At 54.8% G+C, this 57671-nt stretch carries 55 protein-coding genes (2 of these 55 cut by a window edge); 19 read left to right on the top strand and 36 right to left on the bottom strand.

Features of this window, described 5'->3' with window-relative positions:
• From lpdA to AB9F29_RS13375, 5 genes are all read right to left on the bottom strand, one after another.
• Positions 1 to 1038 carry the 5' portion of a dihydrolipoyl dehydrogenase gene (gene lpdA / locus AB9F29_RS13355; RefSeq protein ID WP_335584221.1) on the bottom strand. The gene continues 354 nt to the left of window position 1, outside the view, so 1038 of the gene's 1392 nt are visible here — the first part of the coding sequence; it begins with the start codon at positions 1036 to 1038; its stop codon lies off the left edge, out of view.
• A 119-nt stretch (positions 1039 to 1157) separates the two neighbouring features.
• Entirely contained in the window at positions 1158 to 1730 is a 573-nt protein-coding gene (locus tag AB9F29_RS13360; RefSeq protein ID WP_369756032.1) for a DUF924 family protein, read from the bottom strand.
• A 77-nt stretch (positions 1731 to 1807) separates the two neighbouring features.
• Positions 1808 to 3079: an MFS transporter gene (locus tag AB9F29_RS13365; protein WP_039002097.1), complete on the bottom strand. Its 1272-nt coding sequence runs from the start codon at positions 3077 to 3079 to the stop codon at positions 1808 to 1810.
• 122 nt (positions 3080 to 3201) lie between these two features.
• Positions 3202 to 4248, bottom strand: a complete 1047-nt coding sequence (gene queA, locus AB9F29_RS13370) for a tRNA preQ1(34) S-adenosylmethionine ribosyltransferase-isomerase QueA (protein ID WP_369756033.1) — start codon at positions 4246 to 4248, stop codon at positions 3202 to 3204.
• A gap of 73 nt (positions 4249 to 4321) precedes the next feature.
• The gene (locus AB9F29_RS13375; protein ID WP_369756034.1) at positions 4322 to 7537 is read right to left on the bottom strand and encodes a hypothetical protein; all 3216 of its coding nucleotides are present in this window, start codon (positions 7535 to 7537) and stop codon (positions 4322 to 4324) included.
• A gap of 179 nt (positions 7538 to 7716) precedes the next feature.
• Here AB9F29_RS13375 and AB9F29_RS13380 point away from each other — a divergent pair, with 179 nt between their 5' ends.
• The 4 genes from AB9F29_RS13380 (at position 7717) to AB9F29_RS13395 (ending at position 11015) form a co-directional block, all read left to right on the top strand.
• A complete protein-coding gene (locus AB9F29_RS13380; RefSeq protein WP_369756035.1) occupies positions 7717 to 8205 on the top strand; it encodes a peroxiredoxin in 489 nt (162 codons plus the stop codon).
• Entirely contained in the window at positions 8202 to 9020 is an 819-nt protein-coding gene (locus tag AB9F29_RS13385; protein WP_369756036.1) for a ferritin-like domain-containing protein, read from the top strand. Before AB9F29_RS13380 ends, AB9F29_RS13385 begins: the two co-directional genes overlap by 4 nt.
• Positions 9021 to 9193: 173 nt before the next feature.
• Positions 9194 to 10513, top strand: a complete 1320-nt coding sequence (locus AB9F29_RS13390) for a DUF5930 domain-containing protein (protein ID WP_369756037.1) — start codon at positions 9194 to 9196, stop codon at positions 10511 to 10513.
• Positions 10503 to 11015, top strand: a complete 513-nt coding sequence (locus AB9F29_RS13395) for a polymer-forming cytoskeletal protein (protein WP_039002093.1) — start codon at positions 10503 to 10505, stop codon at positions 11013 to 11015. Before AB9F29_RS13390 ends, AB9F29_RS13395 begins: the two co-directional genes overlap by 11 nt.
• Positions 11016 to 11085: 70 nt before the next feature.
• On the opposite strand, the gene prfB is transcribed toward AB9F29_RS13395, so the two are convergent.
• Together prfB and AB9F29_RS13405 are read right to left on the bottom strand one after the other, a co-directional pair.
• On the bottom strand, positions 11086 to 12210 hold the full coding sequence (gene prfB / locus AB9F29_RS13400) for a peptide chain release factor 2 (RefSeq protein ID WP_369756038.1): 1125 nt from the start codon (positions 12208 to 12210) through the stop codon (positions 11086 to 11088).
• 94 nt (positions 12211 to 12304) lie between these two features.
• A complete protein-coding gene (locus tag AB9F29_RS13405; protein ID WP_369756039.1) occupies positions 12305 to 14854 on the bottom strand; it encodes a penicillin-binding protein 1A in 2550 nt (849 codons plus the stop codon).
• 140 nt (positions 14855 to 14994) lie between these two features.
• On the opposite strand from AB9F29_RS13405, the gene AB9F29_RS13410 reads away from it, so the two are divergent.
• On the top strand, positions 14995 to 15597 hold the full coding sequence (locus AB9F29_RS13410) for a class I SAM-dependent methyltransferase (RefSeq protein ID WP_335584228.1): 603 nt from the start codon (positions 14995 to 14997) through the stop codon (positions 15595 to 15597).
• 2 nt (positions 15598 to 15599) lie between these two features.
• Here AB9F29_RS13410 and AB9F29_RS13415 read toward each other — a convergent pair whose 3' ends face one another.
• Both AB9F29_RS13415 and AB9F29_RS13420 read right to left on the bottom strand, forming a co-directional pair.
• Positions 15600 to 16814, bottom strand: a complete 1215-nt coding sequence (locus AB9F29_RS13415) for an N-acetylmuramoyl-L-alanine amidase (protein ID WP_369756040.1) — start codon at positions 16812 to 16814, stop codon at positions 15600 to 15602.
• Positions 16811 to 17962, bottom strand: coding sequence for a pyridoxal phosphate-dependent aminotransferase (locus tag AB9F29_RS13420; protein WP_369756106.1), 1152 nt, complete (start codon positions 17960 to 17962; stop codon positions 16811 to 16813). The genes AB9F29_RS13415 and AB9F29_RS13420 overlap by 4 nt, the downstream gene beginning before the upstream one ends.
• Positions 17963 to 18017: 55 nt before the next feature.
• On the opposite strand from AB9F29_RS13420, the gene AB9F29_RS13425 reads away from it, so the two are divergent.
• Positions 18018 to 19376 carry a M48 family metalloprotease gene (locus AB9F29_RS13425; protein WP_369756041.1) on the top strand — a complete coding sequence of 453 codons (1359 nt, stop codon included), beginning with the start codon at positions 18018 to 18020 and terminating at the stop codon, positions 19374 to 19376.
• Here AB9F29_RS13425 and ispG read toward each other — a convergent pair.
• The 3 genes from ispG to hemA all read right to left on the bottom strand — a co-directional run bounded on the left by ispG (position 19373) and on the right by hemA (position 23171).
• Complete coding sequence (ispG, locus tag AB9F29_RS13430; RefSeq protein WP_335584232.1) at positions 19373 to 20503, bottom strand: flavodoxin-dependent (E)-4-hydroxy-3-methylbut-2-enyl-diphosphate synthase; 1131 nt, start codon at positions 20501 to 20503, stop codon at positions 19373 to 19375. The genes AB9F29_RS13425 and ispG overlap by 4 nt on opposite strands.
• 127 nt (positions 20504 to 20630) lie before the next feature.
• A complete protein-coding gene (locus AB9F29_RS13435; protein WP_369756042.1) occupies positions 20631 to 21812 on the bottom strand; it encodes a helix-turn-helix domain-containing protein in 1182 nt (393 codons plus the stop codon).
• Positions 21813 to 21947: 135 nt separating this feature from the next.
• Positions 21948 to 23171, bottom strand: a complete 1224-nt coding sequence (gene hemA / locus AB9F29_RS13440) for a 5-aminolevulinate synthase (RefSeq protein WP_369756043.1) — start codon at positions 23169 to 23171, stop codon at positions 21948 to 21950.
• Positions 23172 to 23450: 279 nt separating this feature from the next.
• Between hemA and AB9F29_RS13445 the strand changes: the two genes are divergently transcribed.
• The 5 genes from AB9F29_RS13445 (at position 23451) to eno (ending at position 28672) form a co-directional block, all read left to right on the top strand.
• A complete protein-coding gene (locus AB9F29_RS13445; RefSeq protein WP_369756044.1) occupies positions 23451 to 24833 on the top strand; it encodes a M20/M25/M40 family metallo-hydrolase in 1383 nt (460 codons plus the stop codon).
• Between the two features lie 187 nt (positions 24834 to 25020).
• Positions 25021 to 26268 (top strand): cation:proton antiporter, encoded by a 1248-nt coding sequence (locus AB9F29_RS13450; RefSeq protein ID WP_369756045.1) that lies wholly within the window; start codon positions 25021 to 25023, stop codon positions 26266 to 26268.
• Positions 26268 to 26804: a DUF1697 domain-containing protein gene (locus AB9F29_RS13455; RefSeq protein ID WP_369756046.1), complete on the top strand. Its 537-nt coding sequence runs from the start codon at positions 26268 to 26270 to the stop codon at positions 26802 to 26804. The genes AB9F29_RS13450 and AB9F29_RS13455 overlap by 1 nt, the downstream gene beginning before the upstream one ends.
• 65 nt (positions 26805 to 26869) lie before the next feature.
• On the top strand, positions 26870 to 27283 hold the full coding sequence (locus AB9F29_RS13460; RefSeq protein WP_039002082.1) for a Fur family transcriptional regulator: 414 nt from the start codon (positions 26870 to 26872) through the stop codon (positions 27281 to 27283).
• 114 nt (positions 27284 to 27397) lie between these two features.
• A complete protein-coding gene (gene eno, locus AB9F29_RS13465; RefSeq protein WP_369756047.1) occupies positions 27398 to 28672 on the top strand; it encodes a phosphopyruvate hydratase in 1275 nt (424 codons plus the stop codon).
• 61 nt (positions 28673 to 28733) lie between these two features.
• Here the strand turns inward: eno and AB9F29_RS13470 are convergent, their stop codons facing one another.
• A complete protein-coding gene (locus AB9F29_RS13470; RefSeq protein WP_335584238.1) occupies positions 28734 to 29546 on the bottom strand; it encodes an ion transporter in 813 nt (270 codons plus the stop codon).
• A 217-nt stretch (positions 29547 to 29763) separates the two neighbouring features.
• On the opposite strand from AB9F29_RS13470, the gene AB9F29_RS13475 reads away from it, so the two are divergent.
• Positions 29764 to 30189, top strand: coding sequence for a cupin domain-containing protein (locus AB9F29_RS13475; protein ID WP_369756048.1), 426 nt, complete (start codon positions 29764 to 29766; stop codon positions 30187 to 30189).
• Between the two features lie 59 nt (positions 30190 to 30248).
• Here the strand turns inward: AB9F29_RS13475 and AB9F29_RS13480 are convergent, their stop codons facing one another.
• Positions 30249 to 31367: an anhydro-N-acetylmuramic acid kinase gene (locus tag AB9F29_RS13480; RefSeq protein WP_369756049.1), complete on the bottom strand. Its 1119-nt coding sequence runs from the start codon at positions 31365 to 31367 to the stop codon at positions 30249 to 30251.
• A 68-nt stretch (positions 31368 to 31435) separates the two neighbouring features.
• On the opposite strand from AB9F29_RS13480, the gene tyrS reads away from it, so the two are divergent.
• Positions 31436 to 32689 (top strand): tyrosine--tRNA ligase, encoded by a 1254-nt coding sequence (gene tyrS, locus AB9F29_RS13485; RefSeq protein WP_369756050.1) that lies wholly within the window; start codon positions 31436 to 31438, stop codon positions 32687 to 32689.
• Positions 32690 to 32731: 42 nt separating this feature from the next.
• Here tyrS and AB9F29_RS13490 read toward each other — a convergent pair whose 3' ends face one another.
• The 3 genes from AB9F29_RS13490 to AB9F29_RS13500 all read right to left on the bottom strand — a co-directional run bounded on the left by AB9F29_RS13490 (position 32732) and on the right by AB9F29_RS13500 (position 34943).
• Positions 32732 to 33703: a DUF3179 domain-containing protein gene (locus AB9F29_RS13490; RefSeq protein WP_369756051.1), complete on the bottom strand. Its 972-nt coding sequence runs from the start codon at positions 33701 to 33703 to the stop codon at positions 32732 to 32734.
• Between the two features lie 126 nt (positions 33704 to 33829).
• On the bottom strand, positions 33830 to 34444 hold the full coding sequence (locus AB9F29_RS13495; protein ID WP_369756052.1) for a peptidylprolyl isomerase: 615 nt from the start codon (positions 34442 to 34444) through the stop codon (positions 33830 to 33832).
• Positions 34437 to 34943 carry a peptidylprolyl isomerase gene (locus AB9F29_RS13500; protein WP_039002075.1) on the bottom strand — a complete coding sequence of 169 codons (507 nt, stop codon included), beginning with the start codon at positions 34941 to 34943 and terminating at the stop codon, positions 34437 to 34439. Before AB9F29_RS13500 ends, AB9F29_RS13495 begins: the two co-directional genes overlap by 8 nt.
• A 131-nt stretch (positions 34944 to 35074) precedes the next feature.
• Between AB9F29_RS13500 and pgk the strand changes: the two genes are divergently transcribed.
• From pgk to AB9F29_RS13530, 6 genes are all read left to right on the top strand, one after another.
• On the top strand, positions 35075 to 36253 hold the full coding sequence (gene pgk, locus AB9F29_RS13505; RefSeq protein WP_369756053.1) for a phosphoglycerate kinase: 1179 nt from the start codon (positions 35075 to 35077) through the stop codon (positions 36251 to 36253).
• A gap of 207 nt (positions 36254 to 36460) precedes the next feature.
• Complete coding sequence (locus AB9F29_RS13510) at positions 36461 to 37390, top strand: class I fructose-bisphosphate aldolase (protein WP_369756054.1); 930 nt, start codon at positions 36461 to 36463, stop codon at positions 37388 to 37390.
• A gap of 180 nt (positions 37391 to 37570) precedes the next feature.
• Positions 37571 to 37873: a septum formation initiator family protein gene (locus AB9F29_RS13515; RefSeq protein ID WP_335584245.1), complete on the top strand. Its 303-nt coding sequence runs from the start codon at positions 37571 to 37573 to the stop codon at positions 37871 to 37873.
• Positions 37874 to 38012: 139 nt separating this feature from the next.
• Positions 38013 to 39002 carry a pyruvate dehydrogenase (acetyl-transferring) E1 component subunit alpha gene (gene pdhA / locus AB9F29_RS13520; protein ID WP_369756055.1) on the top strand — a complete coding sequence of 330 codons (990 nt, stop codon included), beginning with the start codon at positions 38013 to 38015 and terminating at the stop codon, positions 39000 to 39002.
• 22 nt (positions 39003 to 39024) lie between these two features.
• Positions 39025 to 40407 carry a pyruvate dehydrogenase complex E1 component subunit beta gene (locus AB9F29_RS13525; RefSeq protein WP_369756056.1) on the top strand — a complete coding sequence of 461 codons (1383 nt, stop codon included), beginning with the start codon at positions 39025 to 39027 and terminating at the stop codon, positions 40405 to 40407.
• 11 nt (positions 40408 to 40418) lie between these two features.
• Complete coding sequence (locus tag AB9F29_RS13530; protein ID WP_369756057.1) at positions 40419 to 41705, top strand: pyruvate dehydrogenase complex dihydrolipoamide acetyltransferase; 1287 nt, start codon at positions 40419 to 40421, stop codon at positions 41703 to 41705.
• A gap of 76 nt (positions 41706 to 41781) precedes the next feature.
• On the opposite strand, the gene cysE is transcribed toward AB9F29_RS13530, so the two are convergent.
• The 19 genes from cysE to AB9F29_RS13625 all read right to left on the bottom strand — a co-directional run.
• Positions 41782 to 42585 carry a serine O-acetyltransferase gene (gene cysE, locus AB9F29_RS13535; RefSeq protein WP_039002068.1) on the bottom strand — a complete coding sequence of 268 codons (804 nt, stop codon included), beginning with the start codon at positions 42583 to 42585 and terminating at the stop codon, positions 41782 to 41784.
• Positions 42586 to 42980: 395 nt separating this feature from the next.
• Positions 42981 to 43691: a DUF2793 domain-containing protein gene (locus AB9F29_RS13540; protein WP_335584249.1), complete on the bottom strand. Its 711-nt coding sequence runs from the start codon at positions 43689 to 43691 to the stop codon at positions 42981 to 42983.
• Positions 43684 to 47604 carry a glycoside hydrolase/phage tail family protein gene (locus AB9F29_RS13545; protein WP_369756058.1) on the bottom strand — a complete coding sequence of 1307 codons (3921 nt, stop codon included), beginning with the start codon at positions 47602 to 47604 and terminating at the stop codon, positions 43684 to 43686. Before AB9F29_RS13545 ends, AB9F29_RS13540 begins: the two co-directional genes overlap by 8 nt.
• On the bottom strand, positions 47604 to 48044 hold the full coding sequence (locus AB9F29_RS13550) for an NlpC/P60 family protein (RefSeq protein ID WP_335584251.1): 441 nt from the start codon (positions 48042 to 48044) through the stop codon (positions 47604 to 47606). Before AB9F29_RS13550 ends, AB9F29_RS13545 begins: the two co-directional genes overlap by 1 nt.
• Positions 48044 to 48955 (bottom strand): DUF2163 domain-containing protein, encoded by a 912-nt coding sequence (locus tag AB9F29_RS13555; RefSeq protein ID WP_369756059.1) that lies wholly within the window; start codon positions 48953 to 48955, stop codon positions 48044 to 48046. Before AB9F29_RS13555 ends, AB9F29_RS13550 begins: the two co-directional genes overlap by 1 nt.
• A complete protein-coding gene (locus AB9F29_RS13560) occupies positions 48955 to 49587 on the bottom strand; it encodes a DUF2460 domain-containing protein (RefSeq protein ID WP_335584253.1) in 633 nt (210 codons plus the stop codon). The genes AB9F29_RS13555 and AB9F29_RS13560 overlap by 1 nt, the downstream gene beginning before the upstream one ends.
• Before the next feature lie 12 nt (positions 49588 to 49599).
• Positions 49600 to 50262 (bottom strand): phage tail tape measure protein, encoded by a 663-nt coding sequence (locus AB9F29_RS13565; RefSeq protein ID WP_369756107.1) that lies wholly within the window; start codon positions 50260 to 50262, stop codon positions 49600 to 49602.
• 21 nt (positions 50263 to 50283) lie between these two features.
• A complete protein-coding gene (locus tag AB9F29_RS13570) occupies positions 50284 to 50466 on the bottom strand; it encodes a rcc01693 family protein (protein ID WP_369756060.1) in 183 nt (60 codons plus the stop codon).
• 23 nt (positions 50467 to 50489) lie between these two features.
• Positions 50490 to 50825: a gene transfer agent family protein gene (locus AB9F29_RS13575; protein ID WP_335584255.1), complete on the bottom strand. Its 336-nt coding sequence runs from the start codon at positions 50823 to 50825 to the stop codon at positions 50490 to 50492.
• Positions 50825 to 51238: a phage major tail protein, TP901-1 family gene (locus tag AB9F29_RS13580; protein WP_335584256.1), complete on the bottom strand. Its 414-nt coding sequence runs from the start codon at positions 51236 to 51238 to the stop codon at positions 50825 to 50827. Before AB9F29_RS13580 ends, AB9F29_RS13575 begins: the two co-directional genes overlap by 1 nt.
• A 26-nt stretch (positions 51239 to 51264) precedes the next feature.
• Positions 51265 to 51672 (bottom strand): DUF3168 domain-containing protein, encoded by a 408-nt coding sequence (locus tag AB9F29_RS13585; RefSeq protein ID WP_369756061.1) that lies wholly within the window; start codon positions 51670 to 51672, stop codon positions 51265 to 51267.
• The gene (locus tag AB9F29_RS13590; protein WP_369756062.1) at positions 51669 to 52007 is read right to left on the bottom strand and encodes a phage head closure protein; all 339 of its coding nucleotides are present in this window, start codon (positions 52005 to 52007) and stop codon (positions 51669 to 51671) included. Before AB9F29_RS13590 ends, AB9F29_RS13585 begins: the two co-directional genes overlap by 4 nt.
• Positions 52004 to 52603: a head-tail connector protein gene (locus AB9F29_RS13595; protein WP_369756063.1), complete on the bottom strand. Its 600-nt coding sequence runs from the start codon at positions 52601 to 52603 to the stop codon at positions 52004 to 52006. The genes AB9F29_RS13590 and AB9F29_RS13595 overlap by 4 nt, the downstream gene beginning before the upstream one ends.
• Positions 52604 to 52792: 189 nt before the next feature.
• Positions 52793 to 53995, bottom strand: coding sequence for a phage major capsid protein (locus AB9F29_RS13600; RefSeq protein WP_369756064.1), 1203 nt, complete (start codon positions 53993 to 53995; stop codon positions 52793 to 52795).
• Between the two features lie 34 nt (positions 53996 to 54029).
• Positions 54030 to 54599: an HK97 family phage prohead protease gene (locus tag AB9F29_RS13605; protein ID WP_369756065.1), complete on the bottom strand. Its 570-nt coding sequence runs from the start codon at positions 54597 to 54599 to the stop codon at positions 54030 to 54032.
• A 10-nt stretch (positions 54600 to 54609) separates the two neighbouring features.
• Positions 54610 to 54858, bottom strand: a complete 249-nt coding sequence (locus AB9F29_RS13610; protein WP_335584262.1) for a hypothetical protein — start codon at positions 54856 to 54858, stop codon at positions 54610 to 54612.
• Positions 54855 to 56039, bottom strand: coding sequence for a phage portal protein (locus AB9F29_RS13615; protein WP_369756066.1), 1185 nt, complete (start codon positions 56037 to 56039; stop codon positions 54855 to 54857). The genes AB9F29_RS13610 and AB9F29_RS13615 overlap by 4 nt, the downstream gene beginning before the upstream one ends.
• A gap of 155 nt (positions 56040 to 56194) precedes the next feature.
• On the bottom strand, positions 56195 to 57571 hold the full coding sequence (locus AB9F29_RS13620; protein ID WP_369756067.1) for a DNA-packaging protein: 1377 nt from the start codon (positions 57569 to 57571) through the stop codon (positions 56195 to 56197).
• On the bottom strand, positions 57474 to 57671 hold the 3' portion of the coding sequence (locus AB9F29_RS13625) for a hypothetical protein (RefSeq protein ID WP_369756068.1). The gene runs 144 nt beyond the window's last position; only the last 198 of its 342 coding nucleotides appear in the window; its start codon lies off the right edge, out of view; it ends in the stop codon at positions 57474 to 57476. Before AB9F29_RS13625 ends, AB9F29_RS13620 begins: the two co-directional genes overlap by 98 nt.

Genomic DNA, 57671 nt, shown 5'->3' on the forward strand with positions numbered 1-57671 from the left:
GCCCGCGATGCTCTCGGGTTTGATCGAATGCACTTTTTTGCCCGCGATCAATTCGGCAACCATAACGCCTTCGTGGCTCGCTTTATGCGCCAACCAAGGGGCGCCTGCGACATCGCCAATCGCGAACACGCCCTCGACGCCGGTACGGCAATATTCGTCGGTCACGATGTGGGTGCGATCAACTTTGATGCCCGCGTCTTCAAGGCCAAGGTTTTCAACATTGCCAACAATACCAACCGCAGAAATCACCGTATCAAACGTGTGCTTCTCGATCTTGCCACCCACTTCAATATGGGCGGTCACGGTGCCTTTTCCGCGATCAAGTTTTTTGACCATGGCTTTTTCCATGATGTTCATGCCCTGCTTTACGAATTGCTTTTTCGCAAAGGCCGAGATGTCTTTATCTTCAACGGGCAACACGCGATCCATCACTTCGACAACCGTAGTTTCCGCGCCCAACGTGTTGTAAAAGCTTGCAAACTCAATGCCGATCGCACCCGACCCAATGACCAAAAGCTTCTTGGGCATCCGCACCGGATCAAGGGCATGGCGGTAGGTCCAAACCAGATCGCCGTCGGCCTCTAAGCCTGGCAATTCACGCGCCCGCGCGCCTGTCGCAATGATAATATTTTTGGCGACCAATTCTTCGTTGCCCGCTTCGGTTTTCACGATGACTTTACCTTTGGAGAGCGTCGCTTCGCCCATCACAACGGTAATTTTGTTCTTTTTCATCAAGCCTTTAACGCCAGCAGCCATCTGGCCCGCCACGCCACGCGAGCGTTTAACGATTGCCTTAAGATCAAAGCCGATTTTCTCGGCGGACAGGCCATATTCCTTGGCCCGTTCCATTTGGTGGAAAATCTCGCTTGAGCGCAGCAAAGCTTTTGTCGGGATACAGCCCCAGTTCAGGCAAATCCCACCGAGATTTTCACGTTCAACAAGTCCCACATTGAGGCCAAGTTGCGCGGCACGGATTGCGGCGACATACCCACCCGGACCAGAGCCAATAACAACGATATCAAAAGACTTAGAAGACATGTGGGGTCACTCCGTTTTAAAATGTAGTTCAACGCTAAACTATTTTCCAAAACACATCAATACTCCCAACTCCGCGCCGTACAAACGCAGAGGGTTAACTGTATCAAAGCCCCGTCAAATCAAGCGCTTACCGCTTCCACAGCCGAGGAATAACCACCCTGCTCAAGGAAGATTGCTTCCTGTTTGAATTCTGGACGGTCCAACGCGAGGTTGCGGAATGGGAATCGGCCGAAGCGACGAATGACTTCACGATGTGCTTTTGCATGCAACAATTGTGTGCCACCCGTTTCGGGCATCCGTTCCGCCATCAACCGCACACAGCGGTCTTGATCAGTCAGGCATTCCGAATGCATCAGGGGCATATACATAAACTGGCGCGCGGGTTCGTTAATTTTCAAATCCCACTTGCGGTCAATCGCACGTTTTGCTGCTGCATGCGCGTACCGATCCGAGGCAAAAGCCTTTGCCGTTCCGCGAAACATATTGCGCGAAAACTGATCGGTTAGAATGACATAAGCCAAGGTGCCCGTCGGATAGGTAAGCCAAAGCCCAAGTCCGCCGTTCATCGCAGACTCCCAAGCTTCAAGGGCGAAATCACGAATGCTCACATCCAACTCATCGCCACCCGCATACCAGCCCTCTGGGCCAACGTCGTCAAGCCAAAAGGCCAGTACTTCTTCAGAGCTCAGCATGGTAAAACCTCCATTGCTTTGAACCAGTCCCCCGAGCCCCAAGCGTTGCAAACCTGTCTACATTACGCAAGCCAAAACTACGATACTGAGCGTTCAGCCTCTTCTTCTTCGCGCAATGCTGTCTCAATGAACACTTCTTGGGCTAATTCCACCGCAACGGGGCTTGCTGAGTAGAAAACCGGCGTGTAGTGGCCCGTGCCCTCCAAATGGGAACTCGGACGGCGCGTCATCCGCCAAGCTGCATATGCAGAAAGGCCTAACATCAGGACTGCGAGATAGGCAAAATACCCCGACGGGCCAATCGCCCCCATGATCCAACCCACGATAAGCGGACCAGAAATGGCCCCCACTCCGTTGACAAAAAGCAGCCCGCCAGAGGCAGCGGCCATGTCTTCGTGCTCCAAAAAGTCGTTGGTATAAGCGATCAGCAGCGCATAAAGCGGATTTGAAGTTCCCCCGATCAAAGCGCCCGCGATGGTCAATAGAACGAAGTTATCGCCGGAGAAATATCCGCAAACCGCCGCAGTTCCGCCCATAAAGGCAACGATCAAAATGAGTCGCCGACGATCCATTTTGTCGGAAACCCACCCAATGGGGTACTGCAAAACCAACGCCCCCACATAGACCGAAGCGACGAAAAACGAGATCTCTTTAATACTTAGACCGGCCTGAAAGCCCCAAACCGCTGACATCCCGAATTGTGCCGCAAAGACGCCGCCCAACAAAAACATGCCAACACAGCCAAGGGGGGAAATATTCCACAGAGCTAATAGGGACAAGGGCTTGGTTCGCTCAAAAGCTGGGGTTGGGCTAATTGACAAAAGGATGGGCGCAAACGAGATCGAAACAAGCACCGATGGGATCACAAAAAGGATGTACCCTGAAGGCTCCCCAAACGCGAGCAAGCCCTGCGCGGCGACAATCCCGAACATTTGCACCATCATATAAAGGCTCAACGCCTTGCCGCGATTTTCATTGCTGGCAGAATTATTGAGCCAGCTTTCCGCCGTCACATACACCCCCGAGAAACAGAAACCGATGACCACACGTCCGATGGTCCATGCCGCAGGATGTGGCACCGTTGGATACAGGATCAAAACCGCGGAAATAAACGAGCCCAAGGCCGCAAAAACCCGTACATGCCCAACCCGACGGATCATCCAAGGTGCCATTCTTGACCCGCCCAAGAACCCGAGGAAATAAGCAGACATGATAATCGACATCGAGAAGGTCGAGAAATTTTCCATCCCGCCACGCACGCCCAAAAGGGTGCCTTGAAGACCGTTGCCGACCATCAACAACATCATCCCCAAAAGCAGCGCCCAGCTACTACCCAAGACTTGAAACATGCGTTTCTCCTGTTCTAATCTCGGCTACATATATGTGCAGCCAATGAAGTTAGTGCGACAAAAACGACATTAGAGTGTCTAGAATGGCCGAACTATGAAGCATCCGTCTTCGTTGAGAAACGTCAGCGCCACAAGAGCGAACTGTCACCATAGGAGAAAAAGCGATACCCCTCGGCGATTGCATGCTCATAGATATCACGAATGGCTTCGGGGGTTAAAAACGCTGACACCAACATCATCAAAGTCGATTTCGGCAGGTGGAAATTCGTCATCAACCCATCCGCCACACGAAACTTGAATCCGGGCGTGATGAATATATCGGTCGGCCCCACCCAAGGCGCAAGTTCGCCCGCGCGTGCCGCGGTTTCGATCAATCGCAATGCCGTGGTGCCTACGGGAATAACCCGATGCCCCGCCGCCTTGGTGGCCGCAATTTCCGCCACCGCTTGCACTGTCACTTCGCCCCATTCCGCGTGCATTTTATGATCGGAAATATCGTCAACTTTCACGGGTAAAAACGTGCCTGCGCCAACGTGCAACGTCACATAGGTTACATCCACACCCTTTTTCGCCAGCGCCTCCAGCATCTCTGTCGTTAAATGCAGCGACGCAGTCGGCGCGGCAACAGCCCCCTTATGACGGGCAAAAACCGTTTGATAATCCACGTGATCCTGCGCATCGGCGGGGCGTTTCGCGGCAATATAGGGCGGCAAAGGCATCGCGCCAGCGGCCTCTAACGCCTCATCAAACGCGCTTCCTTCAAGGTTAAACGCCAAAATCGCCGCGCCATCTTCCTTGGCAATCAGGCGTGCCGAAAGTCCGTCCGTGAACACAACGGTCTCGTCTTCTTTGATCTTTCTCAACGGCTTAACCAGTGCCAACCAATTGCCATCACCGCGTGGTGCAAGCAGGGTCACGTCGATTTTTGCCTGCGTCAGCCCCTCGACCCCATCGCGCGCGCGCGTGCCAAACAAGCGTGCAGGAATTACCTTGGTATCATTCAAAACCAGACGGTCCCCTGCGCGAAATTGATCGAGCAAATCCGCGACATGCAAATCAGTAATACCCGTCCCTTGCGCCACCAAAAGGCGTGCAGCCTCGCGCGGCACCGCAGGGCGCACCGCAATGCGATCTTCGGGAAGGTCAAAATCAAAATCAGACAGTTTCATCACGATCCCCAGCTTTGGAATTGCGCGGTTTACTACCTTGATATCGGATTGCCCAGCAAAATCACGCGCCGACCTACTCAGCCTCAGGTGGCGGTCCGTTGAAAATATCGCGAAACATCCCCGGCGTCAGGATAGAGAACGGATTTACGCTGATTTTGGGCGCGGTTGCCGTCCCCGTCATTGCGAAATTGAAGCCAAAGAGCCCCTCGCCTTTTTGAGTGAAAATAGACCCAATCCCATTGAGCACATAGAGAGGACTTAACACGCCCTTCATGGCAATGCGTTGAGAGCCGAATTCATACGCCCCCGACAAAGAAATGCCCATTGAGGCGCCAACCGCGCTGCTTTTCATAAGGGTAAGCCGTTCTGGTGTCAGGACAAATTCCGCGACAACCTCATTGAACAGCAGTCCGGAGTCCTCCAACTGGTCCAGCAACCCAACAACACTGATCGCCCCAAGCAGCGACGCCATCCCCGGTGCATTCCGGATGCGCAAATCATTCGCAACAAGGCGGCCCGAATAATGCCCCGCAGGCCCGCGCGGAGCCAAAACCAAATCCATCGCCCCCGAATGCCCATTTTTATAAAGGCCCGCCGCGCGCAATACCGCCCCCGCATCCGAGGAGCGCATCCGAATGGCCGTTCCGCTTCCAGACGGTGCAAGCGTCCCCGAAACCGCCGCCTGACCATTCACCAAACCCGTGTATTTCCCCGTGATTCCCGATCCGGTCGAAAAATCGCCCTTAAAATCGGTCAACGAAAGGGTGTTCGACAAAACCAGACGATCAAGTCGCAGCGTCAACGGCGTCGCCGCCCCACCACTCCCGCCGCCACTTCCCGAGGGAAGCTTGAAGCTACGTAGATCAACGGTCCCGTTTACAACGCTAATTTCGGGCTTTCGCCCAGCCCCGCGCCCAACAACGTTAACTCCGACATCCAACCCTTTTCCAAGGCGCACCTTATCAAACCGCGCGCTTTTCAACCCGCCATTCGGCGACATTTCGATCTTGCCCCTCGCCGTCAGGCCACTGGCCGTAAGCTCAAGGGACTCAACCTGTGCGGGGCTGCCCAGCACGCCAGAAACCGCAAGTGTCCCCGTTGAATTCTTGGGATTACTCCAGCCAATTTCGGGCAAACTGATCCCCAAGCGATTTAAATCAGAGGTCATAGAAAAGCGCGGCGGCGTGTCTTTTTGCATGTCGATTTCAATCTGCGCAATCCCCGCCCCCGAGAGCATGTTCCTCGGCAAGCCAAGGCCAAACGCGCGCACAAATTCCTGCGAAATTTCGATGTCTCCGGTAACCTTGGAGTTCCCTTTATGCTCAGGGCCAAAAAGCTGCTCCCACACCACATTAAAGGCAACTTTGTCGGTTTCCGTCCCAATCCGTCCCGGCCCCGAAATGCGAAGCGACTCTGGCGTCACGTGCAAATCCAACTGCTCTGACGTCAATATTTTCGACGGTACAATACGGGTCGACGTCACATCAAGCAGCTTGCCCGTCACATCATAAGTCACGTCTTTGAGCTGCACTTTCTTGACGATATCAAAGCTGAACTTCGCCAAGATATCCGCCGTTCCTTGCGCGATTTCAACGTTCTGGCCGGATTTACTCACAAAGCGAAACGGCTCCAGATCCAACAGCGACAGCGCCGTCGAAATCTCTCCGCGGGCCAGCATTTCAATTTCCATCGGCGCGGGGCGCAGGGTCACGTCAGGCATCGAAATGACCGTGCCCGCCACATCAAGACTTCCCGCATTGGGCACCAAAACATGCCCCTCGTTGACGGCAATCGTCATCGTCTTGCCGGTCAGTGAGACATAACCATTCCCGCCTTTTACGGGCGGAAAGGTTTTCAAATAACGCACAGTGGCGTCGGAAAACTCATAGCCAAGCGATGCGCGAAGCTGCTCTCCCGGCGTTTTACGAATGGCCGCGACCACGTTGTAAATCAGTCCCCCCGTGACGTTTTCCATGAGCCATTTCCGCGTGCGCGGCGCGACCTTAACGGGCCAAAGCGCCAATAGGCTGTCGTGATCGATCGTATTCAGACGCGTGTTTACCCGCACGTCCCAGTCGCCTTCGGGAGCTGAAATCTCGCCATCAAACAGGAATTTCCGCGCGTCTGTGGTCAGGGAAAGCTGTCCAATGGTTGCGACAAACGGATCAAGTTTTAGGCGGAAATCAAGCGCGCCACCGTCAAAAACCGCAGGTTCCGGCATCAGATTTCCCGGATTGGCGACCACTTTTGAAAACTGCAATTGCGTAACCATCGCGCCTGGTCGCGCGCCGTCCCAATCCTGCAAATAGGAAAACCCCTCGGCCAAAACTTCCCCCGCATCACTCTTCGCTTGCAAGAGATCAAAACTGATTTTGGCCCGCTTTGGGTCATAGGAGAAGTATGCTTTTGCCTCGCTAAAGGGGATGGGATGCGCGGTCGGAGTTGGCTGTAATGCGCCCGCGCCAATTTCCAAAGTGCCGTTCAAATCACCAAGCGAACCATCATCCAAAAGTTCCGTCCGCAACGCTCCAGAAATCGGCGCTTCCAAAACGCCAAGCCACGACAGCGCAGGCGATTGCAACGCCACATCGCGCGCCCGCACGTTTTGAACATTGATCATCGCTTGGGCAGCCAAACCAGATTTGGGCGCAGAAAGCGAGAATGCCATCGTTGCAGGCGCGCTATTTTCGCGCGCAATCGCTAGGCTGGAAATGATGTCAATTTGCCCGCCTGCAAGGTTCATAACCAGCGCGGCTTCGCTCACATTCCACGTTCTACCGCTAAAATCATCCACCAATTCAAAGTCGAAATCCTTGACCGAAACATCTTCCACTTCTGACAAAAATGGAAATTCAAACAAAGACTTAAGCTCGCGAATGACGTCCTTAAAATCGCCCGATGCGGCAAAGGCATTCTCGCCCCCAAACTGAAGGTTGAACGCGCCATTGCGGTCCCGTCGCAAAACAACCTTCGCCCCAGAAAGCGCGACGCGGCGCGGGAGCAACTCGGGCGAAAACATCGGCGACTCGGCAAAAACCGCGTGCACGCGATCAACTTGCGCCATCGGACGGCCGTCCTCTGTGAGGTAGACCACATCGGTAAAAACAATATCGGGCGCCAACCCGTCCAGCAGTTCCACACGGACGCCGCCCACCGCCACAACCCCTTGAATAACATTCGCATTCAGACGGGTTTCAAGCTGTTCGATCATCCAAACGGGGGCGTTTATCCCGCGCTTCAACGCCCAAAATGTCAGCCCAAACGTCATAGCGACGGCAGCAAAGATCATCAGGAGCGTGGCCAACCCGATTTTGTGATGCTTTTTAAGGGGACGTCGTTGTTTCGTTTCTTTGATCGCACTACCCTCATGTGGCGGCAATTAACCAAGGTTAACGCCCGCTCGTTTCACGAATTTTACCTTGCCGCAAAACAGGTTACAACAGGGACGATTCCCTTTGGAGACAAGAAATGCAAAATAGCCCCCTCGCAATGACCAACGCCCCTGACTTCACGAAACCCTTCGTTTCCGCAACCCAGCAAGGCGAAGTCACCCTATCAGAACTGCGCCCAAGCCCTGTTGTTCTATTCTTCTATCCCCGCGATAGTACCGCAGGATGCACCATAGAAGCCATTGATTTCACGTCGCTTCTCCCTCAATTTGAGGCCGCGGGTGTACAGGTATTCGGCGTTTCCGCAGACAGCCTAAAAAAGCATGAAAACTTTATCTCCAAACAATCGCTCTCTGTTCCTTTGATCTGTGATGAAGACACGCAGATGTGCCAAGATTATGGCGTTTGGCGCGAAAAATCCATGTATGGTAAGGTGTTCTGGGGCATTGAGCGCAGCACCTTCTTAATTTCAGGTACTGGAAAAATTCTACGCGAATGGCGCAAAGTTAAGGTGCCGGACCACGCGCAAGAGGTTTTGGACGCCGTGTTAACCGAGGTTAACGGATGAGCAAAACTCTCGCTGAAATGGCCACCGACGTTCTAAGCACCGCCGATGGGCGCGCAAAAACCGCGCTGTCCCGCCGCTATGCTGCCGAATGGGCTGCGGCGCGCCTTGCGGGAAATGCGCCTGAAACCGGCACCGCAAATCCCCCCATGCACCCTGCGCGCCCGAGCGAACCTGCGCTTCTTAATCCCCGCGATGTGCCACGGCGCAAGCCCGGAACCCCCGAGGGGCGGATCGCGATTCTACATGCGGTTGCCCATATCGAACTCAACGCCGTCGATCTTCATTGGGACCTGCTGGCCCGCTTTGGCCACGTTGAAATGCCCGATGGATACTACGATGATTGGGTCAAGGCCGCAGACGAAGAATCTAAACATTTCAACCTGATGGCCGACTGTCTTGAAGCGCACGGAAGCCACTATGGCGCCCTGCCTGCCCACGCTGGCATGTGGCAAGCCGCCGAGGATACCGCGGAGGATTTGATGGGCCGTCTGGCCGTTGTGCCCATGGTGTTGGAGGCCCGTGGCCTTGATGTCACGCCCGGCATGATCAAAATATTCAAACAGGCCAAAGACACGCAAACCATTGAGGCGCTAGAAGTTATCTATGGCGAAGAAGTTGGCCATGTGGCCTACGGCAGCAAATGGTTTCACTTCCTCTGCGGGCGCCACAACCTCGACCCGAAACCAGTCTTCCATACCCTCGTGCGCAAATACTTCCATTCGACCCTACGTCCCCCATTTAACGAAGAAAAACGGGCCGAAGCGGGTATTCCACCGGATTTCTATTGGCCGTTAACAGAGATTAACGACGCTTAAATCTAGGCATTGGCGCCCACAAAATAGGCGAAATTTCGCCGTTTTTTCAGTCTTCTAAACCAGATATAGCAAAAAATCTTGATCCAGAGGGTACGAACAGTTAACCCACTCAGGTGACGCCGATTTGGGGAAAATGACACGTCACACTTATGGGGCAGTTACAGGATTTCGTTTTGCGAGCACGTCTATCATCCAAGATTAATTCAGCATTTGAAAAAAGGCTTCCCGAACGGCGGCTTTTCCTAAAATCTGACACTGAAACACGGTTTGTCCGGCTCTCGCCAACGACCCAAGCTGTGGCCCTTCTTGGGTCGGCGAGTGTGATCGCCTGGACGATCATCGCGTCCTCAGTTCTCTTTATGAATAGTATCGGCTCTGGGTCGGTTCGCGACCAAGCTGATCGTGAACAGTACCTCTATGAGGCCCGCCTCAATGCCCTTTCCCAAGAACGCGACAGCCGCACCCAAGACGCCCTTGATGCGCAAAACCGTTTTAGCGCGGCGCTCGATCAGATCTCCACAATGCAGTCGGAACTCCTCGCTCTTGAGGACCGCCGTCTTGAGCTTGAAACCGGTGTTGATGTCATTCAAACGACCCTGCGCACCGCGATCCATGAACGCGATAACGCGCGTCGTGAGACCGAAGACTTAAACCTTAAGTTGGCCGAAGGCGAGGCGTTTACCCCCTCCGAAGGCGCGCTTGAAGACATCACAGGCACCGTCGATTTCTTAACCGCCGCCCTTGATGATGCCGCAGATGAGCGCGACGAGATCGTGGTGTCCGCATCCACGGCGCAGGCAACCATCGAGGATTTGGAATTCGAAGCCCTCCTGACCCAACAGCGTAATGACAAAATTTTCAGCCAGCTTGAAGATGCCGTTTCTGTGTCGCTTGCGCCAATGGACAAAATGTTTCGCGACGCGGGCCTGTCTCCTGATCGCATGATTGATCAAATTCGCTCCGGCTATACTGGGCAAGGCGGGCCACTAACGCCCCTCACTTTCTCGACCAAAGGCGAACGTCCCGACGCGGACAGCCTGCGCGCCAATACGATTTTGCGCTCCATGGACGACATCAATATCTACCGGATCGCCGCCACAAAAGCCCCCTTCGCCCTGCCCCTCAAATCGGCGTTCCGGTTTACCTCCGGTTTTGGCCCACGTTGGGGTCGCATGCATAACGGCACCGATTTCGCCGCTTCCTATGGCACACCGATCTATACCACCGGCGATGGTGTGGTGATTTCCGCAGGCTGGCTCTCGGGCTTTGGCAAATTGGTCAAGGTCCAACACGAGTTTGGCATCGTCACCTACTACGCCCATATGTCCAAAATCAACGTTTCTAAGGGCCAAAGGGTCTCGCGCGGCGACCAATTAGGTGCTATGGGGAGTACAGGACGGTCGACCGGAACGCATCTTCATTACGAAGTACACGTTGGCGGAAAGCCTGTTAACCCGATGAAATTTATCAAGGCAGCAAGTGATGTTTTCTAAAAGCAGAATCAATGATCCGGCCCCAAAAAAAGCTGGTGAACCCGAAACTTTAAATCTGGATGCTTCCACTCAGAAGCCAACAGGCGAATTCAAGCCATCTGCCCCAAAACCAAAGCCGCCTGCGTCTGTTCTGTCGTCTGACCTCACAATCACAGGCAATCTGCGCACCACAGGCGATATCCAAATCGAAGGCGTCATTGATGGCGACATTCGTGCTCATTTGCTGACCGTTGGCGAAGGGGCCACCGTGCGCGGCGAAGTTGTTGCGGATGACGTTGTGGTTAATGGCCGCGTTGTTGGCCGTGTGCGTGGCTTGAAAGTCCGCCTTACCTCCACGGCGCGCGTTGAAGGCGACATCATTCACAAAACCATCGCCATCGAAAGCGGCGCGCATTTTGAAGGCTCCGTTCAACGTCAGGACGATCCTTTGTCAACAGGCTCAGCGCAAAAAGCGATTGCGGCTCCAACAACCCCCGCTATTCCAGCCGCTAAACCTGCTTAAGCCACAAAACTTCCAAACAACAAAGGCCGCCTGATTGGGCGGCCTTTTACATATCTAATGGCCGAAAAGCCTAGTCGCCCTGTGCCTCTGAACGCGATTTTCCCGCCACATTCAACGCCAAGGTTGCGGCCATAAACCCGTCCAAATCGCCGTCCAAAACACCCTTGGTGTCGCTGGTCTCATAATTCGTGCGCAGGTCTTTGACCATCTGATACGGCTGCAATACATAGCTGCGGATTTGATTGCCCCAGCCCGCGTCGCCCGCACTTTCATGCGCTTCGTTCACCAGCGCGCTGCGCTTATCCAACTCCATTTGATACAGCCGCGATTTCAACGCCTTCATCGCGATTTCACGGTTCTGGTGTTGGGATTTCTCCGAGCTCGTCACCACAATCCCCGTGGGCGCGTGGGTGATCCGAACGGCGGAGTCCGTCGTATTAACGTGCTGCCCGCCTGCCCCTGACGAGCGATAAGTATCAATGCGAATATCGGCAGGGTTTACCTCAATCTCGATGTTGTCATCCACCACGGGATAAACCTTGATCGAGGTAAACGACGTGTGCCGTTTGGCAGCACTATCAAACGGCGAAATCCGCACCAACCGATGCACGCCGCTTTCGGACTTCAGCCAGCCATAAGCATTCACGCCGGTGATCTTATAGGCCGCGGATTTAATGCCCGCTTCCTCGCCTGCCGTCTCACTTTGCAGCTCAACCTTGTAGCCCTTCTTCTCGGCCCAACGCACATACATCCGCGCCAACATATTGGCCCAATCACAGCTCTCGGTGCCGCCTGCGCCAGAGTTGATCTCAAGGAAGGTATCGTTGCCATCGGCCTCGCCATCCAAGAGCGCTTCAAGCTCCTTCTGGGCGGCCACTTTCTCAAGCGCGAACAAGCCGTCTTCGGCCTCCTTCACGACCTCCAAGTCCTCTTCCGCCTCGCCCATTTCGATCAACTCGATACCGTCCGACAACTCCTGTTTTATGCCGTCAAACGTCGCCAAAGCGTCGATCAACATCTGACGATCCCGCATCAGTTTTTGCGCCGCAGCGGGATCGTTCCAAAGTTCGGGGTCCTCGGTGCGTGCGTTAAATTCCTCCAACCGATGCGCGGATGTTTCCCATCCCAACCGTTGTTTCAACAGGTCAAGAGATTTTTCGATCGCAGCAACAGAGTTTTGGACTTCGGCCCGCATGATGCATCCTTTGGATGAGAGGTTTTGTGGGTGGTGGTATCAAACGGCGCGCGGTGAAACAAGGGCGCTTGCTCCGCCTGCCCCTGCGCGTGTGTTAATACTCGCCGCCGCTTGAAATGGTTCCAAAGGTGGCTTTTTTCCCGAAAGTAACCGTATCGCCCGTCGAGGTGGTGGTGGTGGTGGTTTGCTCGTCTTGCCCAACGTCGTCAAACATCGGCAAGTCGCTGCCCATGGCAAATCCGCCGTCAAACGCCACACCAAACAACGGCTCTTCGCCGTCGCGGAAATACTCAGCAACCACATTTGCGCCAGAAGCAGAGTTGTCCAAACGCGCGCCAGAGTAGCGATCGATTTTGATAAAGTGGCCGCCCGGTGGGACTTTAAACTTCCCGCCGCCATATTTTTCAGTGGCTTTTTTCATGAACTGGGTGAACACGGGGCCACATAATGTGCCGCCATATCCGTTCGGCGCCAAGCTGCGCGGACGGTCATATCCGATGTAACATCCCGCCACGATATTGCTGGTGAACCCAATAAACCAAGCGTCCTTGCTGTCGTTGGTTGTGCCGGTTTTACCCGCCACTGGCACGTCCAAAGTCACCCGCCCCGCCGCCGTTCCGCGCTGCACCACGCCCTGCATCATCGAGGTCAACTGATAGGCGGTAATCGGGTCCATGACGCGCTCGCGCCCGGAGCTAATCACTGGCGCCAATCCTGGCTCTAGACTGGCAACACGACAATCACTACAGGTCCGCTGATCGTGGCGATAAACCGTGTTGCCCCAGCGGTCCTGCACGCGGTCAACCAGCGTCGGCTCTACCCGTTCGCCGCCATTGGCAAACATCGCATAGGCCGCAACCATCTTGAAAAGCGTCGTTTCCTCAGCCCCCAAAGAGTTTGCCAAAAACGCGTTCATGTGGTCATAAACCCCGAACCGTTCCGCATAGGCGGCGACGGTTTCCATGCCGATTTCCTGCGCCAAACGCACGGTCATCAGGTTCCGCGATTGCTCAATCCCCGTACGCAACGGCGCGGGACCATAAAACTTATTGCTCGAGTTTTTCGGGGCCCAAATACCCGCACCCGTATTCACTACAATCGGCGCGTCGATCACAATCGTTGCGGGCGAATAGCCACTATCAAGCGCCGCCGCATAGACAAATGGTTTGAACGAAGACCCCGGTTGGCGATCGGCTTGGGTGGCGCGATTGAACACCGAATCCTGATAGGAAAACCCTCCCTGCATTGCAATAACGCGCCCTGTGTTCACGTCCATCGCCATGAAGCCGCCCTGCACTTGCGGGATTTGGCGCAGGGTCCAGCGGATGAAACTCCCGTCGCTGTCTTTGGTCATCGCGCGCACATAAACCACGTCGCCCACATCCAACAAATCGGACGCTTTGCTCGCGTTTCTGGCGCGCGCATTGCCCTCAAGCAGGGGCCGCGCCCATTTCACATCCTCGGCAGGAATCCAGTGCCCGTCGGCATCATCCTCAACGCCTTCGATCCCGATCCGCGCCGACGTGTCTCCAAGTTCCAAAACAACCGCGACATGCCAGCCTTCGATATCACGGGCCGTCTTTAAGTCGGCAAGCGCCGTGCGCCAAGTCGCGTCGTCAACCAAGGCCTCCGCGGGAAGCGTTTTCCCCGTCCCGCGCCAAATTCCGCGCGAGCGGTCAAAGGCCTCAAGCCCGTTTTGCAACGCCAACGCTGCCTCGACTTGCAATTCTTGATCCACGGTCGCCCGAACGGTCAACCCGCCCGAGAAAAACTCGTCTTCGCCAAAATCACGGCTCAATTGGCGGCGAATTTCATCCGAGAAATAGTCCCGCTCTGGCAAGGTAGATTTGAAGCTGTCAAAATCGCCGCTTTGCACCGTGCGCAAAGGTTGGGACACGGCAATTTCATACTCGGCGTCATCTAAATACCCGTTTTCATGCATTTCTTTCAAAACATAGTCGCGCCGGATCATTGCCCGATCAAGCTGGCGAACGGGGTGATAATCCGAAGGTGCCTTTGGCAGAACCGCCAAATAGGCCGCCTCTTCGGGGTCAAGCTCGGACAAGTTTTTGTTGAAATAAGTCTGTGCCGCCGCCGCAACGCCATAGCTGTTTTGACCCAAGAAAATTTCGTTCAGATAGATTTCTAGAATATGATCACGATCCAGTGATTTGACCATGCGATTGGCCAAAATGATCTCCTGAATTTTACGTTCGGCCCGACGGCCCCCATCCAAAAAGCTGATTTTGGCAACTTGCTGGGGAATCGTTGACGCCCCGCGCACGTTCGCGCCCTTAGATTCAATGGCCTCAACAATCACGGCGGCAATCCCGCGCACGTCATAGCCACGGTGGGTGTAAAAGTTTTTATCCTCGGCCGACACAAACGCCGCTTTCACCACATCGGGAATCTCTTCGATTGGCGCATAAATCCGGCGTTCTTTGGCGAATTCGTCCATAATGCGCCCCGAACCCGCATAGACGCGGCTGATCGTTGCGGGGCGGTAAACGCTCAACGTTTCATGGTCAGGCAAGTCCTGAGAGAACAACAGAAACAACCCGCCGATCAAAAACGCGCCCATAAATAGAGCATTCAAGACGAATGCAAAAAGCCCGCCAAAAAGGGAAAAAACTGCCCGGATCATTCTGTGCCACCTCTTAGTTCACTCAACTCTATATAGGGCGCGCAGAGGAGGGTCAAAAGGGTTCGGCAACTTGCCGCCATCTTTTAACACAATGAATTTCGCCCATTGCAAATTGTCGCTGACCCCGCCAAAGATTGCGGATGCATCCAGATGATATCCTCCCGACGTATGAGGCCCACGGGGCCGGTTTTGCCGCAAATCGCGGTCGTAGCCTCTTTGAGCGCCCATGGCTGGATCGTTTTTTACGATACACGACGGGCCGCGAGTTGCTGGACTTGGGCTGTGGCTCAGGCCAACCCATCGCCACCTATCTAAGCGAGCGTAATCGCGACATCACGGGTGTCGATGGTGCTGCAACGATGGTGAAACTCTTCGCTAAAAACTTGCCGGAACAAACGGTTATCCATGCCGACATGCGCGGTTTGGACCTTGGCAAAAAGTTTGACGGTATTTTGGCGTGGAACAGTTTTTTCCACCTCAGCCCCGATGACCAACGCAATATGTTCCCCGTTTTCGCCGCCCACGCCAGCCCCGGTGCGCCAGTTATCCTCACAACAGGCCATGCGGAAGGCGAAGCGATTGGCGAAATCGACGGCGGCGCGTCCGTTTACCACGCAAGCCTCGCGCCTGCGGCCTATCGCACCCTTTTTGACGAGGCTGGTTTTGACGTGATCGACTTCATCCCCGAAGACCCAGATTGCGCAGGCCATTCCGTTTGGTTGGCCCGCAGACGTCGCAGCTAATCCTATTGGCGCAACAATCGCGCCTCTGCGGCATCGGTTACCGTCCAGTTTTGCAACGCTTGTAAAATCCCCAATTGCGCCTTTTTGCGCCATTCGGGGTCTTGCAGGCGGTCCAAATCCTTGGGGTTGGAAATAAAGCCAAGTTCCACCAAAACCGACGGAATATCCGGCGCCTTAAGGACCGAAAATCCTGCCTCAAGACGTGGTTTTTTGTACATCGTCCCAAGGTGCTCGCGCAGCCCAATTACCAAATCATCCGCCAAACGATCCGCACGCGGCGAAGTCTCTGTGCGGGCTAACTCCATCAAAATATTGGCAATAACATCGTCCTGCTGCGATAAATCCACCCCCGCCAACAGATCCGCTCGGTCGTGGCGCTCCGCAAGTTTTTGCGAGGCTTCGTCACTCGCCGTATCACTCAAAGTATAAACGGTGGCCCCCGTCGCGCGCCCTTCCGAAAGCGCATCCGCATGCAGCGACAGGAACACATCCGCCCGCGCCGCCCGCGCCATTGTCACCCGCGTTTCCAAAGGGACAAACGCATCGTCTTCGCGGGTCAACTGAACTTGAAACCCGCCTTCGCGCAGCAAGACTTCCTTCAACTCAAGCGCAAACGTCAGCATCAAATCGGCCTCGCGCACGTCGCCACGCTCCGCCCCCGGATCAATGCCGCCATGCCCCGGATCCAACACGATCATCACATCGCCCTCGCCGGTTTGACGCCGGATCGGGGTGGCCAAGTCAACAGCCTTCGGCACAGAAAATGCGGCCCCCGCAGGTGCGCCAGACGCGGCGGCAAAAGCGTCCGGAGTCGCGTTTTTCAACAACGCCGTGAACAGGGCATCTCGGGTCTCACCTATTTTAAGCCCAGCCAAATCAATTACTTGAGGCGACGTAAGGTCAACAACCATCCGTGACCATCCCGCTGAAAACGGCCCCATATGCACTGCCTGCACTTGGGTGTCCAAAAGCAGATCCTCCGCTTCCACGCCACTCCAATCCACCTCGTTAAAGTCAATAACAAGGCGCGCAGGGTCGGTCAGGGTAAAGACGCGATAGGGCACGGGTTGGCTGAGCAAAAGATCAACCTTCAGCCCGTCCTCCGTGTCAATTATCGCGGATTTTTCAACATCCACCCGCGCCAAAGCATTGAACTCCTGCGCGTGGATCGCACCCGCAAAACTCAACGCGCACAGGGTCGCGAATATCCCTCTCACAAATGGCCTCGCTCGGTCATAAACTTGCGCAAACGGGCCAAACCTTCTTTGATATCCGCCGTGCTGCGGGCATAGGAAAACCGCATCCATTGCGCGCCCCGTCCCGCGTCAAAATCCAACCCGGGTGTCACAGAAACCCCCGCTTTTTCCAGTATTTCCTGTGAAAACGCGAGGCTGTTTTCGGTAAACTCGCTCACCTCTGCATAGATATAAAACGCGCCATCTGGCGGCGCAAACCGCGTGAAACCCGCCTTCGGTAGTTCCTCCAACATCAGCGCGCGATTGGCCGAATAGACCTCAAGGTTTGCGTCAAGTTCCGCGTCACATCCCAACGCGCCAAGCGCTGCAATCTGCGCCGCATGCGGGGCGCAAATGAACATATTCTGCGCCAAACGTTCCACCGTGCGCACATGATCTTGCGGCACAACCATCCAGCCGATGCGCCACCCCGTCATCGAGAAATACTTGGAAAACGAGTTGATAACGTAAACATCATCGCTCAACTCAAGCGCCGAAACCGCTCGCTCTCCATGGTGAATCCCGTGGTAAATTTCGTCCGATATAAAGGCGGTCTCAGTGGCGGAACAGCTTTCGATCAACGCCGCCAATGCTGCGCGCGATAGGATGGTACCACTCGGATTAGACGGGCTGGCCACGATCAACCCCTTGAGGTCCCGCCCCACAAGATCATCAGGAACTGGTTGAAAACGGTTGGCCTCGGAGGTTTCAAAGCCAACGTCCGTCAGACTCAAAGCCCGCAATATCTGGCGATACGATGGATAGCCCGGCAAGCCCAACCCCACCCGATCTCCGGCATCAAAAAGCGCGGTAAACGCCAGCAAAAACCCCGCCGACGAGCCCGATGTCACGACGATCCGCGCAGGCGAAACCGTCACCCCGTACCACTTCTGATACAACGCCGCGATTCCTTCGCGCAACGCCAGAAGCCCAAGCGCCGATGTATATCCAAGCGGGCTCTCTTCCATCGCAGCCGCTAAAGCCGCGCGCGCCCCCGCAGGGGCTGGCGTCCCCGGTTGGCCGACCTCCATATGGATAATATGACGCCCATTCGCCTCCGCTTGCGTCGCGGCCTCCATCACATCCATAACAATAAAGGGATCAACCTGTGAACGCCTTGAAACCTGCATCATTTTATCCTTATGCTCGCTTACGTCTTTGTCCCAATGAAAGCCTCAAAGGTCAATGCAAGCATTTTTCCAAATCCCGTTTTTTCGCCTTCTCTTCGTGCTGCTTCTCTGTTTGCAGCCGTTTTCCGCCCGCGCCGCCTCGCTGATCCGCGATCCCGACATCGAACAGGCCCTCCATCGCTTGGCCACCCCCGTTTTAGTGGCCGCCGGACTTAATCCCGGGCGCATTCAAATCTTGTTGATCAACGATAAATCAATGAACGCCTTTGTGATTGATCAGAACCATATTTTCATTCACACGGGCCTGATGTTGCGCATGAAATCCGCCGCCCAAATCCAAGGCGTGATCGCCCATGAAGCAGCGCATATTGCCAATGGTCACATCACTCAACGCATTGTTTTGGCTGATGGAATTTCCGCCGTTGCCGGAATCGGGATGATTTTGGGCGTCGCGATTGCCGCCTCCACAGGGCGTCCGGATGCAGGGGCCGCAGTGGCCGCAGGCGTGGCCTCCTCCGCGCAACGTTCCTTCCTCACCCACACCCGCGCCGAGGAAGCGAGCGCCGACCAATCCGGATTTCGCTACACCGCAAGTGCGGGTGTTGATCCCGCCGCAATGATCGAAGTTCTCAATCTTTTCAAGGGACAAGAGGTCCTCGGAACCTCCCGCCAAGACGCCTATGTGCGCAGCCACCCCCTCACCAGCCAACGCCTGCGCGCCGCCCGCGGATTCGCCGCCGCCTACGGTGGAAATGTCAAAGACAGCCGCGAAGCCGACTATTGGTTTGCCCGCGCCAAAAGCAAACTCGCAGCCTTCCTACAAAACCCGCAAGCCGAACGGCGCAAACTCAAAGCCTCCGACACGGGTGAGATCGCGCAGATGGTCCGCGCGATCACCTACCATCGCCAAGCTGATGCAAACAAAGCGCTTTCCGCGATGAACAGCGTCCTCGCGGCCCGCCCGAATGACCCCTACTATCGCGAATTACAGGCGCAAATACTGATGGAATCCCGCCAGTTTGATGCGGCCCTCGGTGCCTATGCCATGGCCCTCAACGGCGCGCCAAGAAATGCAATCATCATGGCGGGATACGGGCGGGCGCTGTTGGCTGCAGGTGGATCAGAAAACGAAGCTAAAGCGTTGAATGTCTTGATAAAAGCCCGAGCTCTGGATGGACAAGACCCGCGTCTATTGCGTGATCTTGCCGTGGCCTATGCTAAGGCGAAACAGCCCGGAATGGCGTCCCTCGTGACGGCGGAGCGCTTTGCGCTGGACGGTAAATTCAAAGACGCCGCCATTCACGCCAAACGTGCCGCAGACCAGCTCCCGCATGGATCGACCGGTGCGCGCCAAGCACAAGACATTCTATACACCGCCGAACGTCTTGATAAAAAAGGAAAAAAGCGAAACTAAGCCTCAACCTCGTCCAAAGCAGCCTGTGCATCCAACGCCGCAGCCTTCGCCTCGACTTGCTCCACGATCTCTTCGATCATCGCCTCATTGCTAAGCTTGTGGCTTTGTTTTCCAGCTAAATAGACCATGCCACTGCCCGCGCCGCCGCCGGTAAATCCGATGTCCGTCATCAGGGCTTCCCCCGGACCATTCACCACACAGCCGATAATCGACAGGCTCAAACTGGTGGAAATATGCGCCAAGCGCTCCTCCAGCGTTTGAACGGTTTTGATCACATCAAACCCCTGCCGCGCACAACTTGGACAGGAAATAATCGTCACTCCGCGATGCCGCAAACCAAGCGATTTGAGCATTTCAAAGCCGACTTTCACCTCTTCAACAGGGTCCGCCGACAGGCTCACACGGATGGTGTCGCCAATGCCGCTCCACAACAGGCTGCCCATGCCGACCGCGCTTTTGACGGTGCCTGACATCAAGCCGCCCGCCTCGGTGATCCCTAAGTGAATGGGCGCGTCGGTCTCTTCGGCAAGCGCCTGATAGGCGGCGGCCGCTAGGAAAACATCGCTGGCCTTGACCGATATTTTGAACTCATGGAAATCATTGTCCTGCAGAATTTTGATGTGGTCCATGCCGCTTTCGACCATCGCCTCTGGGCAAGGTTCGGCATATTTTTCAAGCAGATGGCGTTCAAGGCTTCCCGCATTCACCCCAATCCTTATGGAGCAACCATAATCGCGCGCGGCCTTAATGACTTCGCGCACCCGCTCTTGGCTGCCGATATTTCCGGGGTTGATCCGCAGGCACGCAGCCCCCGCTTCGGCGGCTTCAATCGCGCGTTTATAATGAAAATGGATGTCGGCCACGATAGGCACAGGGCTTTGCTTACAAATTTCACGCAGTGCTGCCGTGCTCTCCTGATCGGGGGCCGAAACCCGCACAATATCGGCTCCAGCGTCGGCGGCGGCGTTGATCTGGGCCAAGGTCGCTTTCACGTCGGTCGTGAGAGTGTTGGTCATGGTTTGCACCGTGATCGGCGCATCGCCGCCCACAGGCACATTTCCCACCATAATCTGCCGAGACTTGCGCCGATAAATATTCCGCCAAGGGCGCACAGGATTGAGCGACATCTATATTCTCCGCATTGAGGGCCGTTTTGGGCGCATTCCGATGGTGTTTAGATAAGGCTTCGCGCAAGCACTGACAACTGCAAGCACGCAAATCGGACCTTCAATTTTGTGTGGGGAGGTGCCGAAATTATTCTGCAGCGGCCAAAGCGACGTATTTTGCCAAATCTTGATCGGCGTCCATATCCGCAACCTTATAGGCTTCGCTCAGCGAGTCCTGTGCCAAAACCACTTTTGACGCGACCGAACCCGCACGCCCTGCCGGACCATAGGTTTCGCCATTGACGCCGAAGTAAACCGACCCAGAATTCCCCGCGCGTAGCATTGGCGGCACTTCCGTTGCCGGAATGATGAATTCTTCGCCTGTGTCGAGAATTTTCTCAAAGATAACAGTGCCATCCGCCGCAGAAACCCGCACCCACGCTGGGCGCACCGCGAAAATTTTCAACTCTGGCGCAGCTTCTGCAATGACCTGAACTTCGCTCTCTTCAATCGCCGCCAAGGCGGCTTCCACATTGCTCGCAAGGACGGTTGCAGCGCTTCTAAATGCATCGGGAGACAGGGCCGAAATCGGCCCATCACGCGCGATCAAAACCGGCACCGCGAGCGCCTCAGGACGGTACAGGCGCGTCAGGGCGTCTGTTGGTAAATCTGATGCGTTATCAGCTACTTGCGTCAGCAACACGTCTTCTGAAAATCCGGAGGACCCACCGCGCAGAGGATCTAGGGAGGAGCCCACACCCGAAGCTTCTGTCAAAGGTGCAAATTGCACGCGCTGCACTTCCTGCAGCACGGAATATCCGCCGTAACCAAGTCCCGCGATCAACAAAATCAAAACTGCGACAGAGCCAATGGCTGCGGGTTCGACTTTGGACAGCATGGCCTCGCCACGCGGCACAAAAGAGGCGTTGGGGTTGGCAAAGGGGTCTTTGCCCTCAAATTTACGCGCCCGACGTTCGGCCTTGAGCGCCGCCGCACTGGAAGCCTCGGCGGACATGCCATGCACGGTTTCGAAATTCGCCTCTACACAGAAGGTCGTGTAGGCCCAATCGGGGTCCATCCCAAGATAGCGCGCATAGGAGCGCACGTATCCGGCAATAAATCCGGGAGTTTCAAAAGCAAGGGGATCGGCATTTTCAATTGCGGCGATATAGGTCGCTTTGACCTTAAGCTCGCGTTGAACATCTAGAAGGGATTTGCCCAGAGTCGCCCGCTCTCCGCGCATAAGATCGCCGAGTCGCAACTCATATGAGTCAAAGCCGGATGTCCCTTCCTCTTTGACCGATTTCGGCGAAAGAATGCGCCTAATCATCTGCCCTGCCCTAACGTTCAAATTGCCCCAATGGTCATTTCCTAGCCGAGTCTGATTCGCCTGAAAGCCCGTGTCTAGATGACCTCTTGACGAAAATTATAACACAGCACAATCGATTCTGCACGTTTCTGTGAACTACCCAGTGAGATCGGCGCGATTCAGCGCACAATGGCTCCAAAGGTCGTCCAAACCGTTCACAAGTGCATCCATTTCACGCGGTCCGTGTACGGGCGATGGGGTGAATCGCAACCGCTCGGTCCCACGGGGAACTGTGGGGAAATTGATCGGCTGTACATAGATTCCGTGCTCTTCCAGCAGGCGATCCGAGATCATTTTACATTTCACCGGATTGCCAACATGGACAGGCACAATGTGCGTGCCATGATCAATGATCGGCAGGCCCAACCCCTTGAGGCGCAGCTTCAAAATCGCCGCCTGAGTCTGGTGTTTGACCCGCAAAGAATCGTCGGTTTTCAGGTGCCGCACAGAGGCCGCAGCCCCCGCCGCAATTCCTGGTGCAAGGGAGGTGGTAAAGATGAAGCCCGGCGCATAAGACCTTATGGCGTCACACATTTTTTCGGATGCCGCGATATAGCCGCCCATCACACCGTAAGCCTTGGCAAGAGTGCCATTGATGATATCCAAACGGTGCATCAACCCGTCACGTTCGGCAACACCGCCGCCGCGTGGACCATACATGCCAACCGCGTGCACTTCGTCAATATAGGTCAGTGCGTTGAACTCATCCGCGAGGTCAAGGATCGCCTCAATCGGGCCAAAATCGCCGTCCATCGAGTAGATAGATTCAAACGCGATAAGTTTTGGCGTCGCAGGATCATCGGCGGCCAAAAGCTCGCGCAAATGCGCCACGTCATTATGACGGAACACGCGCTTCGCGCCGCCATTGCGACGGACGCCTTCGATCATGCTCGCGTGGTTCAAAGCGTCGGAATAAATGATCAATCCGGGTAAAATTTTAGGCAAAGTTGAGAGTGTCGCGTCATTTGCGATATACGCCGAGGTAAACAGCAGCGCCGCTTCCTTCTGGTGCAAATCCGCCAATTCCGCCTCTAGACGCTTATGGTAAACCGTGGTGCCAGAGATATTCCGCGTACCACCAGAGCCTGCGCCCGCCGCATCAATCGCCTCGTGCATCGCCTCAAGAACAACCGGATGCTGCCCCATGCCGAGATAGTCATTGCCACACCACACCGTGATATTTTGCTCTTCGCCATCTGGGCGCGTCCAAACCGCATGCGGGAACGCACCATTTTTGCGTTCGATATCGATAAAGGTGCGATAACGCCCCTCCTCGTGCAAACGTTCTAAGGCTGCGTCGATGTGGTCACTATAGGTCAAAGCGCTCTCCAAGTTTGCCTACTGAGCCTTGGCTCTTAGGTTTCGCATATGCTCTATGGAACGAGCCGCAATAAATCTAGGTTACAAAATGCCGCGCTTGGATTCAATCATCCATTGACAACTTTTTTCACCCTCATGTGGTCTCGATAAGCAGGTTTTTCGCGCCCCGCTTTGATCTATCTCAATGCGCTGTCGATTTAGCCTCTCCGCGCGCCCTGCCCTTGTCACGCCAGATAGGGCTGATAGGGTCGCGAAAAACCCCACCCAAAAGGACAGATCATGACCCTCGCCCCCGTTCTCGCTCGCATTGATTCCGAACTCCCCCAATCCGTGGAGCGCCTGTTTGAGCTTTTGCGCATTCAGTCGATCTCGACCGATCCGGCGTTCAAGGGAGATTGCGAGACCGCCGCAGATTGGCTGGTCGCAGATTTGCAATCGTTGGATGTCACGGCCTCCAAGCGCGCCACCACGGGCCACCCGATGGTTGTCGGCCATATCGACGGCCCCAAAGACGCACCGCATGTACTGTTTTATGGCCACTATGATGTGCAACCCGTTGATCCGCTTAATCTTTGGGACAACCCACCATTTGAGCCCCGCGTCGAAGACACCGCCAAAGGCAAAGTGATCCGCGCCCGTGGTTCCTCCGATGACAAAGGCCAGTTGATGACCTTCATTGAGGCCTGTCGCGCATGGAAAGCGGTACACGGCGCGCTGCCCGTCAAAATCACCTTCTTCTTTGAGGGCGAAGAAGAAAGCGGCTCGCCCTCGCTGATCCCCTTCATGCAAGAAAATGCCGAGGAGCTAAAAGCCGACATCGCGCTGATCTGTGACACGGGCCTATTTGGCGAAGAAACCCCCGCGATTGTCACCCGCCTGCGCGGACTTCTGGGCGAAGAAATCCACATCCATGGCCCAAGCAAAGACCTGCACTCAGGGATGTTTGGCGGCATCGCGGCAAACCCCGCACGCGTTTTGGCCAAAATCATCGCAGGTCTGCACGACGACACAGGCCGCGTCACCGTTGCGAATTTCTACGACGGCGTCGCCGATTTGCCCGCTGACATTGCCGCACAATGGGACGCGCTTGGCTTTAGCCCCGAAGGTTTCCTCGGCGAAGTCGGCCTCGCAAAACCCGCAGGCGAACAAGATCGCACCGCGCTTGAGATGATCTGGTCGCGCCCCACCTGTGAAGTGAACGGCCTGCAAAGCGGCTATACGGGCGATGGTTTCAAAACCGTTCTGCCTTCCGTTGCGATGGCAAAAATCAGCTTTCGTTTGGTCAGCAAACAAGATCCGCAGGAAATTCGCAAAAACTTCCGCGCCTATGTGCAAAGCATGTTGCCCAGCGATTGCACCGTCACCTTTAAGGACCACAGCGCCTCACCCGCTGGCGAAATGTCAACCGACAACCCCGCCTTTCAAGCGGCCCAACGTGCGCTCTCGGAGGAATGGCCCCGCGCGGCGGCCTTTGTGGGCTGTGGTGGCTCAATCCCGATTGCGGGCCACTTTAAAACCTATCTTGGCATGGATGCGCTGCTCACAGGCTTCAGCAAAGACGACGACCAGTTGCATTCCCCGAACGAGAAATACGACATGGAAAGCTTCCACAAAGGCATCCGCAGCTGGGCGCGCATCCTCAACGAATTGAGCAAAACCTAACCAGCGGCTCCCGCCCGCTTTAAGCGCATAAATGCCCCACAGCCGTTGGGCCTAGCCGGTTTTCTTGCGAAAACCGGCAGCACTCCGCACAGTCCACGCCAATTTCACCAGCGGCGATGGGTTCTATGCCCCAAGGCCCCCTTGTGGTAGGTTCAATCCTAGCATTTGATTTGACGGGCAAAACTCCTTGGATATTTTACAACTCACCTCCCTTTTGATTGTCCTCGCGGGCGTTTTCGGCAGCATCAACTACCTCTTCCTCAAGCTGCCAAGCTCCATCGGCATCCTCATCGTAGCGTTGTTTTCCTCGCTGGGGGTGATGGCATTTGACTACTTCCTGCCGGTCTATCACTCCGAAGATCGCGTCCGCGCGTTGGTCTCGGAAATCGCGTTTTCCGACGCGCTGCTTGACGGCATGTTGGGCCTGCTTCTGTTTGCTGGCGCGTTGCACGTTAAAATCGCCGATCTGCGCGAGCAATGGCGCGTCGTCTTCTTTATGGCGACCTTGGGCGTGGCATTATCCACCGTGGTCATTGGCTTCGGCTTTAGCTGGCTGACGGGCATGCCCCTGATCGTGGCGCTGGTGTTTGGCGCGCTGATTTCGCCCACCGACCCTGTTGCGGTCCTTGGGGTGTTGCGCGGCGCGAACCTGCCTAAATCACTCGAAACCAAGATCGCGGGCGAAAGCCTGTTTAACGATGGGGTGGGCTATGTGGTTTTCCTTGTTCTGGTCAGCCTCGCTTTTCCTTCCGTTGACGCGCATGCCACGGGCGGCAAAGAAGCCGCGATCCTGTTTTTCCAAGAAGCGGGCGGCGGTGCCCTGCTTGGCGGCGTCCTTGGCTGGCTCACATTCCGCCTGATGCGCCGCATCGACGATTATGCCCTCGAAGTTCTGATCACCCTCGGCCTCGCGTTTGGCGGCTACCAACTCTCCGAATTCCTCCACGTCTCGGCCCCGATTATGGCGGTTGTCGCTGGGCTGCTTATCGGCGACGTCGGCATGAAACACGGCATGTCCGAGGAAACCCGCCAATACGTCAAAGCCTTCTGGTCAATGATCGACGAAATCCTCAACGCGGTCCTGTTCCTAATGATCGGCTTTGAGGTCTTCGCTGTGGTGTTTTCCCAATCCGCTTTCATCTCGGGCCTCGGCGCAATTCTGCTGTCACTCTTGGGCCGCTTCATCGCCGTCGCGGTGCCAATCACCATGATGCGCCCCTTCCGCAGTTTCTCCTCAGGGGCGGTCCCGATCATGACATGGGGCGGCCTCAAAGGCGGTATATCCGTGGCCCTCGCGCTCTCGCTTCCTGACAGCGAATACAAAAGCCTGATCCTCACCTGCACCTATATGGTCGTGGTGTTTTCCATTATCGCTCAAGGCCTTAGCGTCGCGCGCCTCGCCAAACGCTTTGCAACTGAGCCGGAGCTTATGTGATGGCACGCTGGGTTGCTTTCCTGCGCGCGGTGAATGTGGGGGGCCACGGAAAACGCGCGATGAAACCGCTCTGCGAGGCCATGCAGGCCCAAGGGTTTACCAATGCGACAAGCTATATCCAAAGCGGAAATCTGGTGTTCGACCACACCTCCGAAAGCGCAAATGACGTGGCTGCAGCCCTCAAAACCCTGATCAAAACCCAAGCCGATTTCGCCCCCGAAACTCTCGTCCTGCCCGCGCAAATCCTCGCCAAAATCCACGCCAACTGCCCTTTCCTCACCCCCGACATCGACCCAAAAACCCTGCATTTCCTGCTCCTAGCAGAACCTCCCACATCCCCAGACCTCACCAAAATAGAAACCCTGCGCGCCCCTGACGAAGCCTTCGAGATCACAGACCACGCCGCCTACCTCCTCGCCCCCTCTGGCATTGGCCGCTCCAAACTCATGGCCGCCAGCGAGCGCCTGCTCGGCGTCCCCACCACAGCGCGGAACCTGCGAACAATCGAGGCAGTTTTGTCGCTTTCTCGGGCATAGGCTCTGGAAAACGCGCGCAGAGTCCCTTATGAAAACGCCATAATGAATACGAGGACCGCAGGATAATGACAGACACAATTCTACTCCGCTGCGAAGCACACGGCCTGCGCCTAACCGACCAACGCCGCGTAATCGCTGGCGTTCTAGAGGATGCGACCGACCATCCCGACGTCGAAGAACTCTATGCCCGCGCGGTGAAACTTGACCCGAGAATCTCCATCGCCACGGTCTATCGTACCGTCAAATTGTTTGAGGAAAGCGGCATCCTTGAGAAGCACGAATTCGGCGATGGCCGCGCCCGTTACGAGGCCGCCGACCGCGACCACCACGACCACCTGATCGACATGAATTCGGGCCGCGTGATCGAATTCGTCGATCCCGACATCGAAGCCCTGCAAGAGAAAATCGCCCAGAAACTCGGCTATGAATTACGCGGCCACCGCCTCGAGCTCTACGGCGTCCCGCTCAAGAAAAACTAGCGTCATAAAACCGTCACCGCTCCCCCGCTATAGAGCATCTATTTGACGTGAGCCCCCCCCTTGCGTAAAAGGCCCTTGGCCCTCCCGTGATTTGTTTCAAAAGGACATCCCTACATGACCACGATCATCGATATCTTTGCCCGCGAAATTCTCGACAGCCGGGGCAACCCCACCGTTGAAGTCGACGTCACCCTCGAAGACGGCACAATGGGCCGCGCCGCTGTCCCTTCTGGTGCCTCCACTGGCGCTTATGAAGCCGTTGAAATGCGCGACGGCGACAAATCCCGCTACATGGGCAAAGGCGTTTTGAACGCAGTTGCCGCGGTAAACGGCGAGATCGCCGAAGCCCTCGTTGGCTGGGACGCCACCGAACAAGAAGCCATCGACGCGACCATGATCGAACTCGACGGCACCCCAAACAAAGCCCGCCTCGGCGCCAACGCCATCCTCGGCGTTTCCCTCGCAGTGGCAAAAGCCGCCGCCGAAGCTTCCGGTCAACCGCTCTACCGCTATATCGGTGGCACCTCCGCGCGCGTTCTGCCCGTACCCATGATGAACATCATCAATGGCGGCGAGCACGCCGACAACCCAATCGACATCCAAGAATTCATGATCATGCCGGTCTCCGCGACCAACATCCGCGACGCCATCCGCATGGGCGCTGAAATCTTCCACACGTTGAAAAAAGAACTCTCCGACGCGGGCTACAGCACAGCAATCGGCGACGAAGGCGGCTTCGCACCAGCCCTTTCTTCTACCCGTGATGCGCTTGATTTCATCCTCAAAGCGATTGAAAAAGCAGGCTACAAACCCGGCGAAGACATCTACCTCGCGCTCGATTGCGCCGCTTCTGAATACTACAAAGACGGCAAATACGAGATGAAGGGCGAAGGCATTTCGCTTACCTCCGCAGAAAACGTCGCCTACCTCGCCAAACTCGCCGCCGACTACCCGATCATCTCGATTGAGGATGGCTGTGACGAAGACGATTGGGACGGCTGGAAGCTTCTCAACGACACCATCGGCGATAAAATCCAACTCGTGGGCGACGATCTTTTCGTGACCAACCCCGAGCGCCTCGCAATGGGCATCGAACGCGGTTCCGCAAACGCAATGCTTGTGAAAGTAAACCAAATCGGCACGCTTTCCGAAACATTGAAAGCCGTCGATATGGCCCACCGCGCGCGCATGACCAACGTGATGTCGCACCGTTCTGGTGAAACCGAAGACGCCACAATCGCCGACCTCGCGGTCGCAACAAACTGTGGCCAAATCAAAACCGGCTCCCTCTCGCGCTCCGACCGTCTGGCCAAATACAACCAGTTGATCCGCATCGAAGAAGCCCTCGGCGAAACCGCCGTCTACGCTGGCCGCTCGATCCTAAAATAAGCGTCTGAATTCTCGGAAAGCCCTCGCCAATCGCGGGGGCTTTTTGCGTTCTAGGGGCCGTTTATTCCGCCGCCCGAACCCTTTGAAGCGCCGCCACCTCTGCGCGCAACGCCCGCACTTCCTGCAAGATCATCGAGGTTTCCGCCGACATCGCTTCGCGCTCATCATGCGCCTCCGCACTCTGCTGCGACTGCATTGCATCCACAATCACACCAATAAACAGGTTCAACACCGCAAAGGCCGTCATCACGATAAACGGTACAAACAACACCCACGACCACGGGTAAATCTCCATGACGGGGCGCACGATGCCCATCGACCAGCTTTCAAGCGTCATAATCTGGAACAGCGTATAGGCCGAAGCGCCCAACGTCCCAAACCAGTCTGGAAAGGCCACGGCATAAAGTTTGGTCGAAATAACCGCGAAAACAAAGAAGATAAGCCCCAATAACAGGACAATCGCGCCCATCCCCGGCAAGGCCTGCATAAGCCCATTCACCACGCGGCGCATCGACGGCACCGTCGAAACCAAGCGCAAAACCCGCAAAATACGGAACGCCCGCAAAACAGCCAACGGTCCAACCGCAGGCAGCAAGGCAACCGCAACAATCGTGAAGTCAAAGATACGCCAAGGGTCGCGCCAGAATCCCCGAAAATCAACGGAAAGCCGCAGCAAAATCTCAACGACAAACAGCCCAAGAATAGTGACATCCATCACTTTTAGAAACGGTCCAGCAAATTTCATCGCTTGCGGCACGGTCTCCAACGCCAAAACAATCGCATTCACCACCACCAACACAATGATCGTCGGCTCAAACAGCCTATGATTTACAATTTGCTCAAGTCGTTTGCGAAGCATGCGAATTTTATCCATTTTTGGGCCAAGGGGAACGGCTGCTGCTTACGCTATTTTCAGGATCACATGCAAGCAAGCCCTCCGTCGCTTCTGCTATGATCCGCCGATCCGACGCGCCGAAAAATTGTGCTGTAAACGAAAATCGGATTTTGCATGAATTGACAAAGGATTAGGCAACCGTTTCTATACCTCATACTTTATGAACGTCTCGCCCCAAAGCCCCTGAGGTTCCTCCATGCAAACAGCCGACAAAATCATCGCCCAACTCAACCTCGCGCCGCACCCCGAAGGCGGCTATTACCGCCAAACGTGGCAAGCCGACAACGCAGGTCGCGCAGCGGGGACCTGCATTTATTTTCTGCTGAAAGAGGGCGAAGCAAGCCATTGGCACTGGGTCGATGCCGCCGAGATTTGGCACTATTACGCGGGGGCGACGTTAACACTTTCCATCGCCGAAGCCGCCCAAGGCCCCGCCATTGACCACTGCCTTGGCCCCGACGTGCTCGCCGATCAAACCCCGCAAATTCTCGTGCCGCCAAACCACTGGCAAGCCGCCAAAACCGACGGCGCGTTTACCCTTGTTGGCTGCACCGTTTCGCCCGGATTTGAATTTGCGAAATTCACCCTCGCCCCGCCAGATTTCGACATCCCGCGCGGCTAGTTTCCGGCTCAAAAATGTTTAAAAACTTTAAAAAAGCCCCTCTCAGGAGTTTAAAGTTTTTAAACTTCCTTGCGTAACGCCCCCGTCGGCTCGCTCAAAATGCCGCCGCCAATCGGCACCCGCACCCCCGTCGTTCCGGGGGCCGAGGTCGTCAAACCGCGCGCAACCCGCACGGCCAAAAACCCGAATGCCTGCGCCTCAAGCATGTCCCCATCAAGGCCAGCATTCTCAACCGGCGCCACAGGACAGTCCATAAACATCGACAACATCGACATCAAAGTGACGTTTTTGCGCCCACCTCCACAGACCAAAACCCCCTGCGGAGGGCTCGGACAATGCTCCAAACCCTTCGCCGCCGAAGCGGCCACCATGGCCGTCACCGTCGCCACCGCATCGGCGTCATCCATATGACCAACCCAATCCGCGATATCCGGAAAACTGTCTCTATCCAATGACTTAGGAGGCATTCTATAGAAATATGCATCCTCGAGAAACTGCTCAACCAGCGCCTCGTCAACCTCGCCATCCGCCGCCAAAGCGCCATCTTTGTCAAAAGATTCTCCGCGACGCGCGAGCATGAGATCATTGATCGGCGCATTCGCAGGCCCCGTATCAAACGCGAGCAACGCACCATCCTCTTCGGGATAACTGGCACTGGGATCAACCCACGTCATATTGCCAACCCCGCCCAAATTCAAAAACACAATCGGCCCTTCGGTGCCAATAAATTTAGCACAGGCAAAGTGGAAAAACGGCGCAAGCGGCGCACCTTCCCCCCCCATTTCCACATCGCTCGACCGAAAATCCCACACCACCGGACAGTCCAAAACCTCCGCCAAAACACGGCCATTTCCGGCCTGATGTGTGCCACGGCCATGAGGTTCATGAGAAAGAGTTTGTCCATGGAAGCCAATGAGTTGCGGGCGCTGAAACTGGCTCAAAACATTGGCGTGGACGGTCTCGACCGCCTCAGCAGCCTCCTCCACACCAGCATCCCCTGGCCACAGTCCAAAGGCCGCCGCAATCGGCGCGCTCTCTTCGGAAGAATACGGATGATACGCACTTTCACCAAACTCAAAGATTTCCTCGCCATCCGTCAAAATTGCAGCGGCATCGACCCCGTCAAGCGACGTTCCAGACATCGTTCCGATCGACCAAATTGCCCCAGCTTCCAACATGTACTTCCCCTTTGTGCGCAGCCCCCCTATACCCAGAGGCGTTAACGAATAGAATGGACCAAATGACGATGACCTACCACCCAAAATCAGAGTTTATGCGTGTGATGATCGACCGCGGTTATTTGGCCGACTGCACCGATTATCAATCGCTCGACGAAGCGCTGATCGCAGGCGTCGTTCCGGCCTATATCGGGTTTGACGCCACGGCGAATTCCTTGCACGTGGGCAGCTTGATACAAATCATGATGCTGCGCTGGCTGCAAAAATCTGGCCACAAACCGATCGTTTTGATGGGCGGCGGCACGACCAAGGTTGGCGACCCTTCCTTTCGGGCGGATGAGAGGCCTTTGTTAACGGATGACCAAATCAACGCCAATATCGACGGCATCAAACAGGTGTTCTCGGCCTATGTTACCTTTGGTGACGGCCCAACCGACGCCGAGATGGTGAACAACGCCGAATGGCTTGATGGCTTGAACTATCTTGAGTTTTTACGCGACATTGGGCGGCACTTCTCGGTCAACCGTATGTTGGCGTTTGAAAGCGTGAAATCGCGCCTTGATCGTGAACAGAGTCTGAGCTTCCTTGAATTCAACTACATGATTCTCCAAGCCTATGATTTCCTTGAACTAAATCGTCGTTACGGCTGTCTCCTTCAGCTTGGCGGGTCGGATCAATGGGGCAATATTGTCAACGGGATCGACCTGACGCGCCGCGTTTTGGATCACCAGATTTATGGCATGACCTCACCGCTTTTGACGACGTCGGACGGCAAGAAAATGGGCAAGTCTCAAGATGGCGCGGTTTGGTTGAACCCTGCGATGCGCAGCCCGTATGAATTCTGGCAATTCTGGCGCAATACGACCGATGCTGATGTGGGCCGCTTCCTTAAGCTTTATACCGAGTTGCCGATTGAGGAATGTGACCGTTTGGGCGCCCTTGAAGGGTCCGAAATCAACGCTGCGAAAATCCTCCTCGCCAATGAGGTCACGACCCTCGCGCATGGTGCAGAGGCCGCAAAGACCGCCGAAGCGACGGCACGCGAAGTGTTTGAAAAGGGCGGGATTGGCGACGACTTACCGACCGTAACCCTGAGCGTCGATGACATTGGTGACGGGATTTCCATCGTCCAACTCTTGGTCAAATCGGGCTTGGTGAAATCAGGCAAAGAAGCCAAACGCCTGATCTCGGAAAACGGTGCAAAGGTTAACGACGAAGCCCTTACGGACGCTGGCATGATGATCGATATTGCGGCGCTTGCGGCCCCGATGAAGCTGAGCGCGGGCAAGAAACGCCACGCCTTGATTGTTGCACAAGGCTAATCACCGAAGTTACTGGAAAACGCGCCCATTGCGGCGCGTTTTCTATTTGAGCATCCATTTTCCGTCTGGCCAAAAGGCGTGAAACGCAAAGGCAAACAGCACGTCATGCGGCACATCCGCACCTGTGCGCGCGTCGTTTACGCGGATCGACCCCACATCGCGACTCTTGGAAATATCAGCCTTGTCCAGCGCACTGTTTTGCCCTGCGCGCCAAGTGATTTTGACCCCATTTTCAGTGACTTCGCCAGCCTCTGAGAGGCGATCCAGCGGCCATGCTGCATCCCCGACACGGACCACGCGCATCAGGGGCGAAATGCCATGTGGCGGATTTTCACCCCGATATAAAAACGGCTGACTTGAACTGTCATAGCCACGATAGGGATTCTGGCCATAACTACGCGGCCAGTCTGGCTCCTTCATCACAAGGCCATTTGGATTGCGCGCCTTGAACTGGTCAAAACCCTCCATCCATGCGGGCAATTGCGTGAGTTCGTCGCCCGTATGCACGCCAACAATTCCGGTTCCAATCGCTTGTTGCCACCAGCTTTCGGTCTCGCGATCAAACATCACCATATCCGAGTTGCGCAGCTTGCCTGACACGCCAAATGTGAGCAAATCACCTCCCAAACGGCGATCAAAAACCATGCCGGAGTTGCACAGGGGACAGAAGGTCACGGCCACAGGGGTATCGCCCACGTCATCATTGACGATTTCATGCCATGTGAGATAGCGGATTGGGTAGGCGCGCGGCGTTTCCCCTTTTATTTCCAACGTGATAACCGGCTCGCGGCCACCGATTTTTGCCTCGTCAGAAGCGGCTATAAATGACGGATCTGACAGGGCTGGAATGCCATCTTTGGGCGGGCCACCGGAGAGGATTTCGAACCAATCGTCAATGGTTGTGGTGGTGAAATCGGTGCTGGGCCATTCGGATTTCCACGCATCGGGATTTGCCGCTGCAAGGCTTGCGCTGCAGATAAAAACAAGGGTCAATAGATGGGACTTGGGTGTCATAGCTTCCTCCTGTTGATCAGAGGAGTGTGACAAGGACGGGCCGCGAAATATAGCCCCTCTCACGCGGTCTTGAACCCGCGTCATTCCGTAAAAAAGCGCCCACCGTTTGAGGGCGGGCGCTAAATTTTATTCTACGACGGTAACTGTCGACATATAGTCAGGGTCGGAAACCGATCCGCCCTGCCCTGTGCCGAGTTTGATCGCGTCAACCACGTCCATACCTGCGATCACATGGCCGACAACGGTGTATTGACCGTCCAAATGAGGCGCAGGAGCGAACATGATGAAGAACTGGCTGTTCGCAGAATCGGGGCTTTGAGAACGGGCCATGCCCACGGCGCCGCGGTTGAACGTCTCAGCCGAGAATTCGGCTTTCAGATCCTCATAAACCGAACCGCCAGTGCCCGCGAGATTCAAATCTCCGTCCATCTTCGCGTTTTCAACGTCGCCTGTTTGCGCCATGAAACCGTCGATAACACGGTGAAATGCCACATTGTCATAGGCGCCTTCGTTGGCGAGGGTCACGATACGTTCGACGTGTTTTGGAGCAACTTCGGACAAAAGATCGATGACGATCTGCCCTTCGGTGCCACCAGCGACCTCAATCACGAGGTTCGGGCCGGGGCCGTCTTCGGCGAGCGCGGTCTGTGCATTTGCGGTTTGATCCATCATGAACCAAGCGCCAAAAACAGCGACGCCCAGAATGCCAAGACCCGCTGCAATCATGTCATTGTTACGCATCGGCGGCAACTTTCATGCTGATCATACGATCGGGGTTTTCCGGAGGCTCGCCCACAACGATTGCGTCGACGTGTTCCATGCCTGACTTCACTTGACCATAGACAGTGTATTGACCGTTCAAGAAGTCATTGTCGGAAAAGTTGATGAAAAACTGGGAGTTAGCCGAGTTTGGGTTGGCCGAACGTGCCGCGCCAATAGAACCGCGTGCGTGGGGAATTTTGGAGAATTCTGCGGGAACATCAGGCATCTCGGAGGCACCAGTGCCAGCGCGACGCAGGTTAAAATCGTTTTCCATGTTGCCATGCGCCACGTCGCCAGTTTGCGCCATAAAGCCAGGGATGACGCGGTGGAACGCAACGTTGTCATAGGCACCAGAGCGCGCCAGTTCTTTCATCCGTGCAACGTGGGCAGGTGCCACATCAGGAAGCAATTCGATGACGACGGTGCCGCCTTTTAGTTCGAGCAAGATTGTGTTTTCGGGATCTTTGTAATCAGTCATTTCAATGTCCTTATAGCGTGGTTTTACTAAACTTATGCGCGATAGAGCCAAAGGAAAAGAGGCAAATGCTTGACGCGAGCCGCAAGATACTGTGTGAAAGGGCAAATCACCTTCAAAACAGGAGCCGACACATGGCTTGGAAATCCCTCGACGACATGGATCTCGCCCAACAACGCGTATTGGTCCGCGTGGATATCAACGTGCCAGTTGCCGATGGCGTCGTTACCGACGACACGCGCATTCAACGTATCGTGCCGACGGTACGCGATATTTTGGCCCGTGGTGGCAAGCCCATTTTGATGGCGCATTACGGTCGTCCCAAGGGACAAGTGGTTCCAGAGATGAGCTTGCGGATCGTTTTGCCCGCGCTTTCTGCGGCCCTTGGCCAAGACGTTCTGTTTGCCGACGGGCAATACGGCGCAGCGGTTGAGGCGATGAAAGACGGTGAAGTTTTGTTGCTGGAAAACCTCCGGTTTGCGCCGGGTGAAGAGAAAAACGACCCGGCCTTTGCCGCGCGTTTGGCCGGATTGGGCGACATTTACTGCAACGACGCGTTTTCCGCCGCCCACCGCGCACATGCTTCCACCGAAGCGATCGCGCGCCTTTTGCCGTCCTGTGCAGGCCGTTTAATGCAGGCGGAATTGTCCGCGCTTGAGGGCGCGCTTAGCACCCCGAAACGCCCCGTAATGGCGGTTGTTGGTGGCGCGAAAGTCTCTACAAAACTTGAACTTTTGGGCAATTTGGTGGCCAAAGTTGATCACCTTGTCATCGGCGGCGGCATGGCGAATACCTTCCTTGCGGCGCAGGGCATCAATGTTGGCAAATCACTGGCCGAACATGAGATGACAGGCACGGCGTTGGAGATTTTGGCCAAGGCTAAAACCGCCAATTGTAATGTGATCCTGCCCGTAGATGTTGTGGTTGCGTGGGAATTTGCCGCGAATACAAAGAACGAAACTGTTGCCGCCGACGCCTGCCCCGCCGACGCGATGATTTTGGATGCTGGCCCCGCCACGGTCGCGATTATTTCGCAAGCTATGGCCGCCAGTGAAACCCTGATTTGGAATGGCCCCCTTGGTGCGTTTGAAATTGCACCGTTTGATACCGCGACCAATGCGGCGGCCGAGCAAGCCGCAGCCATGACCAAAGCGGGCACGTTGATTTCGGTTGCAGGTGGCGGTGACACCGTGGCCGCGCTTAACAAAACCGGGGCCGCTGAGGACTTCACCTATATCTCAACCGCTGGTGGCGCTTTTCTTGAGTGGATGGAAGGCAAAACCCTTCCGGGCGTTGCCGCTCTCGAAGGGTAATTTTTCTCAATAATCCAAAAGGCGCGCCCCGAAATGGCGCGCCTTTTTTTTGCGCAACTTTGTTCCATTATGTGAAATTCAACGCATCATTTCAGCCCGTTAGCGCAATCATCCGTCATGTTAACGCTATCAAACTTGAAACCACCTCCCTGCTCTGTATGACGACCCTATGGCCCAAAAATCATCTGCCAAAGAGGACATCATCCCATGAGAGCTACCCCCATCGTTCAGCAAATTCTTTCCAAATATGAAGGCGAGACACCCGGCGTAAAAGCCAATCTCTGCCGCATCCTGATGAACGGGGAACTCGGAGGCACGGGGAAAGTGATCATCCTTCCCGTGGATCAAGGGTTTGAACATGGTGGCGCACGCAGCTTCGCGGCCAACCCTGCCGCCTATGACCCCCACTATCACTATCAACTTGCCATCGACGCGGGCCTCAATGCTTTTGCCGCGCCGCTTGGTTTGCTTGAAGCTGGGGCAGACACTTTTGCAGGGCAAATCCCGACGATCCTCAAGGTGAACTCGGCGAATTCCTTGATCCCCAATGCGGCTCTGAAAGACCAAGCGATTACCGCAAGTGTTGACGATGCGCTGCGCATTGGCGCCTCGGCGATTGGCTTCACAATCTACCCCGGCTCCTCAGCTGGGCTTGATATGTTCGAAGAAATCAGCGCTATGCGCGAAGAAGCCGCGACCAAAGGTGTGGCGACGGTAATCTGGTCCTACCCTCGCGGCGAAGCGCTTGATAAAAATGGTGAAACTGCGATCGATATCGCGGCCTACGCGGCGCAAATCGCGGCCCTTCTTGGGGCACATATCATCAAAATCAAGCTCTCGACCGACCATCTCTCCCTCCCTGAAGCCAAAGCGGTTTATGAGGAACAGAAGATTGATATCTCGACCCAAGCTGCGCGCGTGAAGCATTGCATGGACGCGAGTTTTGCCGGTCGTCGAATTGTTGTTTTCTCGGGCGGCGCCAAAAAGGGTGCGGACAGTGTGTATGACGATGCCCGCGCCATTCGCGACGGTGGCGGCAATGGGTCGATCATTGGCCGCAACAGTTTCCAACGGGATCGCGCCGATGCGCTGGCCATGTTGAGCAAGCTGGTCAACATCTACAAAGGCAACGAATAGGCCTCCTTCGCGCCAGTTCAAAAAACAATCAAAACCCCGGACACTCGTCTGGGTTTTTTTCGTTTTAGAACAGTGTCGTAAAAAAGTGATCATTCTGTGAATCAAGGGATTCACATGGGGAATCACTTGTGCCATAAAGAAAAGGTGATCCTCCATAGAAGGGGACGCAATGAGGCAGATATGAGTTATGTGAAGAAACGCCCCGCATATGGGGTTCTATTGTTCGGTGCTGGCGCGGTTGCGCTGTCCGTCTATTTTACCTTTGCCGCCGTTCAAGGCGATTACGGGGTGTTTCATCGCATTCAAATTCAAGCAGAAGTTGAAGTGCTCAAGGGTGAGTTGGAGGCCATTTCAGGTGAAGTGCGCGTGATGAAGAATAAGACCCATCGCCTGTCGGATGAGTACCTTGATCTTGATCTTCTGGATGAGCAAGCCCGCACCGTTCTTGGCCTTGTGCGCAGCAACGAAATCGTCGTTCGTTAATCTGTTAACGCGCTGAATTAACTCCCCCTTTAGGGAGCCGTAAATTTCTCCCTCGCTTTTTGCTCCCGTATGGAATATATATAGTTTAACGTTAAACTATATTCAAATCCACCTTTGCTTAGCGATAGAGGAGAAACCTATGGCCGCTCGGAAAACGTCAAAGAAACCAAATGTTTCTAAAGACGAACTGCTTACATATTACCGCGAAATGTTATTGATCCGTCGATTCGAAGAAAAAGCGGGACAGCTTTATGGCATGGGTTTGATCGGTGGTTTCTGTCACCTGTACATTGGCCAAGAGGCCGTTGTGGTTGGCATTGAGGCCGCGACCGAAGAAGGCGACAAACGCGTCACCTCTTACCGCGATCACGGACATATGTTGGCCTGTGGCATGGACCCTAAAGGCGTTATGGCAGAACTTACCGGCCGCGAAGGTGGCTATTCCAAAGGTAAGGGCGGCTCAATGCACATGTTTAGCAAAGAGAAGAACTTCTACGGCGGCCACGGTATTGTTGGCGCACAGGTGCCAATTGGTGCGGGTCTTGCTTTTGCCGACAAATATCTCGGCAACGACCGCGTATCCTTTGCCTATTTCGGCGATGGCGCAGCGAACCAAGGACAGGTTTACGAGACATTCAACATGGCTTCCCTTTGGAAATTGCCCGTTGTCTTCGTGATTGAGAACAACCAATACGCCATGGGCACCAGCCTTCAGCGCGCCTCCTCCTCCCCCGAACTTTATACCCGCGGCGCAGGGTTTTCGATCCCCGGCGAAGCGGTCGATGGCATGGATGTGCTCGCGGTCAAAGAAGCAGCAGCCAAAGCCATTGCCCATTGTCGCGCTGGCGAAGGCCCTTATATTCTCGAAATGAAAACATATCGTTATCGTGGTCACTCAATGTCGGATCCGGCGAAATATCGCACGCGTGAAGAAGTTCAGAAGATGCGCGAAGAACGCGATTGTATCGATCAAGTGCGCACGATGTTGCTGACCGGTAATCACGCGACCGAAGATGAGCTAAAAGCCATCGACAAAGAGATCAAAGCGACCGTGAACGAGGCGGCAGAATTTGCCAAAGAAAGCCCCGAACCCGCGCTTTCCGAACTTTACACTGACATTTACGCCTAAGCGGACAGAGGAGACTTATACAATGGCTACAGAAATTCTAATGCCCGCGCTTTCCCCGACTATGGAGGAAGGCACATTGGCAAAATGGCTGGTTAAAGAAGGCGACGTTATCGAGAGCGGCATGATTATGGCCGAGATCGAGACCGACAAAGCGACGATGGAATTCGAAGCGGTCGATGAAGGTGTGATGGGCAAAATCCTGATCGCGGAGGGCACCGAAGGCGTCCCCGTCAACACACCGATTGCGATCTTGCTCGAAGAAGGCGACGACGCCAACGCCACGCCCGCGGCAGCGGCCACACCCGATGCCGCCACAGCTACTACATCTGCGGCGGTTGAGGCTGCGGCCCCTACCCCTGCGGTTGCAGCAGCGCCTGTACAGGTCAAAGTGCCAGACGAAACCGAAATCCCAGCGGGCACCGAAATGCGCCCAACAACAGTTCGCGAAGCCATCCGCGACGCGATGTCCGAAGAAATGCGACGCGACGACACCGTGTTCCTCATGGGCGAAGAAGTTGCAGAATACGAAGGCGCTTATAAGATTTCGCAAGGCATGTTGAATGAGTTTGGCGCCAAGCGCGTGATCGACACCCCAATCACCGAGCATGGGTTTGCGGGCATTGCCACCGGCGCGTCGTTCGGCGGTTTGCGTCCGATTGTGGAGTTCATGACCTTCAACTTCGCGATGCAAGCGATTGACCAAATCCTCAATTCAGCCGCCAAAACGCTATATATGTCGGGCGGTCAAATGGGGGCGCCTATGGTGTTCCGTGGACCAAACGGTGCTGCGGCTCGTGTTGGCGCTCAGCACAGCCAGTGTTATGCGGCATGGTATGCGGCAATCCCCGGCCTTAAAGTTGTCATGCCCTATTCGGCGGCAGACGCTAAAGGATTGATGAAAACCGCGATCCGCGACAACAACCCAGTGATCTTCCTTGAGAACGAAATTCTCTATGGCAAGACTTTTGATGTGCCAGTCATGGATGATTTCACCGTGCCGTTTGGTAAGGCCAAAATCTGGCGTGAAGGCACGGATGTGACCATCGTGTCCTTTGGGATTGGCATGACTTATTCCCTCGAAGCTGCGGATAAATTGGCCGAAGAAGGCATCTCGGCTGAGGTCATCGATCTGCGCACCCTGCGCCCGATCGACTATGACACGGTTCTGAAATCTGTGATGAAAACAAACCGTTGTGTGACTGTCGAAGAAGGCTATCCGGTGGGTGCCATCGGCAACCACATCTCGGCCACGATTATGGAACGCGCCTTTGACTATTTGGATGCACCCGTAATCAATTGCACAGGCAAGGACGTTCCGATGCCCTATGCTGCCAACCTTGAAAAACTTGCCTTGATCACAACGGCTGAAGTAATCGCCGCTGTGAAACAAGTAACTTATCGTTAAGGAGAAACCGGATGCCAATCGAAATACTCATGCCCGCGCTTTCTCCCACAATGGAAGAAGGCACTCTTGCTAAATGGCTCGTGAAGGAAGGCGATACCGTGTCTTCTGGCGACCTGATTGCGGAAATTGAAACCGACAAGGCCACGATGGAATTTGAAGCCGTGGACGAAGGCGTTATTGGTAAAATCCTCGTTGCCGAAGGCTCCGAGGGCGTTGCCGTCAACACACTGATTGCTGTCCTCTTAGAGGATGGCGAAAGTGCAAGTGACATTGGTGCACCTGCTGCGGCTAAGAAAACAGAAGCCGCACCAGCAAAAGCAGAAAGTGTAGAAACAAGCCCAGCTGCCGCGTCCACCCCAGCAGCCCCCGCTGCGGCCTCGGGTGAACGCCTCTTCGCCTCCCCACTTGCGCGGCGTATTGCTGCGGATAAAGGTCTCGACTTGAGCGCTATTTCAGGATCGGGTCCAAAAGGACGGATCGTAAAAGCTGATGTAGAGAATGCAACGGCAGCGCCTAAATCCGCGCCAGCCACTTCTGCGGCTCCAGCCAAAGCGGCCCTAGCAACCGGAGCAGATGCAAGCCAAGTTGCCAAGATGTACGCAGATCGCGACTACGAAGAAATCACCCTTGACGGTATGCGCAAAACAATTGCTGCCCGCCTGACCGAAGCCAAGCAAACGGTGCCGCACTTCTATCTACGCCGTGATATCAAACTTGATGCTTTACTCAAATTCCGTGGCACCCTCAACAAGCAGCTTGAAGCCCGTGGAGTAAAACTCTCGGTCAATGACTTCATCATCAAAGCGGTGGCGCTCGCCCTGCAACAAGTGCCTGAAGCCAACGCCGTATGGGCTGGGGATCGTGTTCTTCAGATGAAATCCTCGGATGTTGCGGTAGCCGTCGCCATTGAAGGCGGTCTGTTTACCCCAGTGCTCCAAGATTCGCAGATGAAATCGCTCTCTGCCCTCTCCGCCGAGATGAAAGATTTGGCGGCGCGCGCGCGGACTCGCAAACTTGCGCCACACGAATATCAGGGCGGATCGTTCGCGATTTCAAACCTCGGTATGTTTGGCATCGACAACTTTGACGCCATCGTGAATCCACCCCATGCCGGCATTTTGGCTGTGGGCGCGGGCAAGAAACGCCCTGTGGTTGGCGACGACGGCGAACTAACAGTCGCGACAGTTATGTCCGTCACCATGTCGGTCGACCACCGTGTTATTGACGGGGCGATTGGGGCAAACCTACTCAATGCAATCGTTGAAAACCTCGAAAACCCGATTGCGATGCTGGCCTAATTAGAAGTTACTGTTCAAACAAAAACGCCGGCGCTGTGAAGCGCCGGCGTTTTTTGCTTTCAGTGTTCGTAAATCCCTATTTACCGATCACTTGGTTCATTGAAATCGAAGGCTGAGGGCATCCCGCTTCGCCCACAACCTTGGCAGGCACGCCAGCAACAGTTGTGCATGGCGGTACTTCGTGAAGTACAACCGAACCTGCCGCAATCCGACTGCAACGTCCGACTTTAATGTTGCCAAGAATTTTCGCGCCAGCGCCAATCAAGACGCCATCACCGATTTTCGGGTGGCGGTCGCCGCTCTCTTTGCCCGTGCCACCTAGGGTCACCGACTGCAAGATTGAAACGTTGTCGCCAACCACTGCGGTGCCACCGATAACAATCGAATGGGCGTGATCCATCATAATGCCTTTGCCGACTCTGGCCGCCGGATGTATATCGATGCCAAAGGCTTCGGAAATACGCATTTGTAAAAAGAACGCCATATCGAAACGCTCTTTTTTCCACAACCAGTGCCCAATCCGATAGGCTTGCATGGCCTGAAATCCTTTGAAGTAAAGGATGGGCTGAATATAACGATTACAGGCTGGATCCCGTTCGTTCACGGCAACAAGGTCTGCACGCGCGGCTTCAATCAAACTCGGATCGTCGGCATAAGCTTGATCTGCAATTTCCCGCAGTATCTGTTCCGACATTTCCGGCGACGCCAGCTTTAACGACAAACGGTACGCCAAGGCACCTTCTAGAGACGCATGATGCAGGAGAGAGCCGTGTAACATGCCGCCCATCAAAGGCTCGTCACGCACCGCCTCCTCTGCTTCATGGCAAATTCGCGACCAGACAGGATCAATCTCACTAATGTTTTTCTGCGCTTTCGCCATGATGTACCCTTTCAATTTCACCCCAGTCTACAACAGATAGGGAGAAATCAACAATCGCAAAGGTGTGATACAACATATTCGAAGAAGTTATGGAACTATGCTCGGTTTCGTTGCTTCATGCGCCACGCCAATAAACATTCAAATGTTAGCGCTAAAATCCCACAGTATTCCAAATCATCCAAGTACGGCTCCTTTGCTTGAGGACGCATATTCGCCGCCGCCATAAGGCTACCGTTTCCCCATAGCGGATGACACCGGCCGGTGGATTTTCGGTATTTATCCGCAGCCTCTGCCTCCGTCAGCATGAGTTGAAAAGCACTAACACGCCTCCTCTCTGGAAAACAAAGAAGAGCGCGCGCCGCTGCGGTCATATCCCCGTGCAAGACAGGCCGCATTTAAATGCTCGGAATCGTGAGTGAGTAATAGTGGATGGCTAGACGAACAGTCCCACTTGCAAAATCACCTCCGTCGGCCGTTAAAAGTAGGGAGGTAGGACTGTACTCGGTATACGGGGACGACAACGTACCACGTACATAGGAATTTGATGCGAGGCCCAGGCCGCTTCCAAACTGACTCAGGGACCCAGACTTCCCCAAACTCCAACTTGTCAGCGTCCCAGTCACGTCGCTCACGACCACTCCCGATACGCCAAAAAGCATCGCATGGGAGGGAATCATAACAGCGGTTGAGTTGGAACTTCCCGCGGAAATAACATGATCAAACTCCAAGACAGAAAACCCTGATTTCGCCCCGTTGGGTGATTGTGCAACGGCGCCCTGAGCCCAAGTCGATCCATCAAACAGAGCTAAATAAGCCTGATCTGCAATCCAGGCTCTCCAGCCCGTTTGAGGATTGGAAAAGACCCAACCTCCATTGGAAAAAATTGCGACCTCGCCATCATGGCCAGCCCATGCATTCACCCCTCCGATTGGCACACCATAGGATGCCCCGTCCGACGCGGACAACGGCGGCGTCCCCGTTGAAATTGAGATCAAAATCAATTGGGTTAACCCATCCAGTTTCGCGAGGCTTTCGTTGACAGTGATATGCTTTTGCGCTTGGCTTGGCTGCACCAATGGCAAGCCCAAATTTCCGGTATTAGTCATTGATTTCAATCCTTCTAAAGGGGCCAGCACCAAAACGCTGGGAAACTTGGGCAACTTCCAACCCAAAGGGAGCGCTCACACCATCTTGGGCGATCTGAGCTGCGGTATAGGCGTAGTTTGAGGATGTCGTCGTGACCTCTCGCACGATATTATTTCCGTCCAGAACACGCAAAATATAGCTTTCGGATTCTTCATTCAAAGGGACATCAATTCCCGACCAAGTATCACCGCCAAATCGAGTGCGCCGGATCCACGACACTTCCAAGTTTGCACCGTCATGCTTTCCTTGAACATGCACAGGCGCATATGGGCGCAAGCCTATGCCTTGAAAAGCTTCGCTGATGTAAACATAACTCGGATCGTCGAAAGACCGTGTCGATGGACCTATTCGATAATGACGTTCCAGCCCTTGTGAGGCGGCCGAAATGTCGATTTGTTGGGGCTTACCATCCAGCAAAACAAAGTGACTTCCCACAGGCCAGCTATCTGGGACGATTGCGTCACTGCCCAATTGACCGCGAAGCCGCAGACTCAATTCATAGGTATCTTTGTCAACGAGATTGGCTTCGGCAAATTGGAACACCTCCCAATTCTCGCTAGTTCCATCCCCGATGGCGGCTAAATTCCTCCCGTTCAACAGTCCTTCCCAAGTCGTGGAGGACAAGGCTCCTCCGTAAACTTTTACCCGAAGTGGTTCGCCCCGATCTGGCAAACCAGTACGGGCTCTAACCAATGCAGTTCGTGTCTCACCAATGGTTGCGGATGTACCGATAAGTGTATTTAGTGTGTATCCCGCATCTTCCGAAGATCCATAAACAGCAACTGACCCTGGCCAAGGCGTGGCAGTAATCGCAAGGTGAGGAGCGTTGGGGTTTTCGTCCCCTGACAGTAGTGGTAAATCCAAAAAGACCGGATACACGGGAACCGGAGCGGTAAACCCCCGAACGCCAATTGGCTCCGATGTGGCGTCACTTGGCGTGTAAATCTCGTGCTCCACGCGCACCGCGTCCAGAATTTGAGCACCCCCCTGTTCTACATTATCAACCCTATAGAGCGCCTCCCCACCGGCTTCTTCAAAGCGTAGAATATCTCCGGCACCAATCTCCATTTCTGACATCGGCATAGCAAAGCGCACAGTGTCACGAGCAACCCGGCTTTCTGCCAACCAGCGTTCCACAATTGCGCGCGCTTCGGTTTGCGTCAAAGCAAGAGGCAACTCAGACTGGGAGACCATATAGGTCACCTCGTCTGGATGAATGGCCTCTGTAGCGCGAACTTCAAAATCGCCATCGTTTTCAACAAAGGTCAGGCGAATTCGGCCAGCCACTTCCGCGACGGGTGCTCTTGAAGTCTGAACGAGAGCATCTTGGTCTGGAAGGATCGCAAGCTTTTCAGTTTCGATATCCAAATCGGGCAAGCCGTTTCGCGTTTTAAAAACCAATGTGCCGTCGCGCTCAATGGCTTCAAATCCATAAGCAAGCATCAGCGGTTGCAAAGCTGAACGCGCACCAGAAATATCCGAAACCTGATACCCGCGCACGTACCCGTATAACTTCGACGTATCGTAGTCCTTGACGCCCGATCTCTCACATATCTCGGCGACAACTGAGGAAAGGGACCTTGCTCCAGTGCGACCATTCAGCCAATGACCGCGCTCATAATTCTTGCCGTCACTCCAAACATTAAGGGCGTTTGGAAAATATGGGTAGGGTCGCGCATCCCATGCCCAAACATGCGCTTTTTTCATGTCGAGCATTTGAATTCCAGTATCATCGGATACAGGGTTATTGGCGGGGGTATTCCAATAGGAATACAGAGCGCGTAAATATTGCATTTGAATGAAGTCATCACGCGTGCCATCTGAGTGGTTCGGAAGGCTGCTTTCACTCGATTTTGCATCAATAAATTTGTTGGGTTGATTTGTACCTTTATTCACAGCCGCACAACCGATTTCCGTAAACCAGATTGGTTTACTACTAGGCGTCCAATTTGTTGATGTGGCCTGACGGATTCCACCGATGCGTTCGTGATGAGGGTTCTGCCACCAGTTTTTTATGTCTTTGTAGCGCCAAACCCATGCTTCGTCATACGCACCATCCTCAATTGGCGTGCGGATTTGGGCAACTCTCGCCTCTGAAGAATGGTAGAACCAGTCGTAGCCTTCCCCGCCCTCAATGTTGGACTTCAAGTAGTCCAAATTGTATATTGATCCCCAAGAAGCATCGAGGTGATCTTGCCCCTCACGCCAGTCAGACATCGGCATATAGTTGTCAATTCCGATAAAATCGATATCTACAGATGCCCACAGGGGGTCGAGGTGAAACAGCGCATCGCCAGAACCATCCTGTGGATGATACCCAAAATATTCGCTCCAATCCGCCGCATATCCAATCTTCGTTTCACTCCCAAGAATGCTACGAACATCCGCTGCAAGCGAAACCAATTGCGCAACCGCAGGAAAGCTCCCATTTGCGCCACGAATTTGCGTCACACCGCGCATTTCCGAGCCAATACAAAATGCCGAAACTCCACCAGAAACAGCGCACAAATGGGCGTAATGAAGAATAAATCTCCGATAGCTCCACTCATTCGGCCCCGTGTAAGTCACACCAGTTGCGGTTTGGCTGAAATCATTCGCAGACGCTGTGCCAAAGAAACTCTCGATCTCGTCCTCGGCGACCACAGTTTTATCAGGTGAACCAGACTGCCCAGGGGCCACAGAAAGTGTTATTCGACCGCGCCACGGAAGGGCCGGCTGATCGGCAGCCCCTGTATAAGGGTCGGACAATCCATTTCCGTCAATTTGATCCATCAAAATAAACGGATAAAAAACAACGTCTTGCCCCGAAGAATTGATATCAGTAATGGCTTCAATCACCGATTGGTCCGTGGGGGTGCCACCATAAATCGTTCGATCATCAATTTTGACGATTTCTTCCGCACCCAAACGATCCAAACTGGAAACCTGCCACGGCATTCCGAATCCATCAGAAATGGTTTGTTCAACTTTCGGCTTCAGTGAACAACTACCGGCCCTCAAATCATCGCCAAACCAACTCACAACCATCGATATAGATTTACACGCGGGCAACTCTTCTCGGAGCGCATCCATAGACGTCAAAAAATCTGTTTTCCCCGACGGAGAGTTGACGTTGACAGAAGTGTTCACACCTAAGCCACTCTGGAAATGGACTGGCGTCGTGGCCAAAGTATATTCCCCCGTCCCTGGTATTAAAGCCACGCCTTCAATCATATTGACGGGATCATCGACAGCATTTGTAATCTCGGGCTGTGCAGGCCGCACAACTTCAAAACTAAACTGAGGAAAACGATTTCCAAACTGCCCCAAAGGCAAGTCTTCAAACACGATATATGCAATTCCACGATAGGCGGGTACATTTCCCGCTCCTTGAATTGCCTCCATTTTCGGATCGGGCATCTGGGTACTGTCCCCCCGATAAAAGCGCATATTCAAGTTTTCGGACGATATTTCAACGCCATCGGCCCACACACGACCAACCCGTGTAATCTCGCCCTCACATAGTGCAACCGCAGCACTTACCGAGTACGCATAACTCGTGACCGATGGGCCTTTGGGCGCGCCTTTGCCACCACTGCGCGTGGTGCTTTTTTCTTCTTTGAAGCGCGTGGACCATATTACCTGCCCGGGTACGCGCATGCGCCCATAGAGTTGTGGGATTGCGGTACCTTCGCTCGCCCCCATAATCCGGAACCGATCCACGCGGCCGGTTTCGACGGCCTGCGATCCAGACCCCATAAGGCGTTGATCGATAACTCGGCCAAGGGTCGCACCAACAGCGCGCCCAATGATCGCAGACGAAATGCCAAGTGCAGCTCCCCCAAAAGAGGCGCCTAAACTATAACCAATCGCTGAAAGAACTATCGTCGCCATTAGGACCCCTCCTCGGGAAACTCAAATCGCGCCACAATTCGGCGCTGCCACGGCGCACTCAGGGGGCTTTCCAGCACCCCGTGCCCTGAATATGCATGAATAAAACTTGGCTCAGATCCGACATTCCCTTGAATGCCAAGATGCTTAGCAACAGCGCCAACGCGCATCCGAAACAACAGAACGTCCCCCATTGCCGCATGATCAAGGGGCTTCGCAATTAGATGCACAAGCGCGGCTTCCCAGAGTTCTTCAACCCCCTGAGGTTCGCTCCAGTCATTCGTATAGGCTGGCACCCGCGTTGGCTCAAACCCCAATACTTCCCGCCAAACCCCACGTAAAAGACCTAGGCAGTCAGTGCCCGCGCCTTTTTGCGACGCTTGGTGGCGGTATGGTGTCCGAAGCCACGAACGCGCGGCTTGTACGATCAACTCGCTTTGCATCAGCCCACCTCAACCGTTTGTTGAGAGGAAACAAGTTGGCCCCCTTCGTTAACATCTCCCGATGACGGATAGCTCATAAGCCAATCTTCCCCAGGAATGTCTGGAAACCCTTGGTAGTTTAGAAAATTCTGGAATTTCAACTGGCACGTTTTTACACGTTTGTCACATCCAGCTTCAAACCGAACAAGATCACCGGAGTCCAACGACAATCGAAGGGCTTCCCAAAGTTCAATCGTGCGACCTTTGTCCGTGAGGCGGTCATTCTTGATAAAGCCAATAAGCCCTTTTGCATTCCCACTTAGAACTTCAAAACGACCGCGCTCAAACCACCGATCATCAAACCCTAGAAAGTCATCAAAAAACATCTCGCGCGCGTTTTTTATTGTCTCGACAGGACGCGTCGTAACATAGCCAGCAGTATCAAGATTAAAGCGGCAAGAATGATCTCCCAGTACAGCAGAGCAAGGTTTTTGGTAGGTCCGTCCTTGGGGTTGATTTAGCGCTTCTGTTAGACCGCGCAACTCAGCTTGAAACGCCCCATCTCCACGCGTCAATTCACCGATTGTACCGCGAAACTGAAGCGTTCTTTCGATTGGATTCTGCCAATTGACTAGCCACGCCAAAACCTGTGCCCCGTCATAGCGCCCGGCTGCGATATCTTCTTCGCGAATTGTGTCGCTGTTGAGCGCACCTAGGGCTTCAGTATTATCTACTGCAAGGCCCGTCGTTTGCTGTAGCGCACGCGCCGTAAGCCCCGTATTGGCGAGAAAATCAACGCCATCGAAGGCAATGTTTTCGTCGTGATCCGTAAAACCGAGGGAAATACCATCGGTTCGCGTAACCGCCCAACAGCGGCTCACACTCGTGATACCCGACTTAAGATGCGTTTTCAGTTCTGGAGAAAGTGTCATTATACACGCACCTCAACAATCGGCACATTTGGCACATCACCCGCTTGAAAGCTTGCAACGGACGTGTGGATTCTATCGGCATCGAAACGGACAGGGACGTCAAACTCAAAACCAGCCGTGATCGCGACGCCTACATCTGGTGGGTGCGAGAATGCGACGAGGCCCGTCGAAAAGTCGATGTCAAAATCGATACTTTCCTGTAGAATATCCCCCTGGATCCCAAGACGAACAGTCCCTTCAACGGGTTTTTTAATAGGCCGTGTATAGGTGTAGCTCCCAGACTCGTAAGTCTTATTGAGTTGCCACACGGCCTGCAATCCGTCCCCATGCGCGATGACTTGATCCTCAAACGTTGGCTCCATTGAGGGGCGTCCAGACTTAAAATCCGACCAGTCTTTCCACCGGAAGCCATGAAGTTGCCCGCGCCGCGCCTCAAAAAACGAAATCAACAACTCAATGTCATCAAGGGAGCGCATTCCAACACCCGCGTCATAGCGGCGCCGAGAATGCGCCCACGGCGTGTTGCGCTCTTCAAAACCATTGGCGAGCGTGACAACATCTGTCTTGCGTTCTGGTCCGCCAACAGACCCGAAACTCAAGGATGCTGGAAACCTTACCTCATGAAAACCCATCGTAATTCCTCCCTACGCGTTGCGCTGACCACGTCCCATGGCACGACTTAACTGCGCCGCGATTTGTCCCTGACTGCGCTGGAAACCCTGCGCATCTGGGGTACTAATGTTCATGGTAATATTCACGGGACGGCCTCCCCCTTGGGTTTTCACCCCGAGACTGCCATCTGCCCCCCGCGCCAAAGGCATGATCGCTTCCGGACCTGCCTCCCCCATCAAGCCCATGCCGCCACGCATCGGAAAGTTCATCGGGCCGGAAATCACGCCCCCCTTCGCAAACGGCATGACTTTGCCTTGAGTAAACGCTCCACCTTTTTGAAAGGGGATCGCACCGGAGACCGCATTGCTAACCGAGGTCGCAATGATTCCACCGAGTTGGTTGGTCACTGGCTTGATTGCTGCAGCATAAGCGGTATCGATCATGGACTTCGCTACCGTATTGAGAGCATCCGAAAGCTTCATGCCGTCAAACGCAAGCCCGTCAAATGCTCGCCGCAACCCGCGTCCAATTCCTTTCGAGAGCGTATCAACTTCGTTGCCCGTTGCACTCAAAGTTTCGCGCATCTTGATCAATTCTGCATCAAATGCGGCCGCCATTGCCACCGCACCACTCATGCTGTTTTCAAGGGAGTCGACCCTCTCATCAAATTGGCCAATACCATCTACATCTTGGATCATGATCGCGCTCCTGATTTTTTATGTGTTCAAAACGTCGGGATACAGGCGCGACAAATCCTCAAGCCGGCTGCGGCTCAAGGGCATTTGTTGTTCCTCGCTGCCCATCATCATCATCAATTCCGCCGGGGTGAGCCGCCAAAACTCTTCTGGTTGAAGGCCCAATCCGCGAAGCCCCGCACGCATAAGCGCAGGCCAGTCCATGCCGTATCCTTCTCCAATCGCCACTAAAGCGCTCCGGCTTCAGAGGTTCCGGGGATGGTGAACGCAAGGGCCAGCAATTGTGCCGCAATACGGGCTGCTTCAATCGGTCCGCCCGCAATATCGGCCTGCAATAAGTCCTCACTGCGCCCTTGCCACCCACCGCCGCGAAGCCCAGCTACAATGAGTGCCAGAACATCGCGCGTGGAGTATTTGCCCGATTCAAAACGCTCAACCAAGTCAATGAGCGTTCCCGTTGCCAGCGTACTTTCGAGCTCAGCGAGTGACCCAAGCGTTAGCTTGAGAGCGCGACGTTCCCCATCCAGAGTAAGCTCAACCTCTCCTGCCCACGGATTCGCCATTACAGCGCTGTGAACTGAAGCGCGCCCGCAGACGCCATCGACAAGTCGTAGGTTGCCTCGCCATTGTGGCTTCCCGAGTATTCAATCGAGTTCACTTGAAACGGCCCTTCGACAACGCCGAAATCGGGTATAATCACCTGAAAATTCGGAATTTCTCCGTCGAAGAAAATTTGGCGCGCACGCTCATCGGTTCCCTCATCTTTGAAAATCCCCGAACCACTAATCGAGGCTGTTTTTACCCCCGCACCGCCGAGCAATTCGCGCCAACCGCCTTGGCTCTCAAGGCTCGTGACATCCACGCTCTCTGCATTAAAACTGATCCGCGTGGCCCGAAGCCCAGCGATAGTCTCAAACAACCCGCCACCGGTCATGTCGAGCTTGATAAGTAGGTCTTTGCCGTTTTGGGCTACCATGGTCATTACTCCAAAATTTGGGATTATTAGTCTTCCACGCGAGCGCGAAATCTCAGATCGATCCGGCGCGTTTCGCTGTTTCCGACACGCCGAGCTATGGCGCGTTCAAAATTCAAATAAATCAGTTTTCCGCGGCTCAACCGTAGGTCTGCATCAACCAATCGGTCCGATATCACGGCCGCAATTGTCTTGGCTGTTTGAAAGCCAGCAGCATCCGTCACCACACTGATCGTAAAGGTATGCAACGCCCCGTGGCCCTGACCATCAGAGCGGTCACGCACGTCTTCTGGCCCCAAACTCACGTAGGTTCCGGGCAGAGTTCCGGAGGGCGGATTGTCATAAACTGCATCACCTACGAGCGACACCAACGCTGAACTCGATGTCAGGCGTTGGTAAATCGCCGCCTGAAGTGCGGCTGAAACACCATAGCTCATGACACCACCTCTTCTTGACAGATGCAGACCAAATACTGACCACTCTCATAGGCATCGGTCACCGCTTGAATGCGATAAATCCGTGCCCCTTCAATAAAGCGTTGATCAGCTTTGGGTCGACTAGGCGCACCATACGGTGCCGCACGGACTGTGATCTTGAGGCTCGTCGACGAGATCGTCAAAAAGTCGCCCGCTTTCTCGCGGGCAGCGCCGGGATCAACGGCGGCCCAATGGGTACCAAGGGCGGCCCATTTCTCAACGAACCCGCCAGAGTTATCCGCCACCCGTTCAGGTGCCTCAAGCACAAGCTGCCGATTTAATTTCGGAACGCTCATGCCACACCCCCACCTAGAATTCGAACTGTCCGGTAAGGCTCAATCAGCGAGGACACACCAAATGGCATAGACCCGCGATTGCCTTCCCCTTCGGTTCGATGCTCGTAGAAATGTGCCGCAAGCAAGAACATCGCTTGGCCCAAATCCGCCGGCATCCCTTCCCAAGCACCACTAAATCCAGCCGTGAAAATAACCTCGACAAGACCGCCAAGCGGAACGGTGGGTAGACACGCGCCAGTGGCCTGAATTTTTGGCCGCTGATTATCGCGCTGCAACACATAACGAGTAGGATCAACGAGCGTCGCATCCCCCAAACGATCCTTCACCGTGATACTGTTGATGGCGGACACGGGTGCCACAGGTAGCGCCTGCTCCGAAAGGCCGCGCCACCCAGTAAGCTCCCACTGAAACGCGCGTTCAATCATCACTTTACCAGTTCGGGCTTCAATCGCGGCCATCGCGGCCCGTAGACAAGTATTCAAAACATCGTCCTGAAAACCGTCATCGGCAAACCCGGTGCCCAACCGCAGGTGGTCTTTAAATCCCTGAATCGGCAATGCCGAAGTGGGAACTGTGGTCTGCTCGATTAACATCATGGAAACTCTCCGAAATATCGATTTTCATGTACCGTTTGAGGTGCAAAATGGCGCTCCCCTCAGCCCGTTTCAAAGGGCGCGCACCTACCGTGTCGCTCGGACGGAGGGGAGCAGCTAGACAACACGGCCCATAAGATGCGCGCCCCAGCATCCCTCCCTAAAAAAGGGAGGGATCATTCACCACAAGCCTTAGCTCACGGAGAATTTCAGAACCTTGATCGCCGCAAAGTCGCTCACGTCGCCGCCCACACGTTTCGTCGCATAGAACAGAACGTTTGGTTTGGCAGAGAACGGATCGCGCAATACGCGCAAATCGGGGCGTTCGGCGATGGTATAGCCATTGGAGAAGTCGCCAAATGCAATCGCATTCGCTCCCAAAGCAATGTCAGGCATGTCTTCGGCAATCATCACAGGATACCCCATAAGACGCGCAGGTTCGCCGGCTTGAAGGCCATCGCTCCAAAGGAAACGGCCATCGGCGTCCTTCATTTTGCGCACCGCACCTGCCGTCTTGGAATTCATCACGAAGGTCGCATTGGCGCGATATTCGGCCCCAAGCGCATAGACCAAATCAACGATGGAATCCGAAGCATTTACAGAAGCAAAATCACCATCCTGGCCCGTGGCAACATAGCCAAGCTTGCCCCACGTCCATGACGCATTTGCAACGTCGGTTTTGGTCAAGAAACCCGTAGGCTTGTCAACACCATCGCCATTGATAAAGGCCGCCGCCTCAGCACGGGCAAACTTGTCCGCAATCCGGCCCGCAAGCCAGCTCTCGATATCAAAGGCCGCGTCATCCAAAAGGCGTTGCGAGGCTTTTGGCAGGGCTGACAACTCATGAAGCGGAATAGCAATCCGGTCAAACGTCGGAGAAGACGTTTCAGACACCGGACCAACTTCATTCGCCCAACCCGTGCCGACTTCTGTGTGGTCCACAATCACGTCATAGGACGTCGCTTCGACCTCAACAACCGATGCAATCGAACGGATCGACGCCGTGGTATACAGCACGCCTTTGATCGTCTCGGAGGTTTTGGGATCCACAAGGTAGCCACCTTCGGCAGACACTGCCGTATTCATGGATTTCCCTTCAAGGACCAACCCGCGAAGCGCATCATCATCCCCGACGCGCAAATAGGCGTCGAAGGCTTTTTGATGGGGTGCAGATGTATCGGCATGAGCCGACAAAGCAGGGCGTTGGGCAGTCATATATTTACGTTCCAGCATGGTAAGTCGCTCTTCCTGTAATTTAACTTGTGATTTGGTTTCGTTATTTAACTCTTTGATATCGCTCACGAAGCCGGTCAGCGCGGTCTTTACCTCCGCGGTCGGCGACAGACCGTCAGACACAGCTGTCCCGGCCCGAGCCCTTGTCTCGTTTTTGCTCATTAAACAATCCTGTTTGAGAGGTTAGATCGCTGGCTCAGCTATCGTTGGCCAGCATGTAGCGAGCGTCATTTAGCACTCCCGCCAAATCCCGCATGAGGTCGTTTTCAAAGGGGGTTGCCCCTTTTGCGCCGACCCGCGCGTCTGGAAGCATGGGGAATGTCACAAGTGATACTTCCCATAATTCCAATTCCGTTAAGAGCCGCTGGCCCTTGTCATCTTTTGCCGCTTTTTTGGTGCGGTAGCCAATGGAAAGCCCGTCGATCGCGCCCGCTTTAATCAGCGCCGCCGCTTCGCGTCCCTTTTCCACTTCTTCAAGCAACCGGCCCTTCACATAGAGGCCTTTTGCGTCTTCACGCACCTCGTCCCAAAGGCCAATTGGCTGGGCGGGATCGTGTTGCCAGAGCATTTTCACACTCCGCCCTTTTGCCGCAAGATGCGCAAGCGAGCGTTCATAAGCTCCTTTTGCAACCACGTCGCCGCTCTGATCGCTTTTGCCAAAAAGACTCGCATAGCCTTCGATCTTAATGCCATCCGTAATCGTCACCCCGTCCTCGAAACGACAGAATTTTCGCTCAAGGCCCGTTTCTAATTCCTGTGAAGTCATGTCATTTTCCTCATTTCGGTGCCATTTCCATCAGGGAAATAATCCCTTGGGCAAGGATCACCCCGACCACACCGTAAACCGCCAACCAAAGGCGTCGTTCCAACCGTTCAAGCGCCTGTTCAATGCGACTAAGCCGTTGATCTAAAGCTTGAAACTGCAACTTTGTTACCCGTTCATTCGCGTCTATTCGTGCCGCCGCGGCATCAAACCCTTCATAAAGGTACCGCGACCCACCAACATGATGTGGCTGCTCGCTCATTCGTCCTCCGAGAGTTTGGGCAGCCCAAGAATGGCGCGCTTTTCGGTATCCGTCAGGAAGCTTGCATCACTGACCCGCCGCCACTGGTTGTCGCGTTCCGACGACAGCGCCGAGACTTGATCCAGATCCGGTTTCAGCTCGACTTTCTCGCCGCTATAGCGGCTCAACCACTCCGCAATACTTGCCGCAACCCGTGTCGCCAGCGGCACAACCGTCAGCCGGTAAAACGCGCGATTGGCTTCTTGGTAATTCGCATAGGTCGCGTCGCCCGGAATACCCAACAACATCGGCGGCACGCCAAAGGCCACGGAAATTTCGCGTGCGGCAGCCTCTTTGGTCTTCTGGAATTCCATGTCCGACGGTGAGAAGCCCATCGGTTTCCAGTCCAAACCACCCTCAAGCAACATCGGTCGACCCGCATTTGCGGCTCCCTGATGATAGCTCGACATTTCGTCCTGCAAGCGCTCGTATTGGTCGTTCGACATGCTCGCGCCATCGGGACCCTTGTAGATAATCGCCCCCGACGGACGCGCCGCATTGTCCAGCAAACCCTTGCTCCAACGACTCGCAGCATTGTGCACATCAATCGCGCTTGCGGCCGCTTGCATCGGGCTCAAACCATAGTGATCGTCATGCGGATGAAAGCTTTTTACGTGGCAAATCGGGCTAACATGACCAGAAACATCAAACCGATGCTTGCGCCCCCCCACGGCATATTCATACGCAATCGGCCAGCCATCCGCCCCCGGAACAAGGCTCATCCGGTCGCTGCGCAAAACATGAAGCTCCAAAGGAAGCCCCTCCTCCGCCGCAACAGCCTCAAGATACCCATTCCCCGTCAGCAACAACTGCCCATACAGGTTTTCAAACAATTCCGCCCGTCCCTGCGCCCCGTTTGGCGATGCAATCAACGAAAGGATCGGATGATCCTCATACCGACGTTCCCGATCTTGAAGCACCAGTGGCAAGGCCGCCGCCGCCTCCGCGATCATCTTGACCGACCGAAAGCCCACAGGATTGTTCGCAAACCCCGTTTTGGTGAGGGAAACAACGTCGCGCGGGCTCCATGCCACACGCCCGGAACCATGATACGCAACCACTGGCCCCGTGGCGGAAGCTTTGGTGGCAGTTGGGCCAGTTGCTGCAACCGTCTCGCCGCGTTTTAGGAAATCAAATACCATCTGAAGAAGCTCCTGTTTCTTCGCCTAAAAGAACACCCACCGGGCGGGCCATCAGAATTCCCAATCGGGTAACCTATTGACACATATGAATAAGAATGGATGTTTTCGGTTCCATTCTCGTTGAAACCACTCTCTCACAAGTCCCTAAAGAACGCTTAAAGGGTGCGTACGCGGGGGCGTTGCGCCATCTTGTTTGGGGTGATCAAAAGATTGGTGATCGCCCAAACAAGCGCGTCCACACGGTCGGGGCTGCCCTTGCCCTCATACCCTTGCTGCGTCATCCGACACATCTGATCCTCAAGCGCTGTGAACGCCCCCAAATGGTGCACGCGACCTTGGGCATATAACGCAGCTACAGGCTCGGCCCGCGCCGCTTTCCCCTTGCTCGCCCGCACCGCTTTGTAACTCACCATCGGGTCCAACTGTCGGATCACCGATTCCACCAAATCACCGCCTTGATTAACCTCGGCGACCAAACAATCGGCCCCGTGGCGCTCCATCGCATCTAGTGCGGCTTGCGCCCAAACGCTGGGCGCGGCCCCGCTGATCGTCGCGTCTTCCAACACAACGGCATACCAGTCTTTGGGTTCGCCCACAGTGCGCGCGCCCACCACTAAAATCCCACATTCGTCGGACCCTTTATGGCCCGTCACAGGCGGATCAACCGCCACAACGATGCGTGTTAAATTGTCGGCCTCATTGACCCGCGCCTGATCCAACGTCCCAAGCGTCCACATCGCACCCTGAGTGTCTTCCAGTAAAACACCGTCCAATTCCTGCCGCCCCAAACGGGTGCCCGCATACCGCGCACGCACTTCTTCAAGGAAACTCGCCGCCAAATAGGCGCGATTTACTTCGGTTGGCGCTTGAGTCACAACCGTCGACTTATTCCCCAAAATACCTTTTAAAATCGGTACATTACGCGGGGTTGTTGTCACGCATTGGCGTGGCATTTCCCCAAGGCGCAGCCCGAATTGCAGCATATCCCACGCCTCTTCGGCGCGCTTCCATTTCGCCAGTTCGTCCACCCAAGCCGCATCAAACTGCGGCCCGCGCAGGCTCTCTGGATCATGGGCCGAAAAAATCTGGGCAATCGCCCCATTCGGCCAAACCAAACGCTTCCGGCTAGCTTGCCACTCGGGCCGACGATCTGGCGGAGAACACGCCAAAATGCCGCTCTCGCCAAAAACCATAACTTCGCGCACTTGATCAATCGTTTCCCCAACAAGCGCCACACGACGCGAGCGACCCGGATCGAGGGGGCGCGCCCCCTCTACCTCCGACCGTATCCACTCGGCACCAGCACGGGTTTTACCCGCACCACGCCCTCCCATAATCACCCAGGTGCGCCAATCGCCTGTCGGCGGGAGTTGGTGCGGTAGGGCCCAAAATTCAAACAACCAAGGCAGAGCCAAAAGCGACTCGTCCCCTAATTCATTCAGAAACGTCTCCTGTATTGTTTGCTCTGCGCAAGCGAGCCAAGCGGCTCCCGATGTCAAGGCGTGCTCGGTCAAAGTCGAGCGCGAAGTCATGGACAATTCCGGACTTTTGTTTGCGAAGTTTTTCAACACGCGACCTTTCCTCAAATAGAGTTTGCAAGGCTTTGGACAAATCCTTCGAAAGCGCAACGGC

Origin of the sequence: Falsihalocynthiibacter sp. S25ZX9 (assembly GCF_041205405.1) — a bacterium.
Lineage (GTDB): Bacteria > Pseudomonadota > Alphaproteobacteria > Rhodobacterales > Rhodobacteraceae > Falsihalocynthiibacter > Falsihalocynthiibacter arcticus.

Bases quoted from the DNA above. Each gene is read 5' to 3' on its own strand.
- AB9F29_RS13380 (WP_369756035.1), top strand. From the start codon at position 7,717: ATGCAAAATAGCCCCCTCGCAATGACCAACGCCCCTGACTTCACGAAA.
- AB9F29_RS13500 (WP_039002075.1), bottom strand. From the start codon at position 34,943: ATGACTGATTACAAAGATCCCGAAAACACAATCTTGCTCGAACTAAAA.
- AB9F29_RS13405 (WP_369756039.1), bottom strand. From the start codon at position 14,854: ATGATCCGGGCAGTTTTTTCCCTTTTTGGCGGGCTTTTTGCATTCGTC.
- AB9F29_RS13560 (WP_335584253.1), bottom strand. From the start codon at position 49,587: ATGGGTTTTCATGAGGTAAGGTTTCCAGCATCCTTGAGTTTCGGGTCT.
- AB9F29_RS13360 (WP_369756032.1), bottom strand. From the start codon at position 1,730: ATGCTGAGCTCTGAAGAAGTACTGGCCTTTTGGCTTGACGACGTTGGC.
- tyrS (WP_369756050.1), top strand. From the start codon at position 31,436: ATGACCTACCACCCAAAATCAGAGTTTATGCGTGTGATGATCGACCGC.
- AB9F29_RS13495 (WP_369756052.1), bottom strand. From the start codon at position 34,444: ATGCGTAACAATGACATGATTGCAGCGGGTCTTGGCATTCTGGGCGTC.
- AB9F29_RS13490 (WP_369756051.1), bottom strand. From the start codon at position 33,703: ATGACACCCAAGTCCCATCTATTGACCCTTGTTTTTATCTGCAGCGCA.
- AB9F29_RS13555 (WP_369756059.1), bottom strand. From the start codon at position 48,955: ATGACACTTTCTCCAGAACTGAAAACGCATCTTAAGTCGGGTATCACG.
- AB9F29_RS13375 (WP_369756034.1), bottom strand. From the start codon at position 7,537: ATGATCTTTGCTGCCGTCGCTATGACGTTTGGGCTGACATTTTGGGCG.
- AB9F29_RS13395 (WP_039002093.1), top strand. From the start codon at position 10,503: ATGTTTTCTAAAAGCAGAATCAATGATCCGGCCCCAAAAAAAGCTGGT.
- AB9F29_RS13425 (WP_369756041.1), top strand. From the start codon at position 18,018: ATGCAAGCATTTTTCCAAATCCCGTTTTTTCGCCTTCTCTTCGTGCTG.
- AB9F29_RS13410 (WP_335584228.1), top strand. From the start codon at position 14,995: ATGCATCCAGATGATATCCTCCCGACGTATGAGGCCCACGGGGCCGGT.
- AB9F29_RS13580 (WP_335584256.1), bottom strand. From the start codon at position 51,238: ATGGTAGCCCAAAACGGCAAAGACCTACTTATCAAGCTCGACATGACC.
- AB9F29_RS13575 (WP_335584255.1), bottom strand. From the start codon at position 50,825: ATGGCGAATCCGTGGGCAGGAGAGGTTGAGCTTACTCTGGATGGGGAA.
- AB9F29_RS13585 (WP_369756061.1), bottom strand. From the start codon at position 51,672: ATGAGCTATGGTGTTTCAGCCGCACTTCAGGCGGCGATTTACCAACGC.
- AB9F29_RS13525 (WP_369756056.1), top strand. From the start codon at position 39,025: ATGGCTACAGAAATTCTAATGCCCGCGCTTTCCCCGACTATGGAGGAA.
- pdhA (WP_369756055.1), top strand. From the start codon at position 38,013: ATGGCCGCTCGGAAAACGTCAAAGAAACCAAATGTTTCTAAAGACGAA.
- AB9F29_RS13445 (WP_369756044.1), top strand. From the start codon at position 23,451: ATGACCCTCGCCCCCGTTCTCGCTCGCATTGATTCCGAACTCCCCCAA.
- AB9F29_RS13480 (WP_369756049.1), bottom strand. From the start codon at position 31,367: ATGTTGGAAGCTGGGGCAATTTGGTCGATCGGAACGATGTCTGGAACG.
- AB9F29_RS13620 (WP_369756067.1), bottom strand. From the start codon at position 57,571: ATGACTTCGCGCTCGACTTTGACCGAGCACGCCTTGACATCGGGAGCC.
- AB9F29_RS13385 (WP_369756036.1), top strand. From the start codon at position 8,202: ATGAGCAAAACTCTCGCTGAAATGGCCACCGACGTTCTAAGCACCGCC.
- AB9F29_RS13530 (WP_369756057.1), top strand. From the start codon at position 40,419: ATGCCAATCGAAATACTCATGCCCGCGCTTTCTCCCACAATGGAAGAA.
- AB9F29_RS13365 (WP_039002097.1), bottom strand. From the start codon at position 3,079: ATGTTTCAAGTCTTGGGTAGTAGCTGGGCGCTGCTTTTGGGGATGATG.
- AB9F29_RS13460 (WP_039002082.1), top strand. From the start codon at position 26,870: ATGACAGACACAATTCTACTCCGCTGCGAAGCACACGGCCTGCGCCTA.
- prfB (WP_369756038.1), bottom strand. From the start codon at position 12,210: ATGCGGGCCGAAGTCCAAAACTCTGTTGCTGCGATCGAAAAATCTCTT.
- AB9F29_RS13540 (WP_335584249.1), bottom strand. From the start codon at position 43,691: ATGACTAATACCGGAAATTTGGGCTTGCCATTGGTGCAGCCAAGCCAA.
- AB9F29_RS13590 (WP_369756062.1), bottom strand. From the start codon at position 52,007: ATGAGCGTTCCGAAATTAAATCGGCAGCTTGTGCTTGAGGCACCTGAA.
- queA (WP_369756033.1), bottom strand. From the start codon at position 4,248: ATGAAACTGTCTGATTTTGATTTTGACCTTCCCGAAGATCGCATTGCG.
- AB9F29_RS13570 (WP_369756060.1), bottom strand. From the start codon at position 50,466: ATGGACTGGCCTGCGCTTATGCGTGCGGGGCTTCGCGGATTGGGCCTT.
- AB9F29_RS13595 (WP_369756063.1), bottom strand. From the start codon at position 52,603: ATGATGTTAATCGAGCAGACCACAGTTCCCACTTCGGCATTGCCGATT.
- AB9F29_RS13475 (WP_369756048.1), top strand. From the start codon at position 29,764: ATGCAAACAGCCGACAAAATCATCGCCCAACTCAACCTCGCGCCGCAC.
- eno (WP_369756047.1), top strand. From the start codon at position 27,398: ATGACCACGATCATCGATATCTTTGCCCGCGAAATTCTCGACAGCCGG.
- AB9F29_RS13600 (WP_369756064.1), bottom strand. From the start codon at position 53,995: ATGAGCAAAAACGAGACAAGGGCTCGGGCCGGGACAGCTGTGTCTGAC.
- AB9F29_RS13470 (WP_335584238.1), bottom strand. From the start codon at position 29,546: ATGGATAAAATTCGCATGCTTCGCAAACGACTTGAGCAAATTGTAAAT.
- pgk (WP_369756053.1), top strand. From the start codon at position 35,075: ATGGCTTGGAAATCCCTCGACGACATGGATCTCGCCCAACAACGCGTA.
- AB9F29_RS13605 (WP_369756065.1), bottom strand. From the start codon at position 54,599: ATGACTTCACAGGAATTAGAAACGGGCCTTGAGCGAAAATTCTGTCGT.
- AB9F29_RS13420 (WP_369756106.1), bottom strand. From the start codon at position 17,962: ATGCAGGTTTCAAGGCGTTCACAGGTTGATCCCTTTATTGTTATGGAT.
- AB9F29_RS13615 (WP_369756066.1), bottom strand. From the start codon at position 56,039: ATGGTATTTGATTTCCTAAAACGCGGCGAGACGGTTGCAGCAACTGGC.
- ispG (WP_335584232.1), bottom strand. From the start codon at position 20,503: ATGTCGCTCAATCCTGTGCGCCCTTGGCGGAATATTTATCGGCGCAAG.
- AB9F29_RS13435 (WP_369756042.1), bottom strand. From the start codon at position 21,812: ATGATTAGGCGCATTCTTTCGCCGAAATCGGTCAAAGAGGAAGGGACA.
- AB9F29_RS13550 (WP_335584251.1), bottom strand. From the start codon at position 48,044: ATGCAAAGCGAGTTGATCGTACAAGCCGCGCGTTCGTGGCTTCGGACA.
- AB9F29_RS13455 (WP_369756046.1), top strand. From the start codon at position 26,268: ATGGCACGCTGGGTTGCTTTCCTGCGCGCGGTGAATGTGGGGGGCCAC.
- cysE (WP_039002068.1), bottom strand. From the start codon at position 42,585: ATGGCGAAAGCGCAGAAAAACATTAGTGAGATTGATCCTGTCTGGTCG.
- AB9F29_RS13510 (WP_369756054.1), top strand. From the start codon at position 36,461: ATGAGAGCTACCCCCATCGTTCAGCAAATTCTTTCCAAATATGAAGGC.
- AB9F29_RS13610 (WP_335584262.1), bottom strand. From the start codon at position 54,858: ATGAGCGAGCAGCCACATCATGTTGGTGGGTCGCGGTACCTTTATGAA.
- AB9F29_RS13545 (WP_369756058.1), bottom strand. From the start codon at position 47,604: ATGGCGACGATAGTTCTTTCAGCGATTGGTTATAGTTTAGGCGCCTCT.
- AB9F29_RS13515 (WP_335584245.1), top strand. From the start codon at position 37,571: ATGAGTTATGTGAAGAAACGCCCCGCATATGGGGTTCTATTGTTCGGT.